At 33.0% G+C, this 57,671-nt stretch carries 64 protein-coding genes, 2 tRNA genes and 1 riboswitch (1 of these 67 running past the window's edge); of the genes, 6 read left to right on the top strand and 60 right to left on the bottom strand.

What is annotated here, in order from left to right:
• Positions 1–10: 10 nt before the first annotated feature.
• The 18 genes from CM54_RS11095 to CM54_RS11180 form a co-directional block, all read right to left on the bottom strand.
• Positions 11–84: transfer RNA gene (locus CM54_RS11095), tRNA-Gly, on the bottom strand.
• A 22-nt stretch (positions 85–106) separates the two neighbouring features.
• Positions 107–193 (bottom strand) — tRNA-Leu (locus CM54_RS11100).
• A 275-nt stretch (positions 194–468) separates the two neighbouring features.
• Positions 469–927 (bottom strand): SprT family protein, encoded by a 459-nt coding sequence (locus tag CM54_RS11105; RefSeq protein ID WP_037551231.1) that lies wholly within the window; start codon positions 925–927, stop codon positions 469–471.
• Positions 920–3,070 (bottom strand): Tex family protein, encoded by a 2,151-nt coding sequence (locus CM54_RS11110; RefSeq protein ID WP_037551232.1) that lies wholly within the window; start codon positions 3,068–3,070, stop codon positions 920–922. Before CM54_RS11110 ends, CM54_RS11105 begins: the two co-directional genes overlap by 8 nt.
• Before the next feature lie 165 nt (positions 3,071–3,235).
• Complete coding sequence (gene sigB / locus CM54_RS11115; RefSeq protein WP_002435824.1) at positions 3,236–4,006, bottom strand: RNA polymerase sigma factor SigB; 771 nt, start codon at positions 4,004–4,006, stop codon at positions 3,236–3,238.
• Positions 3,981–4,460, bottom strand: coding sequence for an anti-sigma B factor RsbW (rsbW, locus tag CM54_RS11120; RefSeq protein ID WP_002435518.1), 480 nt, complete (start codon positions 4,458–4,460; stop codon positions 3,981–3,983). Before rsbW ends, sigB begins: the two co-directional genes overlap by 26 nt.
• A gap of 1 nt (position 4,461) precedes the next feature.
• A complete protein-coding gene (locus CM54_RS11125; RefSeq protein WP_002435753.1) occupies positions 4,462–4,788 on the bottom strand; it encodes an anti-sigma factor antagonist in 327 nt (108 codons plus the stop codon).
• A 101-nt stretch (positions 4,789–4,889) separates the two neighbouring features.
• Complete coding sequence (locus CM54_RS11130; protein WP_443027721.1) at positions 4,890–5,867, bottom strand: SpoIIE family protein phosphatase; 978 nt, start codon at positions 5,865–5,867, stop codon at positions 4,890–4,892.
• Between the two features lie 402 nt (positions 5,868–6,269).
• On the bottom strand, positions 6,270–6,626 hold the full coding sequence (locus tag CM54_RS11135) for a type II toxin-antitoxin system PemK/MazF family toxin (protein ID WP_002435799.1): 357 nt from the start codon (positions 6,624–6,626) through the stop codon (positions 6,270–6,272).
• Positions 6,623–6,793, bottom strand: a complete 171-nt coding sequence (mazE, locus tag CM54_RS11140; protein ID WP_002435513.1) for a type II toxin-antitoxin system antitoxin MazE — start codon at positions 6,791–6,793, stop codon at positions 6,623–6,625. Before mazE ends, CM54_RS11135 begins: the two co-directional genes overlap by 4 nt.
• Before the next feature lie 88 nt (positions 6,794–6,881).
• Complete coding sequence (gene alr, locus CM54_RS11145; protein ID WP_037551238.1) at positions 6,882–8,030, bottom strand: alanine racemase; 1,149 nt, start codon at positions 8,028–8,030, stop codon at positions 6,882–6,884.
• Positions 8,031–8,096: 66 nt separating this feature from the next.
• Entirely contained in the window at positions 8,097–8,453 is a 357-nt protein-coding gene (gene acpS, locus CM54_RS11150) for a holo-ACP synthase (RefSeq protein WP_002435510.1), read from the bottom strand.
• A 48-nt stretch (positions 8,454–8,501) separates the two neighbouring features.
• Complete coding sequence (locus CM54_RS11155) at positions 8,502–9,002, bottom strand: PH domain-containing protein (protein WP_037551240.1); 501 nt, start codon at positions 9,000–9,002, stop codon at positions 8,502–8,504.
• A complete protein-coding gene (locus tag CM54_RS11160) occupies positions 8,995–10,494 on the bottom strand; it encodes a PH domain-containing protein (RefSeq protein ID WP_037551242.1) in 1,500 nt (499 codons plus the stop codon). Before CM54_RS11160 ends, CM54_RS11155 begins: the two co-directional genes overlap by 8 nt.
• A complete protein-coding gene (locus CM54_RS11165) occupies positions 10,487–10,966 on the bottom strand; it encodes a PH domain-containing protein (protein ID WP_037551244.1) in 480 nt (159 codons plus the stop codon). The genes CM54_RS11160 and CM54_RS11165 overlap by 8 nt, the downstream gene beginning before the upstream one ends.
• A gap of 122 nt (positions 10,967–11,088) precedes the next feature.
• Complete coding sequence (cshA, locus tag CM54_RS11170; protein ID WP_002435499.1) at positions 11,089–12,624, bottom strand: degradosome RNA helicase CshA; 1,536 nt, start codon at positions 12,622–12,624, stop codon at positions 11,089–11,091.
• Between the two features lie 303 nt (positions 12,625–12,927).
• A complete protein-coding gene (locus CM54_RS11175; protein WP_037551246.1) occupies positions 12,928–14,283 on the bottom strand; it encodes a UDP-N-acetylmuramoyl-tripeptide--D-alanyl-D-alanine ligase in 1,356 nt (451 codons plus the stop codon).
• A 15-nt stretch (positions 14,284–14,298) separates the two neighbouring features.
• Positions 14,299–15,369 (bottom strand): D-alanine--D-alanine ligase, encoded by a 1,071-nt coding sequence (locus CM54_RS11180; RefSeq protein WP_002435813.1) that lies wholly within the window; start codon positions 15,367–15,369, stop codon positions 14,299–14,301.
• A gap of 404 nt (positions 15,370–15,773) precedes the next feature.
• Here CM54_RS11180 and CM54_RS11185 point away from each other — a divergent pair, with 404 nt between their 5' ends.
• Complete coding sequence (locus tag CM54_RS11185) at positions 15,774–16,985, top strand: FtsW/RodA/SpoVE family cell cycle protein (protein WP_037551248.1); 1,212 nt, start codon at positions 15,774–15,776, stop codon at positions 16,983–16,985.
• Positions 16,986–17,041: 56 nt separating this feature from the next.
• On the opposite strand, the gene CM54_RS12675 is transcribed toward CM54_RS11185, so the two are convergent.
• The 3 genes from CM54_RS12675 to csoR form a co-directional block, all read right to left on the bottom strand.
• On the bottom strand, positions 17,042–17,179 hold the full coding sequence (locus CM54_RS12675) for an Lmo0850 family protein (protein WP_002435861.1): 138 nt from the start codon (positions 17,177–17,179) through the stop codon (positions 17,042–17,044).
• 136 nt (positions 17,180–17,315) lie between these two features.
• The gene (gene csoZ, locus CM54_RS11190; RefSeq protein WP_037551250.1) at positions 17,316–17,522 is read right to left on the bottom strand and encodes a putative copper chaperone CsoZ; all 207 of its coding nucleotides are present in this window, start codon (positions 17,520–17,522) and stop codon (positions 17,316–17,318) included.
• Between the two features lie 14 nt (positions 17,523–17,536).
• Entirely contained in the window at positions 17,537–17,830 is a 294-nt protein-coding gene (gene csoR, locus CM54_RS11195) for a copper-sensing transcriptional repressor CsoR (RefSeq protein ID WP_002435858.1), read from the bottom strand.
• A 185-nt stretch (positions 17,831–18,015) separates the two neighbouring features.
• Here csoR and cls point away from each other — a divergent pair, with 185 nt between their 5' ends.
• Positions 18,016–19,500, top strand: a complete 1,485-nt coding sequence (cls, locus tag CM54_RS11200; protein WP_002435854.1) for a cardiolipin synthase — start codon at positions 18,016–18,018, stop codon at positions 19,498–19,500.
• Positions 19,501–19,556: 56 nt separating this feature from the next.
• A complete protein-coding gene (locus tag CM54_RS11205; protein ID WP_037551260.1) occupies positions 19,557–20,219 on the top strand; it encodes an HD domain-containing protein in 663 nt (220 codons plus the stop codon).
• Positions 20,220–20,277: 58 nt separating this feature from the next.
• Here the strand turns inward: CM54_RS11205 and yidC are convergent, their stop codons facing one another.
• From yidC to CM54_RS11240, 7 genes are all read right to left on the bottom strand, one after another.
• Complete coding sequence (yidC, locus tag CM54_RS11210; RefSeq protein WP_002435877.1) at positions 20,278–21,150, bottom strand: membrane protein insertase YidC; 873 nt, start codon at positions 21,148–21,150, stop codon at positions 20,278–20,280.
• A gap of 88 nt (positions 21,151–21,238) precedes the next feature.
• On the bottom strand, positions 21,239–21,877 hold the full coding sequence (gene thiE, locus CM54_RS11215) for a thiamine phosphate synthase (RefSeq protein ID WP_037551262.1): 639 nt from the start codon (positions 21,875–21,877) through the stop codon (positions 21,239–21,241).
• A 6-nt stretch (positions 21,878–21,883) separates the two neighbouring features.
• Positions 21,884–22,672, bottom strand: coding sequence for a hydroxyethylthiazole kinase (thiM, locus tag CM54_RS11220; protein WP_037551264.1), 789 nt, complete (start codon positions 22,670–22,672; stop codon positions 21,884–21,886).
• The gene (gene thiD, locus CM54_RS11225) at positions 22,665–23,486 is read right to left on the bottom strand and encodes a bifunctional hydroxymethylpyrimidine kinase/phosphomethylpyrimidine kinase (RefSeq protein WP_037551265.1); all 822 of its coding nucleotides are present in this window, start codon (positions 23,484–23,486) and stop codon (positions 22,665–22,667) included. The genes thiM and thiD overlap by 8 nt, the downstream gene beginning before the upstream one ends.
• Positions 23,479–24,168: a thiaminase II gene (gene tenA / locus CM54_RS11230; RefSeq protein ID WP_037551267.1), complete on the bottom strand. Its 690-nt coding sequence runs from the start codon at positions 24,166–24,168 to the stop codon at positions 23,479–23,481. The genes thiD and tenA overlap by 8 nt, the downstream gene beginning before the upstream one ends.
• A gap of 77 nt (positions 24,169–24,245) precedes the next feature.
• Positions 24,246–24,344: riboswitch (TPP riboswitch) on the bottom strand.
• Positions 24,345–24,463: 119 nt separating this feature from the next.
• Positions 24,464–25,180: a transglycosylase family protein gene (locus CM54_RS11235; RefSeq protein ID WP_037551269.1), complete on the bottom strand. Its 717-nt coding sequence runs from the start codon at positions 25,178–25,180 to the stop codon at positions 24,464–24,466.
• 394 nt (positions 25,181–25,574) lie between these two features.
• A complete protein-coding gene (locus tag CM54_RS11240; RefSeq protein ID WP_037551271.1) occupies positions 25,575–25,970 on the bottom strand; it encodes a single-stranded DNA-binding protein in 396 nt (131 codons plus the stop codon).
• Positions 25,971–26,160: 190 nt separating this feature from the next.
• Here CM54_RS11240 and CM54_RS11245 point away from each other — a divergent pair, with 190 nt between their 5' ends.
• Positions 26,161–26,604, top strand: coding sequence for a YwpF-like family protein (locus tag CM54_RS11245; protein ID WP_002435823.1), 444 nt, complete (start codon positions 26,161–26,163; stop codon positions 26,602–26,604).
• Positions 26,605–26,683: 79 nt separating this feature from the next.
• On the opposite strand, the gene fabZ is transcribed toward CM54_RS11245, so the two are convergent.
• The 27 genes from fabZ to fdaB all read right to left on the bottom strand — a co-directional run bounded on the left by fabZ (position 26,684) and on the right by fdaB (position 50,699).
• Positions 26,684–27,121 carry a 3-hydroxyacyl-ACP dehydratase FabZ gene (gene fabZ / locus CM54_RS11250; RefSeq protein ID WP_002435844.1) on the bottom strand — a complete coding sequence of 146 codons (438 nt, stop codon included), beginning with the start codon at positions 27,119–27,121 and terminating at the stop codon, positions 26,684–26,686.
• Between the two features lie 44 nt (positions 27,122–27,165).
• A complete protein-coding gene (murA, locus tag CM54_RS11255; protein ID WP_037551273.1) occupies positions 27,166–28,431 on the bottom strand; it encodes a UDP-N-acetylglucosamine 1-carboxyvinyltransferase in 1,266 nt (421 codons plus the stop codon).
• A gap of 109 nt (positions 28,432–28,540) precedes the next feature.
• Positions 28,541–28,774 (bottom strand): DUF1146 family protein, encoded by a 234-nt coding sequence (locus CM54_RS11260; RefSeq protein WP_002453705.1) that lies wholly within the window; start codon positions 28,772–28,774, stop codon positions 28,541–28,543.
• Positions 28,775–28,914: 140 nt separating this feature from the next.
• The gene (locus tag CM54_RS11265; RefSeq protein ID WP_002435826.1) at positions 28,915–29,319 is read right to left on the bottom strand and encodes a F0F1 ATP synthase subunit epsilon; all 405 of its coding nucleotides are present in this window, start codon (positions 29,317–29,319) and stop codon (positions 28,915–28,917) included.
• A 19-nt stretch (positions 29,320–29,338) separates the two neighbouring features.
• On the bottom strand, positions 29,339–30,751 hold the full coding sequence (atpD, locus tag CM54_RS11270) for a F0F1 ATP synthase subunit beta (protein WP_002435865.1): 1,413 nt from the start codon (positions 30,749–30,751) through the stop codon (positions 29,339–29,341).
• A 21-nt stretch (positions 30,752–30,772) separates the two neighbouring features.
• Positions 30,773–31,639: an ATP synthase F1 subunit gamma gene (atpG, locus tag CM54_RS11275; protein ID WP_002435866.1), complete on the bottom strand. Its 867-nt coding sequence runs from the start codon at positions 31,637–31,639 to the stop codon at positions 30,773–30,775.
• An 81-nt stretch (positions 31,640–31,720) separates the two neighbouring features.
• Complete coding sequence (gene atpA / locus CM54_RS11280) at positions 31,721–33,232, bottom strand: F0F1 ATP synthase subunit alpha (protein WP_002435859.1); 1,512 nt, start codon at positions 33,230–33,232, stop codon at positions 31,721–31,723.
• 22 nt (positions 33,233–33,254) lie between these two features.
• Positions 33,255–33,794, bottom strand: coding sequence for a F0F1 ATP synthase subunit delta (locus CM54_RS11285; protein ID WP_023351357.1), 540 nt, complete (start codon positions 33,792–33,794; stop codon positions 33,255–33,257).
• Positions 33,794–34,309, bottom strand: coding sequence for a F0F1 ATP synthase subunit B (locus tag CM54_RS11290; protein ID WP_037551275.1), 516 nt, complete (start codon positions 34,307–34,309; stop codon positions 33,794–33,796). The genes CM54_RS11285 and CM54_RS11290 overlap by 1 nt, the downstream gene beginning before the upstream one ends.
• Positions 34,310–34,403: 94 nt before the next feature.
• Positions 34,404–34,616, bottom strand: coding sequence for a F0F1 ATP synthase subunit C (gene atpE, locus CM54_RS11295; protein ID WP_001048816.1), 213 nt, complete (start codon positions 34,614–34,616; stop codon positions 34,404–34,406).
• A 44-nt stretch (positions 34,617–34,660) separates the two neighbouring features.
• Positions 34,661–35,389 carry a F0F1 ATP synthase subunit A gene (gene atpB, locus CM54_RS11300; RefSeq protein ID WP_037551277.1) on the bottom strand — a complete coding sequence of 243 codons (729 nt, stop codon included), beginning with the start codon at positions 35,387–35,389 and terminating at the stop codon, positions 34,661–34,663.
• 26 nt (positions 35,390–35,415) lie between these two features.
• Positions 35,416–35,766 carry an ATP synthase subunit I gene (locus CM54_RS11305; RefSeq protein ID WP_002453711.1) on the bottom strand — a complete coding sequence of 117 codons (351 nt, stop codon included), beginning with the start codon at positions 35,764–35,766 and terminating at the stop codon, positions 35,416–35,418.
• Positions 35,767–35,930: 164 nt separating this feature from the next.
• Positions 35,931–37,064 (bottom strand): non-hydrolyzing UDP-N-acetylglucosamine 2-epimerase, encoded by a 1,134-nt coding sequence (gene wecB, locus CM54_RS11310; RefSeq protein WP_037551279.1) that lies wholly within the window; start codon positions 37,062–37,064, stop codon positions 35,931–35,933.
• Positions 37,065–37,087: 23 nt separating this feature from the next.
• Positions 37,088–37,717 (bottom strand): uracil phosphoribosyltransferase, encoded by a 630-nt coding sequence (upp, locus tag CM54_RS11315; protein ID WP_002435776.1) that lies wholly within the window; start codon positions 37,715–37,717, stop codon positions 37,088–37,090.
• 28 nt (positions 37,718–37,745) lie between these two features.
• A complete protein-coding gene (glyA, locus tag CM54_RS11320; RefSeq protein ID WP_037551333.1) occupies positions 37,746–38,984 on the bottom strand; it encodes a serine hydroxymethyltransferase in 1,239 nt (412 codons plus the stop codon).
• Between the two features lie 25 nt (positions 38,985–39,009).
• Positions 39,010–39,534, bottom strand: coding sequence for a TIGR01440 family protein (locus CM54_RS11325; protein ID WP_037551281.1), 525 nt, complete (start codon positions 39,532–39,534; stop codon positions 39,010–39,012).
• A 111-nt stretch (positions 39,535–39,645) separates the two neighbouring features.
• On the bottom strand, positions 39,646–40,062 hold the full coding sequence (locus tag CM54_RS11330; protein ID WP_002435769.1) for a low molecular weight protein arginine phosphatase: 417 nt from the start codon (positions 40,060–40,062) through the stop codon (positions 39,646–39,648).
• The gene (locus CM54_RS11335; RefSeq protein WP_037551335.1) at positions 40,059–41,102 is read right to left on the bottom strand and encodes an L-threonylcarbamoyladenylate synthase; all 1,044 of its coding nucleotides are present in this window, start codon (positions 41,100–41,102) and stop codon (positions 40,059–40,061) included. The genes CM54_RS11330 and CM54_RS11335 overlap by 4 nt, the downstream gene beginning before the upstream one ends.
• A 175-nt stretch (positions 41,103–41,277) precedes the next feature.
• Entirely contained in the window at positions 41,278–42,114 is an 837-nt protein-coding gene (prmC, locus tag CM54_RS11340) for a peptide chain release factor N(5)-glutamine methyltransferase (RefSeq protein WP_037551290.1), read from the bottom strand.
• The gene (gene prfA, locus CM54_RS11345; RefSeq protein WP_002435511.1) at positions 42,101–43,177 is read right to left on the bottom strand and encodes a peptide chain release factor 1; all 1,077 of its coding nucleotides are present in this window, start codon (positions 43,175–43,177) and stop codon (positions 42,101–42,103) included. Before prfA ends, prmC begins: the two co-directional genes overlap by 14 nt.
• Positions 43,177–43,776: a thymidine kinase gene (locus tag CM54_RS11350; RefSeq protein WP_037551293.1), complete on the bottom strand. Its 600-nt coding sequence runs from the start codon at positions 43,774–43,776 to the stop codon at positions 43,177–43,179. Before CM54_RS11350 ends, prfA begins: the two co-directional genes overlap by 1 nt.
• Positions 43,777–43,995: 219 nt before the next feature.
• Entirely contained in the window at positions 43,996–44,253 is a 258-nt protein-coding gene (locus CM54_RS11355) for a type B 50S ribosomal protein L31 (RefSeq protein WP_002435494.1), read from the bottom strand.
• A 118-nt stretch (positions 44,254–44,371) separates the two neighbouring features.
• On the bottom strand, positions 44,372–45,688 hold the full coding sequence (rho, locus tag CM54_RS11360) for a transcription termination factor Rho (RefSeq protein WP_002435787.1): 1,317 nt from the start codon (positions 45,686–45,688) through the stop codon (positions 44,372–44,374).
• Positions 45,689–45,990: 302 nt separating this feature from the next.
• Positions 45,991–47,418: an aldehyde dehydrogenase family protein gene (locus CM54_RS11365; protein ID WP_037551295.1), complete on the bottom strand. Its 1,428-nt coding sequence runs from the start codon at positions 47,416–47,418 to the stop codon at positions 45,991–45,993.
• 191 nt (positions 47,419–47,609) lie between these two features.
• Positions 47,610–47,942 (bottom strand): winged helix-turn-helix transcriptional regulator, encoded by a 333-nt coding sequence (locus CM54_RS11370; RefSeq protein ID WP_002435794.1) that lies wholly within the window; start codon positions 47,940–47,942, stop codon positions 47,610–47,612.
• Positions 47,943–48,031: 89 nt separating this feature from the next.
• Positions 48,032–49,291 (bottom strand): UDP-N-acetylglucosamine 1-carboxyvinyltransferase, encoded by a 1,260-nt coding sequence (locus CM54_RS11375; RefSeq protein ID WP_037551296.1) that lies wholly within the window; start codon positions 49,289–49,291, stop codon positions 48,032–48,034.
• 547 nt (positions 49,292–49,838) lie between these two features.
• On the bottom strand, positions 49,839–50,699 hold the full coding sequence (gene fdaB, locus CM54_RS11380; RefSeq protein ID WP_002435762.1) for a class IIb fructose-bisphosphate aldolase FdaB: 861 nt from the start codon (positions 50,697–50,699) through the stop codon (positions 49,839–49,841).
• A gap of 220 nt (positions 50,700–50,919) precedes the next feature.
• On the opposite strand from fdaB, the gene CM54_RS11385 reads away from it, so the two are divergent.
• Complete coding sequence (locus CM54_RS11385) at positions 50,920–51,441, top strand: DUF2529 domain-containing protein (RefSeq protein WP_037551297.1); 522 nt, start codon at positions 50,920–50,922, stop codon at positions 51,439–51,441.
• 344 nt (positions 51,442–51,785) lie between these two features.
• Here CM54_RS11385 and CM54_RS11390 read toward each other — a convergent pair whose 3' ends face one another.
• The 3 genes from CM54_RS11390 to CM54_RS11400 form a co-directional block, all read right to left on the bottom strand.
• Positions 51,786–53,393, bottom strand: coding sequence for a CTP synthase (locus tag CM54_RS11390; protein WP_002435764.1), 1,608 nt, complete (start codon positions 53,391–53,393; stop codon positions 51,786–51,788).
• A 295-nt stretch (positions 53,394–53,688) separates the two neighbouring features.
• Positions 53,689–54,225 carry a DNA-directed RNA polymerase subunit delta gene (rpoE, locus tag CM54_RS11395; RefSeq protein WP_002435872.1) on the bottom strand — a complete coding sequence of 179 codons (537 nt, stop codon included), beginning with the start codon at positions 54,223–54,225 and terminating at the stop codon, positions 53,689–53,691.
• A gap of 147 nt (positions 54,226–54,372) precedes the next feature.
• Positions 54,373–55,233: a GNAT family N-acetyltransferase gene (locus CM54_RS11400; RefSeq protein ID WP_023351346.1), complete on the bottom strand. Its 861-nt coding sequence runs from the start codon at positions 55,231–55,233 to the stop codon at positions 54,373–54,375.
• Between the two features lie 223 nt (positions 55,234–55,456).
• Between CM54_RS11400 and coaW the strand changes: the two genes are divergently transcribed.
• The gene (gene coaW / locus CM54_RS11405) at positions 55,457–56,254 is read left to right on the top strand and encodes a type II pantothenate kinase (protein ID WP_037551298.1); all 798 of its coding nucleotides are present in this window, start codon (positions 55,457–55,459) and stop codon (positions 56,252–56,254) included.
• Positions 56,255–56,340: 86 nt separating this feature from the next.
• On the opposite strand, the gene CM54_RS11410 is transcribed toward coaW, so the two are convergent.
• On the bottom strand, positions 56,341–57,006 hold the full coding sequence (locus tag CM54_RS11410) for a DUF2750 domain-containing protein (protein ID WP_037551299.1): 666 nt from the start codon (positions 57,004–57,006) through the stop codon (positions 56,341–56,343).
• Between the two features lie 190 nt (positions 57,007–57,196).
• A protein-coding gene (gene ldmS, locus CM54_RS11415) for an L-aspartate--L-methionine ligase LdmS (RefSeq protein ID WP_037551300.1) crosses the window boundary here: on the bottom strand, positions 57,197–57,671 show its 3' end. 716 nt of this gene lie beyond the right edge of the window; 475 of the gene's 1,191 nt are visible here — the last part of the coding sequence; the start codon falls outside the window, past its right edge; the stop codon is at positions 57,197–57,199.

Here is a 57,671-nt window from a genome sequence, read left to right on the forward strand (position 1 = left end):
AAATATTAAATGGAGCGGGTGATGGGAATCGAACCCACAACATCAGCTTGGAAGGCTGAGGTTTTGCCATTAAACTACACCCGCATGTAGTATTAAATATATGATTTGGTGCGGCCGAGAGGACTTGAACCTCCACGGGATTAACTCCCACTAGGCCCTCAACCTAGCGCGTCTGCCATTCCGCCACGACCGCTGGCAAAACGCATAATTAAACTTTTAATTATCGAGAACAATAACCATTGTAAATTGTCGGTTACATTTTGTCAACACAAAATTAACTTAAAATTAATATTGTTAATTAAGGTTTGTTTTACTTTCCTTGTTAAGACAACGATATCTATAATATATCATGTAATAATTATTGTCAATGTTTTTCACAACAAAATTTATATCAATTATAAAAAAGGTTGTTAGAAAACAGCATCTGCTTTTAACAACCCTTTTACTAAATATATATTTATATTTTTTCTATTTCTCAAAAACTTTAACTAATTTAAGTTTGCCACCGCAATGCCCGCATCTCATTATTTGAGTGTTCACTCTTTTAATACGTAAATAATTAGCTTTACAACTAACACATTGATATTTGTAATTAGCTCGACTTTCATATGTTTCAGTCGGATTGCAAAACCTTGGTGCACCTACTTTAGCGCTTAAAGCTTTGAAATCTGTATCTCTGTGTTGATACCCTTTACCAGCAAGATGAAGAAAATAATGACAAAGTTCATGTTTAACTATTTGAACTATTGCATCTTCTCCAAAATGCTTTAATTGTTTAGGGTTTATTTCTATATTGTGGCTTTTTAACAAATATCTTCCACCTGTAGTACGTAATCGTTGATTAAAATAAGCCTTATGTTTGAAAGGTACTCCAAAGTATTTGATGGCCAAGTTTTCAGTTAATCTTTGAAGTTCAATATTATTCATTTGGATCAATCATCGTTAAAGATACTTTGCCTTTATTTTCATCGATATCCAGAATCCAAACATCCACAATATCTCCCACACTTACAATATCCATAGGATTCTTTACAAATTTCTTAGAAAGTTTAGAAACATGGACTAATCCATCTTGTTTAACACCTATATCAATAAATGCACCAAAATCTACTACATTTCTAACAGTACCATTTAATTTCATGCCTTCATTTAAATCTTCAATGGATAATACATCAGATTTAAGGATTGGTGTCTCAAATTCATCTCTTGGATCTCTATTAGGCGCAATAAGTGATTTGATAATATCTTCTAGAGTGGGTTCACCAATATTCAATTGTTTCGCAAGCCCTTCAATATTCACATCACTTAATGTTGATTTTAATTGATCCGTACCTATATCATTAGCGCCTAAACCTAGTTGCTCTAATATTTCATAAGTCACTTCATAACTCTCAGGGTGAATCGCAGTATTATCTAATGGTTCTGAGCCATCAACGATACGTAAAAAGCCTATACTTTGTTCAAAAGTTTTAGAACCCAACCGTTTAATTTTACTAATTTCTTTATTATGTTTAATAGGTCCATTTTCTTCTCTATAATCAATAATATTTTGCGCAATAGTTGAAGATAGTCCTGAAACACATTGAAGTAAAGATTTTGAAGCTGTATTTACATCTACGCCTACTTGGTTAACTGCAGTTTCAACTACGAAAGTAAGCGCATTGCTTAATTCTTTCTGATTTACATCATGTTGATATTGCCCTACCCCAATAGATTTTGGATCTATTTTAACTAATTCGCTTAATGGATCTTGAACTCTTCTACCTATAGATACAGCGCTTCGTTCTTCAACTTGAAAATCTGGAAACTCTTGTCTGGCAATTTCTGAAGCAGAATACACAGAGGCTCCCGCTTCATTGACAATGATGAATTGAGCATCTAATTTATATTTTTTAATTACATTTGCTACAAATTGTTCAGTTTCACGGCTAGCTGTTCCATTTCCAATCGCTAGTAATTCAATTTGATAATCTTTAATCATGTTGACCAGTTCTTTTTCAGAAGCTTCGATTTTAGATTTTGGAGGATGAGGATAAATGACGCTTTTAGCAATAAACGTTCCAAAAGGATTAATAACTGCTAACTTACATCCCGTTCTAAATGCCGGGTCCACACCGAGAATTTGTTTTCCTTTCATAGGTGGTTGTAAAAGTAAGTTTCTTAAGTTCTCACTAAAAACATCGATGGCATGTGTTTCTGCTTTCTGAGTTAAATCTCCTCGAACTTCTCTTTCAATCGAAGGCATAATTAATCGTTTAAGACTATCTTCAATAGCCTCTGCAATATAAGGACTTGCTTCATTATTTACTTGAATTAATTGTCGTTCAATGTCTTTTTTAATTCTTGATGTGTCAAATTCTATTTTAACGTTTAATACTTTTTCTTTCTCCCCACGATTCATAGCTAAAATTCTATGATTTGCAACACGCTTTACTGGTTCAGAATAATCATAATACATTGAGAAGATTTCTTTTTCATCTTCTGCTTTTTTCTTCTTAGCAGACACAATTTGACCTTGATGATATACATCTTTTAAAAGTCTTGAACGATATTTAGGGTCATCTGAAACTTGTTCAGCAATAATATCCTGTGCCCCTTTAATAGCATCTTCTACTGTAGAAACTTCTTCATTTATGAATTCTTGTGCTTTTTCATCAACATTCTTATCTAAATTCTTCTGAAGTAACCATTTTGCTAAAGGCTCCAACCCTTTTCTTTTAGCTTCAGTAGCACGTGTTTTCTTTTTCTGTTTATAAGGACGGTATAAATCTTCAACTCTTTGTAGTTTTGTCTGTTTAATAATATCTTTTTTTAAGTCTTCAGTTAGCATGCCTTGTTGTTCAATACTATGTATCACTTCATCTTTTCTTTTTTGAAGATTTTCCATATATCTATATTCATCATCAATTTGCTTAATTTCAACTTCATCTAGACCACCAGTTGCCTCTTTACGATATCTTGCAATAAATGGCACAGTGTTGTTATCTTCTAAGAGTTCAAGAACTGATTTAATTTGTTTCTCTGAAAAAGAATACTTTTCAACGATTGTTTGAATTAAATTTTTGTCCATTGTTCTACCACGCTTTTCTTTAAAAATTTCTTCACTAGTTTAACATAATTTTATAACTATATTCTTCCTAGATATAATTTAGAATGCTTTAATCTTTTTTAAAGTTAAAAATTCTAACATATAAAAAGAAGTTCATTAACTCAGTCAATGAACTTCTTTTTATATTTATTGTTTAGCTGCTTCTTGCAACTTTTTGATTGCAGTACGTTGCAAGCGAGAGACATGCATTTGACTTAAGCCAATACGTTCGCCTGTTTCCTTTTGGCTTAAACCTTCTATAAATGTACATTGAATAATTTGTCTTTCTCTATCAGATAATATAGGTAAAATACGTTCTAGAATCATTCTCTTTTCAGTTAAATCATAATTATCATCTTGTTGACCCATAATATCTAATAGAGTGACAGTTGATCCGTCTTTATCTGCTTCAATAGAATGATCGACACTAAGCGCATTATAACTTTGACCCATCTCCATCGCTTCCAAGACTTCTTCATCCGAAACTTCAAGTCGTTGAGCAATTTCACTGATGGATGGTGAACGCTCAAGCTCATTTGTAAGTTCGTCACTTATCTTTTTAATTCTTGGACCAATTTCTTTAATACGTCTTGGTACATGAACACTCCATGTTTTATCTCTTAAATACCTTTTTATTTCACCAATTACGGTTGGAACTAGGAATGCTTCAAATTTTCGATCAAATGACAAATCAAATCTATTGATGGCCCCTATTAAACCAACCATACCAACTTGAACTAAATCTTCATGATGTGATTGCCCTTTTGAATATTTATATGCTAAAGATTCTATTAGTTTGCGGTAATGCGTAACTAATTTATCTTGAGCTTGGCTATTTTCATTTTCTTGGTGCTCTTTAATCCATTGGTTAATTTGTTCAGGTGATACATCATTAGCTGATTTCGACTCTTTCGCCATTATTTCGCACCTGCTCTTTTTTAATATACTTAATCATACTGATTGTAACACCAGATTCTTTATAGACCTTCACTTCGTCCATTAATGATTCAATAAGGAATAATCCTAAGCCGCCTTCGCGAAGAAAATCAATGTTTTCGTTATCGTCGTAAGGACCTAATTTTGATTTTGTTGTTTCATAATCAAAGCTTTCACCTTGATCTGAAATAACTATTTTTATTTTATCATCAAATATCTCAAAACATAAATTAATCATACCGGTTTCAGTATTTTGTTTATAAGCATGTTTTACAGCGTTAGTCACTGCCTCACTTACAGCAATTTTAGAATCTTCAATATCGTCATAAGATGCTCCAGCTCTTGAGAATACACCAGATAATGTTAAACGTATTAAACTTACGTATTCCGCAGAGGCTGGTAACCGCATTTCAATGTAATCTTGTCTTGATTGCATGTTATTCAACCTCCGTTCCTTCATTAACATGCATTAAATCTTTCAAACCGGTAATATCAAATAATCTACTGATTCGATCAGAAACACCTAATATATATAAATCTTTATCATTTTGGTTTAATGCTTTTAACGTTCCTACAAATAAACCTAATCCTGTAGAGTCCATGTAACTTACGTTAGCTAAATTAACATGAATGTCATGAGTCCCTTCTTGTCGCATTGGTACAAGTACCTCTTCTAATTCAGGTACTGTATATACATCTAATTCTCCGCCAACTTTAACTTCATAATAATCGTCATGAGTTACAGTTTCTATATTAAGATTCATTCGATACACTCCTAGTCTTTATCAAATCTGCTTCATTTCTACATTTGTGTTCAAAAATATGTATACCCTATGACTTGAAACTTTAATCTAAATTAGTTAAATTAATTTACTCTTTTTATAATTAAAATTGTCATATCGTCTTTTCTACTAGGATTTTGAACTTTTAAAATTCCTTCATAAATAATTTGAACTATATCTTGTGGATGCATATGTTTATATTTTTGTATTAAATTTAACAATTTATCTTTATCGATAAATTCACCTTCTCTATTTCGTGCCTCAGTTACACCATCAGTAAAGATAATTATTAAATCTTCGAGATAAATAGGTATCTCTTGTTGATTATATCGAGTTTTCTGACTTACTCCAAGCACACGCCCACGAACGTCAATCTCTTCAAATTGTTCTGTTTCAGCTCGATAAATATAACCAGGCTCATGCCCTGCAGAACTACAATATAAAAGATGATTCATTTCTTCATACAAGCCATAAAACATCGTTACAAACATATTTTGGTTGACGTTTTTTTCGACAACTCGGTTAAGACGCTTTAATCCATCACTAGGCAATTGAGAGTGACCATATGAATCCATTCCAAATTTAATCATACTCATAGCTAAAGCAGCAGGTATACCTTTACCGATAACGTCCGCAACAGCGAAACTCATAGTCCCGTCTTTATGATCAATTAAATTAAAATAATCGCCACTTACCTTTTGAGCCGCTACGGAAATTACACCGATTTGTATACTATCGAATTGAGGTATATCTGTTTTAAGCATAGTTTGCTGAAGTCTAGAAGCCAAATCAATTTCTTTGTCGTGAACTTGTAATTTATTAACTAATCTTTGATAATCTCTATAACTATAACCGAATCCTTTTACTACGTCTTGAAGGACATCTAATGTACCGAGTATTTCTTTTTCTTCTAAATCTAATTGGTTAATATATGATTTATGAATTTCTACAATATCTTCTGGCAGTAAATCCTTTTTAATTACTTCATTTGTAAATTCTTCGCACTTTTTTATAAGTTGCGTTCGGTTTTCAGTAGTTAAACTTTCTTTTACAAGTTCCATATAATCTTTCTTAAATTCTTCCACAAGATGTGCCTCCTTACTTCCAATTCACAATTCCATATGCTTTTAATCTGGTACTTTTTGGAATTCTTTTTTATCTATAAAATGAATAGCAAATAACTAAAAAGCCACAGTTTCTTAATATCTAAAAAAGACTTTAGGATTGGAATACCTAAAGCCGAAAAACTCAAGACATTCTTTTATAATAAATGTATTTACATAATAACTATAATTATATGCTATTTAACTAATGAGAGGTAGCACTAGTCTTGATTTGCAAAAATTCTTGATGTAAGCAATCGGTCTAAAGTTACCTAGTTAATTAAGAGTTATAATTATTATAAAGTTATTGTCTTTAAATTCATTATTTTATTTATGTTAACTACATATAAAACGCTATAATCATTGATGGTCAAAATTATGTAATCCTAGACTGATATCTAGGGCGTTGTCAACTTCCTTCATCTTACTTTCAGACAAATAGGTCAACTTCTCTTTTAAACGTTTTTTATCTAGTGTTCTAATTTGTTCAAGTAAGATAACAGAGTCTTTATCTAACTTATATTTTTTCTTTTCAATTTCTACATGGGTTGGTATCTTCGCTTTATTAATCCTACCTGTAATAGCAGCAACTATGACAGTTGGACTATATTTATTACCAGTATCATTTTGTATAATTACAACAGGTCTTACTCCCCCTTGTTCAGACCCTTGAACTGGTGATAAATCAGCTAAGTAAACATCGCCTCTTCTAATCATTCATTCTTAGAGTTAGAAGTAAGATATGTTTCATTACAATCGCAAGCTTCACATTCGATGGGAAAAGCTTCCGTTGCTAGGGAGAGGTTTAAATCGGCCATTTGTGCATAGCCTTCTTTTAATGATTGTTCAAGACTGTGACTCCTAGATTGATTAAAAGATAACATATGAAGAACCTCCATCTGATTCCAAAAAAGTTGTTATTTAACCTTTAATTTATGTTTATAATAACAAATTTTTAACGCAGTGACTATACTATTTTAACAAATCGTTCGTAACCACTTGTTCTTCATTATGGTGATAGATTCTTGGTAAACGTTTTGATAAGTTACACAATACTTCATAATTGATTGTATGTTGCTTTTCAGCTAGAGACTCAACGGACTGTGGTGAATCTATATGATTATCCATCAATATCACTTTGTCTCCCATCTTCACATCATCAGGCACGCTCACTATGGTCTGATCCATACAAACCCGACCTACCACTTCACATTGATGGCCATTAACATTCACATAAGCACCTTGCATAGCTCTTAAATAACCATCGGCATATCCAACTGGTAGTATAGCAATTTTCATTTCTTTTTCAGCTGTAAAAGTTCGTCCATAGCTCACAGTTTCGCCAACTTTAAGAGATTTCACTTGTACTATTTCAGTAACGAGTTGAGCACTTGGTCGAAGATGTACTTTGACATTATCCCTAACATATTGTGAAGGATAATACCCATATAATGAGATACCTAATCTTATCGCATTACAAAATTGTCCATCCATTAATAAAGAAGCTGCAGAGTTTTGTGAATGAATGTAATTTGGTTTTTCAACTTGATTAACAATATCTTTAAAAAATTCATACTGTTCATTCATAGAATCCCCTGGTTCATCTGCGCTAGCGAAATGTGTAAACACGCCTTCAAATACAAGATCATCTTTTTTATTAATTATATCAACAACATCTTTATACTCTTCAACATCTTTCATACCTAATCGACCCATACCAGAATCTATTTTGGCATGTAACCAAAGTTTTTTCTCATTTTTTTCAGGTATATTTCTAATAGCTTCTTTAAGCCAAGCTTTTGAAGGTACAGTAAGAGCTACACGATGTTGAATAGCTTTACTTATGTCTTTAGTTGGAATGACACCTAAGACTAGTAGTTTTGCATCAATTCCATGCATTCTTAATTCGATTGCTTCATCAAGTGTTGCAACTGCGAAAAACGAAGCCCCATGTTCCATTAGGTGATGTGCTACTTTTACACTACCTAATCCATAACTATTAGCTTTAATGACTGATATAACAGTCTTGTTATGATGTAACTGATTGAATGTTTGATAATTGTTTAATATTGCATCTAAATTAACATTTAAATAGGTTGATCTATAGAATTTTTCCGACATGAAAAGGTCCTCCTTGAAACTACTCGCTTAATACTAAAATATTAATACATTTATTATATAACGCCTTTATTCTAATTTTTCTAAGGTAACTTGACTCATTGCATAATTATCTGTATGGGTAATGCTTACATGAGCTCTAAATCCATCATAGTCGATACATGGCTTACCTAATTCATCGTTATAGCAATTGATATCTTTAAAAGATATCGTCTGACCTAACCCTGTACCCAATGCTTTACTAAAAGCTTCTTTAACAGCAAAACGACCTGCTAAAAATTCAATCTTACGCTTTTCATGAGTGAATTTTTCAAACTTTAGCTTTTCATTTTCAGTTAATACTCGGTCAACTAATTTAGGTTGTTTATATAACACCTTTCTAATACGCTCAATTTCTATCAAATCTATACCTATTCCATGTATCATAACTTCGCCTCTTTAATCACTTTCAATATAGTTTCTATTCATAGTATCTTATTCATCATCGCCGTTTAACATATCATGCGCATCTCTAGTTTTATTTTGTTTAATTAATAACTTTAATTTTTGAGCTTCATTTTTATCTATCAATTCAATTTCACTATTACCACCAGCTGTTGATAGCGTGAGAGTAGCTAGTTGATATCTTCTCATTATAAAACCCTCATTAATATCGATGTTCTGAATTCTAAAGTAGGGAATGATATTTGTCTTTATGAAAATAATGCCTCTTCTAACATGTACTTCATCTTCTTCAATTGCGTATCTAAAATTTTTATATCGAAATATGGGCATTACAAATATAAAAAAGACTCCTAAAATAACGACTCCAACTATTTCAGCAATGATGAGTGAACGATTATCTATCCAATGAAATTTCAACACATTAAAGATGGTAAATACGATTAATGCAATAGTAAAGATTGTTATCCATAGCAAAGCATTCATTCGCATTGCTTTTAAACCCTTTTTATTCATATAGTTATAATTACTCATGAGTATCACCTCTCATGTACCACTCTTTAAATTCATTAACTTTAGAAACATCTGTGTATTTAAGACCTATTTTTTTATTTTCAAAACCTTTGGCGATTATAAATTTAAAATTGGCCAAATGCTTTCTTTCTAATAAAGGATGCTGTCTAATTTCCATACCTATGACTTTATTGAGTTTGAAGTAGAATCTTTTCATATTAAGTAATGATGCTTTTTGGACAACAATTTCTTCATTTTCAAGGTAATAACCACTATATCGCACATATAATATGGCCCTTATTATTAATAAAATGATTAATAACCCCGCAATAACAAACGACCACGTAGACCAGAAATACCCTCCAATAAAACTAGCAATAATAAGGATAAGTGATGGTATAAGAAAATGTCGATGAAAACCTCTTAGTGGCATGCCAGTATGGGCTGTATTAAAACGCATTTCTGGTACCAATGATTGAATCACTTCATAAGCTTGTTGCCGTTTAATAAAAGGTAAAATCATTATACGTCCATTAACATCACTCGTCTCTGCAGAAGTAACAACGTCACTAGTAATATAAAAATGAATAGAAGTATAACCAAATAATCTTCTTAGATATGATTGATGTTCAAGTACACCTTGAAGTCGATTTGTTGGTACAGTGACATTCTTTTTTGTAAATAAGCCATATTGAATTTTAAGTTGATGACCTTGTTGCGTTACTTTATATCCATAGTATCTTATGAATGCGAGACACGTACCGATGATATAGCTCATTATTAAAACGACAACCACTATAGCAATTATTATGAAGAAAGTAGATTTTAAGACATATGAGAGTTCCCCACCTAATTTTTCCCAAGGTATAATGTCCGAGAAACTTCCCACAATTGGAGACAATGTTATTAATGTAATACCAATCGCACCACTAGTCATTGCCATAAATAATAATTGTTTAAATGGCATTTTAAAAATTGATTTAGTAGGTACATTTTTTAAGGATTCATTATCCTCGTCTTCATCCTTTTCAAAATCAACATTCACTTCAGCTTGATGCGTTGCGTTCAATTGTTGTTGTATGTTCTTAATCTCACTTTCAATCGATACACTTTGCTTCTTTGATATTGTACTTAGTTCAATACCGTCACTTGGAGTTTTAATAATAAGTTCTACGCCACCTACTATTTGATTCACAAAACCTTCAGTGGTATCAACTGATTGAATTCTACTAATATTGAGTTCTTTTCGCTCTTTATTTAATACACCTGTTGTAAGAATGAAATGATTATTTTCAATCCAATATCTAGTATTATAAACTTTGAAAATATTATAAAAGAAAGTTATTAAAAATATTAATGTCATGATACCTGGCCATAAGTATGAATAGAAATCATCATATTTAAAATCTTTAATATTAAACAGGAAAATAATAATTACAATAAAATTATTTTTAATAACATTAATTAGACTCGTTACATATGAGACCGGATGTAGCTTTTGTGGATTATACATCGTCATCTACACCTCTCAATCTATTTAATGCTTGATGCTCTATTACGTCTGCCTCTTTTTCTGAAACCATCGGCAGTGAAATTTCATGACCTGCTGTAACCAATTCAATTGTATTTATTTTAAATATTTTTGCTAGCGGATTTGTACTGACTGTAATATATTGCAACCTCTCTATCTTACTTAGTTCTTCCTTTTTAAAGAAAAAAGCTTGCTTCAAAATAATTGAATCGCCTTCAAATTTATAAAAATGGTATTTATATCTCAGAAATGGCCCAACAATAAAGTTTATAACTGAAATCACCGCAACTGTAATAAGTATGTATAGAATAAAGTTCCACCAATTATAAGTAGACCAACAATAATATAATATGCTCAAAATCACTAGTACTACAATTAAACCAATAAAACTAGTGATGTAATAGTACTTTAATGCATTTTTAGGACTGCGATGAAACGTACTATCAAGATTCATATTAAAGCTCCTTTAATTAATTTACTCACATTATAGCATAGAGTGTGATAGGTCTAAATAAAGCTTTAAATCTAAAAAAACCAGCTAAGTCAATAGACTTAACTGGTTAATAACATCATCGATTATTTTTGATGATCGGCAAATGTACGGCCTCTCATTGATTGGTTTGAACCTTTATTTTGTTTATCACGACGTTCGAATTTTTTATTATTTTTCTTTTTATTTGAATGACCTTTAGACCCTTTTGAACGTCTATTTTTATTATCAAATTTGCCATTGCCACGTTTGTTATTGTTACCTCTTCTTGAACCGCCACCTCTACTATTGCGATTCTTACGTGCTAATGGTTTCTCAAACGTTAACTGTACTTCAACTTCATCGTTTGCTTCTACTAATTCTTGTAGCAATGATGCAACTAACTCAGTGCTGTCATATTCTTCAAGTAATTCACTTGAAATGCGTTGTAAACGAGGTTCACTGTCTTTAGACATCCAGTTTTGAACTTTTTCTTTAATATCGTCTTCACGAGCTTTAAGTACTTCTTTACGATGTGGTGGTCTTAAAGCGTTCATTCGACGTCCATTGACATCTTCAATTTGACGTATATAATCCATTTCAATTGGATTTACAAATGTTACCGCGATACCTTCTTTACCTGCACGTCCTGTTCGACCTATACGATGAGTATAGCTTTCTGTATCTTGAGGGATATCAAAGTTATAAACGTGACTTACACCTGAAATATCCAAACCTCTAGCTGCTACGTCAGTGGCAACTAAAATGTCAATTTGGTCATTTTTGAATTTCTTCAAGACTTCTAAACGTTTAGCTTGAGTAATATCACCATGCAAGCCTTCTGCTTTATAACCTTTAGATAATAGCGCACTAGTTAATTCATCAACACGACGTTTCGTACGTCCAAATACAATCGCTAAATCTGGTTGATGCACATCAAGGAAATTTGTAAATGTATCAAATTTCTCTAATTCTTTAACAATAGTATAGTATTCATCTATTTGTGGATCTGACATTTCATTATTCATTGTTTTAATGATTTTAGGCGTCTTCATAAATTGTTGAACTAAGTCTTGAATTGCTTTAGGCATAGTCGCTGAGAATAACATTGTTTGACGCTGGTCAGATGGAATTTTGTCCATAATAAATCTCATATCGTCGATGAATCCCATATTCATCATTTCGTCAGCTTCATCTAAAATTAATGTATGAATACCATTAGTTTTTAAAGTACGACGATTTAGGTGATCAATTACACGTCCTGGAGTTCCTACTACGATTTGTGGTCCTCTTTTAAGTGCTTTTATTTGTCGTTCAATCGGCATTCCACCGAAGACCGTAACGACTTGAACATTTTGGCCTTTACTAAACTCTCTTAATTGTTCCGCAACTTGCATAGCAAGTTCTCTTGTTGGCGCTAAAATGAGTGATTGTACGCCTTGTTGGCCTACAACTTTTTCAATTAAAGGAATACCAAAAGCCCCTGTTTTCCCCGTACCTGTTTGGGCTTGACCAAGGATGTCGTCTCCTTCTAACGCATAAGGGATACTGTCTTTTTGGATAGGTGTAGGTTCTTTAAATCCCATAGATTCCAGTGTTTGAACCGTTCTATCCGAGATCCCTAATTCTTTAAAATTTTGCAAAATAATTCTCCTTTTTAAGTGTTTATTTCTTAATATACGTTTTTGCATATATGTTCACTTTTGTTTCATCAACTTCTATATAGTACCACCTTAAAAATATTATAGCAATAAAGCAGTTACTTACTTTCTTTGTTTTACTCTTAAATTTTAAATTTATTACTCTTAAAAAAGATAGCGCATCACATGATGTAAGCGGTTAAAATTTTTAAATCATTTTCAACGCAAAAAAACATGCATTTCAACTTACTCATCAACGTTTAGATCGAGAATATTGAAATATGCATGTTCATTTACTTTAAAATATTAAATTAATGCTTCGACTACTTCTTCAAGTTTCATACCTCGTGAACCTTTAACCAATATTTTATCGTTTTCTTTCACAATAGTCTTCAATTCTTTAATCAGTTCACTTTTATCATCAAAGTGTTGTGCAGTAGGCACTTCATTTTGACCTGTGTTAAAAATAAATCGTGCTTCATCACCATAAGTGTATAATACATCAATTGCTTTATTATTGAGATAAGCCCCGACTTCTTCGTGCATAGATTGACTATTTTCACCTAGCTCTAATACATCTGCTAGAATAAGGATTTTTCGCCCTTCCATACTACTTAGCGTATCGATGGCAGCTTTCATACTTGTCGGACTTGCATTATAAGCATCATTAATGACAGTTACGTTATTAGTAGTCTGGTGACGCTCCATACGCATACCTGTTAACTTAACATGATTAATATTGTCTTTTATTGTTTCATATGACAAACCAAGTTCATGTCCTATCGCAATGGCTATCGTCGCATTTTTCATATTGTGCGTACCTAGGATAGGTAGTGTAAAGCTTTCTTTATCATTTATTGTAAAAGCGATACCTTCTGTTTCTATATCATCAACATGACATACGAGCGTATTACTATTACCTAAACCTACACTTATTAATTTTGCTTTATTTAATTGTTCGAGATGCGGTTTTAGTAATGGTTCATCACCGTCGTATATGAATGTCCCATTCTCTTTAAGACCAATAGTAATTTCAGACTTGGCTTTAGCAATACCCTCTCTTGAACCTAAATCTTGCATATGTGATTCACCAATATTTGTGATGACTGCAATATCCGGTTGAGCAATTGAAGATAATAACTCTATCTCATGGAAGCCAGACATGCCCATTTCAAGAATAGAAATTTCTGTATCTTCATCTAAGTCTAATATTGTTAAAGGCATTCCAATCTCATTATTATAGTTACCTTGTGTTTTCTTTACTTTAAATTCTGTCGTTAAAACACTCTCAATCATATCTTTTGTAGTCGTTTTACCGTTTGATCCAGTTACTGCAATCACTTTAGGGTTCACATATTTAAGATATGCTTTGGCTAAGTCTTGTAATGCTTTAAGTGTATCTTCAACCCAAATAATTGGACCTTCGATATGCTCGCTTAACTCAGTTCCCTTTTCTGAAAATGAAGCACCAGCACCATCCTTTAAAGCTTGTGCAACAAATCGATGGCCATCTACGTTCTCACCTTTGAACGGGATAAAAAGCATATCCTTTTCAATGTTACGAGAATCAATAGTTACACCATTGATAGAATGGTTTAAATATTGTTCATCAATTTCGCAAGGTATCCAATGTTTGATTTGTTCTAATGTAACGTTAATCATATTTAAAATCCTCTATTAATCAATTTTATATTTATTTTTCTTTTTATCTTCATGACGTTCTTTAGCGAGATTTATTAATTTTGCAATTAAATCTGGATATGATAATCCCATATTCTCCCACAAGCTTGGATACATACTGAATGAAGTAAATCCTGGCATAGCATTTGTTTCATTAATATAGATTTGGTTGTCTTCTGTAACAAAGAAATCTGCACGTACTAAACCTGAACAATCAGTGGCTTTAAAAGCCTCTAACGCCATATTACGTAATGTCATTTGAACGTCTTGATCTAAATCAGCTGGTATTTGAAGCTGAACTTTACCATCTTTATATTTAGATTTGTAATCATAAAATGCCACATCTTTAACAACTTCTCCAGGCCATGTAGTTTCAGGATAGTCATTACCCAATACAGCCACTTCAATTTCACGTGCTTCAATTCCTTGTTCAATTACAAGTTTACGGTCAAATTGGAAAGCTTCCTCAATACCTGATTTAAGTTCTTCTTCATTATTACATTTACTAATACCAACACTTGAACCTAAGTTAGCAGGTTTCACGAAAACTGGGTAAGTTAATTTATCATTAACTAATTTAATAATGTTGTTCTCATACTTTTCATATTCACTTCTTAAGAAACTAATGTATGGTAATTGAGGTAATCCTCTATGTTCAAACAATTGTTTCATAACTAATTTGTCCATAGAACTTGAAGCTGCTAACACACCATTACCTACATATGGAATATCTAATACTTCGAATAATCCTTGAATCGTACCGTCTTCACCATTAGGTCCATGTAAAAGTGGGAATACTGCATCATAAGAACGTCCAGTACTACCTTTACTTAATAATTGTGATATTTCTCCCGCTTCAACATTATTTAAAACTAATTCGTCAGTAGATTTAATTTCATCAGTGATGTTTTCTTTCTTCTTCCATTCACCATCATTTGTAATATAAATAATATCTATTTGATATTGATCTTTGTTAATTGCGTTTAATACGTTTTGTGCTGTTAATATTGAAACATCATGTTCAGCACTTTTTCCTCCAAAAACGATACAAATATTCTCTTTTGTCATTTCGTTTTCCTCCATTACAATTACTCGGCTTATATGCCATTTATCTGTTTAATAATTGTGATATTTTATTTATTATGTATAGCTCAATGTACATAACGGTCTCTGAAACTTAATATTATCATATTTCTAAAATCAATTGCATTTGATAATCCATCAATAAATCTAATTTTTAGTGACTGTTTTAATTCCTCTACCTTTGAATGGAAAAGAAAGCTTATTTCTATATAATTTGTCGACTTGCCACTTTGATATTCTAGCAAATTTAAAAAAAGTCATGTAAAATCAATGTAGACTATTTATTAACCATTAAATTATGATTTTATATAGATTCATGAATGGTTTATGCTACAAATGAATCATTCATATATCATATTAATACGCGCATGATTATAAAGGAGTAGGAAATGAATTATTCATCTCGTCAACAACCAAGCAAACATTGGTTTCGTAAAGTCGACTGGATATTAGTGCTGGTAATTACTGTGTTAGCAATCATAAGCGTAACACTAATTAGTTCTGCAATGGGTGGCGGACAATATAGTGCGAACTTCAGTATTAGACAAATTATTTATTACATCCTCGGAGCTATTATGGCATTTCTGATTATGATAGTTTCCCCTAAGAAAATTAAACATAATACATATCTCTTATATTTCATTTTTTGTGTTTTACTCATAGGATTGCTTATTTTACCTGAAACAGCCATCACACCTGTGATCAACGGTGCGAAAAGTTGGTATAGCTTTGGACCTATAAGTATTCAACCTTCAGAATTTATGAAGATTATTTTAATTTTAGCCCTAGCTAAAACAGTTTCTAGACATAATCAATTTACTTTTAACAAATCGTTCCAGTCAGATTTAATGCTATTTTTAAAAATTATAGGTGTTTCAATATTTCCTATGCTATTAATTTTATTACAAAATGACCTCGGTACTACGCTTGTTATTTGTGCAGTTATCGCCGGTGTTATGATGGTTAGTGGTATTACTTGGAGAATCCTTGCACCTATATTTATTGCAGCAATTGTAGGTGGTGCTAGTATTATTTTAGCTATCATTTTCAAACCTACATTAATTGAAAATCTATTAGGAATTAAGATGTATCAAATGGGACGAATTAATTCTTGGTTGGATCCTTATACTTATAGTAGTGGCGATGGATATCATTTAACTGAATCACTTAAAGCAATTGGATCTGGTCAATTAATAGGTAAAGGTTACAATCACGGTGAAGTTTATATCCCTGAAAATCATACAGACTTTATCTTCTCAGTTGTAGGCGAAGAGATGGGCTTCATTGGGTCTGTTGTGCTAATTCTCATATTCTTATTTTTAGTGTTTCATTTAATTAGATTAGCAAGCAAAATCAATAGTCAATATAATAAAGTCTTTATTATCGGGTATGTTTCTCTTATCGTCTTCCATGTACTTCAAAATGTTGGAATGACGGTTCAATTATTACCAATTACTGGTATACCTTTACCATTTATTAGTTATGGTGGGAGCTCTCTTTGGAGTTTAATGACAGGCATAGGCGTCATTCTATCTATTTATTATCATGAACCTAAGCGTTATCAAGAACCTGATACTTTAGATACTGCTAAAACTGCATAATTTACAAACAAAAAAAGCACTCACACATAGTGAGTGCTTTTGATCATTTAAGCAAATTATTTTAACTCATGACTTACTTGATTAGATGTAGGTAAAGTATTAATAATATCTAAACGAGATTTAGTTTTTTTAATATTCACACCTAATGATGACAATAATTTGACTACGTTTTGAATCTTATCTGGATTCTTCACTATAATCACCTCGTTTGGATTGACTTCAAAATTATCATACCCCAATTTATACTACTTTACTACATCAATTGTTAAATTTTAAAAAATTATTTACAAATCTATAAATATGCTATATGTAAGTAAATTGAACATTACTCTAATAACGCACGCGAAAGCCAAAATCATATACTTCTTTTTCAATACTATTTAAATTCGCAGGCGTTTCAAATAATACCTTTATTTCTCCTACTTTACTATCAATATCTACTTTTTCGACACCAATCATATTTTCTAAACGTGTCTTTAATTGGTTTTCTTCCTCTATAGTCTCAATATTAGCAACATAAACAATTCCATTTTCCATTGTATTCTACCTCATCAATCTTTAATTAATTTTTGAAAAGTAACCAATAGTTCTTCCATCGCTTCTTCTTGCGCACCATTATTCACTTTATTCATAATACAACTTTTCATATGATGATCTAACAATTTAGTAGCCACACTGTTTAAAGCAGAGCGTGTCGCTCTTATTTGAGTTAAAACATCATCGCAATACACATCGTCTTCAATCATTCGATTAATTGCACGTACTTGACCTTCGATACGATTTAATCGTGACTTTAAATTTGCTTTCGTTTGCTCTGAGTGATGTGCAGTTTCATTTTCAGTCACAAGCGTCACCTCGTTTCTTTATTCTTCATCATCGTATTATTCAATAATTATTAAGTCAATTGATTCATTCACTTTTTAAAATAAAACCGACTATGATATTCAACATTCTTCATGCTATAATTGTATAGTTAAAACTTTTTTGAATATCTTCAACGAAATTATGAGAAATACAAAGGAGGTACCATATGTTAGAAGTCTTTACTATGGCGCTTCACCATTCAAATATAATCATTAATGTTATCTTAATTGGCGCTTTCATTTTAAACTTGATCTTTGCATTTACAATTATCTTTATGGAGAGACGTACAGCTAATTCTATATGGGCATGGTTACTTGTGCTCGTATTTCTACCTTTAATTGGGTTCATTTTATATCTATTGCTAGGTCGTCAAATCCAAAGAGATCAAATCTTTAAATTAAATAAAGAAGATAAAGTCGGTTTAGAAATGATTGTCGATGAGCAATTGGAAGCGCTCAAGAAACAAGATTTCTCTAAAGGTAACCATCAAATAGTTAAATTTAAAGAAATGGTGCAAATGTTACTTTATAATAATGCTGCCTTTCTAACGACTGATAATGATTTAACTATTTATACTGATGGTCAACAAAAATTCGATGATTTAATTAATGATATTCGTAATGCTCAAGACTACATACATATTCAGTACTATATCTTTCATAGTGATGGACTTGGGAAACAAATTCTTAGTGAGCTTGAAAAGAAAGCCGAAGAAGGCATTGAAGTGAAAATGCTATATGACGATATGGGTTCGAGGGACTTACGTAAAAAGGATTTAAAACATTTTAGAAATAAAGGTGGGCATGCTGAATCATTCTTCCCATCAAAATTGCCATTAATTAATTTACGTATGAATAACCGAAACCACAGAAAAATCGTTATTATCGACGGTAAAATTGGTTATGTTGGTGGTTTCAATGTAGGTGATGAATATTTAGGTAAATCTAAGAAGTTTGGTTACTGGCGTGACACGCATCTACGTATTGTAGGTGATGCTGTAAATGCATTACAACTTCGATTTATTTTAGATTGGAATTCACAATCTACCCGAGACAATTTAACTTATCAAGAACGATATTTCCCTGATGTTAATTCTGGAGGAACAATCGGCATTCAAATCGCTTCTAGTGGACCTGATGAAGATTGGGAACAAATCAAATACGGTTACTTAAAAATGATATCATCAGCTAAAGAATCAATTTATATTCAATCCCCCTACTTTATACCAGATCAAGCATTTTTAGACTCGATTAAAATTGCTGCACTTGGTGGTGTGGAAGTCAATATTATGATTCCAAGTATGCCAGACCATCCATTCGTATACTGGGCTACACTTAAAAATGTCGCATCTTTACTTGAGGCCGGCGTAAAGGTGTATCATTACGAGAATGGCTTCCTACATTCTAAAGTATTGGTCATCGATGATGAACTCGCAAGTGTAGGTACTGCTAATATGGATAATCGTAGTTTCACATTGAATTTTGAAGTAAATGCCTTTATTTATGATGAGAGTGTCGCACGCTCCCTTAAGCAAGCATTTATTAACGATATGAAAGTGTCATCTAGACTTACAGAAGAAAGATACGAGCAACGCAGTACTTGGATTAAATTTAAAGAAGGTATTTCTCAATTATTGTCACCAATTCTATAATAAATTGAAAGGTCTGGGTTGTTCCTAGACCTTTTTAATATGTGAAGGAGACTTTTATGGAAAATGAATTAAAAATTAAACACGCATGTAACTATATGAAAATGGTTCATAAAGATGATCACACTGGGCACGATATCGCGCATGTAGAACGGGTTCATACATTAGCAAAGTATATCGCTTTAAATGAGGGTTTAGTACATACAACGATTATAGAACTTGCCGCTTTATTACATGACACAGTAGATAGCAAAATAACGAATGAAGAACAAGCATATGATAAACTTTCTACTTTTCTAGAAACGATTGACTTAACCCAAGTTGATATTCAACATGTTTTACATATTATACAAAATATGAGTTACCGTGGTGGTAAAAACAATCAAGCCACATTATCAATTGAAGGACAAATCGTGAGAGATGCTGATCGTTTGGATGCGCTAGGCGCAATCGGAATTGCTCGAACTTTTCAATTCGCTGGATATTTCGGCGAACCAATGTGGACTGAATCTAACGTGCCATTCGAATCACTACATACTGATAATATTGAAGCATTTGATCCTTCAGCAATTAAGCACTTTTACGAAAAATTATTAAAACTTAAAAGTTTAATGCATACCTCAACTGGAAGAAAGCTTGCTGAAGAACGTCATCATTTTATGCTTCAATTCTTAAAACAATTTTTACACGAATGGAATTTCAATAACAACACAAATTTGTAAATTTGACATATGAAAAAGCCAGCAAATCATAATTTAATTTGCTGGCTTTTCTTATAACCTATTTCTTATTCTTTTTAGAAACAACTTGCGTATTTTTGCCTTTTTTATTAGAAGACGGATTATGTTCTTTTTCATATTGTTCGATGAAAGGTTGAACTTCTTTTTTAGCAAGTTTAGAGTAATACATATTTGCAAAATGCGTTTGTATTACTAAGAATAAGGCACTGACTGACCAATATAAACCAAGTGCAGATGACGCTTGTAATGAAATCCAAATAATCATGATTGGTGAAACAATCATCATCATGTATCCCATTTGGCGTTGCTCTTGAGGCATCGTTTTACTTGAAACATATGCTTGAACAAAGTAAAGAACACCGGCAATAATCGTAATCCAAATATCTGGTTTAGTTAAATTAAACCATAAGAAATGTGGATGATCAGAAAGTCCATTAACAAGTTTATCTTTTAATACGAAATATAATCCCATGATAATTGGCATTTGAATAAGCATTGGTAAACAACCGAGCATGCTCTTCATCGGATTCATATCATATTTTTTATAAACTTCCATCAATTCTTGGTTTGCCGCCATTTTCTCTTCTTGAGTACGAGCACGTTTAACTTTTTCTTGAATACCATCAACTTCTGGCTTAGCTACTTTCATTTTTTCACGCATCATATGACTATTTTTATAGTTTGATAACATGAATGGTAACAAGATTAAACGTATAACAAGAACTAAGATAATAATCGCTAGTCCATAGTCGTTATTAAATACATCATTTCCTAACCATTGTAAGAGATGTTTCATTGGCTGAACGAATGTATTAAAGAAGAATCCGTCCTGCTTTTCAGGTTTAGAGTAGTCACACCCTGCTAGAAAAACCATTATCCCTAAAAACAAAGGTAGTAACGCTTTTTTCTTCATTTTTCCACCTCTATTGTAATATTCACATAGGATTCATTTTATCATACTCATACTATAGTAGAAAACAAAAAGTGGAAAAATATATTGATTAATTAAAGTATTTACGAAAATGCTTAACAGTCTTGTCAATATTCTTACTTCTAGTTATTGCAGAAATTACTGAAACGCCATCAGCACCGGCTTCAGCAATTGGTTCAATATTTGTTTCATTAATACCACCTATTGCTACAATAGGTAATTCTCCAACATAATCTCGCAATTTTGTAATCATATGAGGACCAACAGGAGCGTTAGCATCATCTTTTGACGAAGTGGTATACATAGGCCCTACACCTATGTAATCCACTTGAGATAAATCCGATTGTTGATACTCATCTAAATTACCCACACTCAAACCTATAATTTTATTTCTAAACTGCATAGCAAAATCTTTAACTTCTTTATCATCCTGACCAACATGAACGCCATCAGCATCAATATCTTTTGCTAACTCTATATCGTCATTGACAATGAATGGTACGTGATATCTCTCGCATTTTCGTTTTAAATTTATTGCTAACTGTTTCTTCTCTTCACCTATTAAAGATGATGGGCCTTTTTCACGAAATTGATACATAGTGATTCCGGCTTTCAAAGCCTCATCAAGTACTTGTTCAATGGTTCTATTTTCTGGTATATCTTGAGTTCCACAAATAAAATATACTTGTAATTGCTCTGAGCTAAACATATAAGATTAAACCTCTACTTTATGTACATATTTTTCAAATGTTGTCTCATCAATTTGATACATTTGATCGAGCAATTCTGGTAAAAATGATCCAGGGCCATGGACATGGTTTTTATTTTCAGCTAATTCTGCAGCAATATTGTACACACTAACCGCTTCAATTAACTGTTCAATTTCTGGTCGAGTATTTCTAAATAAGAAGCTTGCCACTACTCCTCCTAAAAGGCAACCTGCACCGGTAATTTTAGCTAGAAGAGTTGAGCCATTAGCAAGTTTAACAATTTGATTATTTTGTGCGACAACGTCTTCCTTACCTGTAATGACAATTGCTGTTTCGAGATTTTTATGGGCCTTTCTAGCAATTTCAACTGCATCAAGTGAACTATCACTATCTGTTCCTTTCATCGTAGTTTGAGAGTCAACAAGCGTAAGTAGTTCTGATGCGTTTCCCTTTATTACAGAAACTTCAATTTGTTCTAAAAATCTCTTACAAAATTGTTTTCTGTAAGAAGACGCGCCTACTGCCACTGGGTCGAAGACAATTGGCGTACCTTGTTCGTTAGCGATTCTCCCTATTTTCATAATATCTTCTTCATTATCATGAGTTAGTGTACCTATATTAATCACTAATGCACTTGCCACTTTGTAAAATTCTTCTGCTTCTTCAGGTGCTTCACTCATTGCTGGACTTGCTCCTAAACTAAGTAACCCGTTAGCTGTAAAATTTTTAACAACGTCATTGGTATAGCAAACAATAAGTGGATTTTCTGAACGTAATCTTTCTAAATTATTCATCATCTAAACCTACTTTCTTTAAATATGCAAAGTGATTCACTGGACCTCTTCCTTTACCAATTTCAGGCGTATGTTCAATACTCATTGAAATAAACGACTTAGCTTTTTCTACTGCTTGATATATAGAACGACCTTTAGCTAGTTCTGCAGTGATTACTGCTGAAAATGTACAACCAGTTCCGTGTGTATGTTTAGTATCGAAGCGTTTATTTTCAAAAGTATAAACATCGTCCTTCGTAAATAAGAAATCTTTAGCGTTATTTAAATCAGCAGAATGACCACCTTTAATAACAACGCCTTTACTACCAATCTCATTGATAAAAATATCTCCTGCTTTGCGGATATTGTCTTCACTATCTATTTTCAAACCAGTAATTTCCTCTGCTTCAGGAATATTTGGTGTTACAACATCAGCTAAAGGTAATAAGGTAGTTTGTAAGTGAGATTTAGTATCATCGTCCATGAGTGAATCTCCACTCTTCGCCAACATAACAGGATCAATAACATAAGGAATATCTGAATACTTTTTCAAATAACTTTGTATCAGTTCCATTGTTTCTTTAGTCGCAATCATTCCTGTTTTTATAGCATGTGGTAATTCATCATCAAAAACACTATCAAGTTGCTCTTGTACCCAACTTGTTTCCAAATTATGAATGCTCTGAACACCTAGAGTATTTTGCGCGACAATGCTAGTGATTGCTGCCATACCGTATACGCCACATGAATGGAAAGATTTTAAATCAGCCATTACCCCTGCGCCACCAGTGGGATCTGTTCCAGCTATCGTTAATGCTATTTTAGGTTTATTCATGGTTTTCTCCTCCAAAATCCCATTTTTCATCGATATAAGCCATATTAAAGAAATGACGCTCATGTACTGTACTTTGCAAGAAGTTTTCTTTGATTTCTTGCTTTTCTTTGTCAGTACATTCTTCTGTTAAACGGTCCATCAATTGATCGAAAACATCAACAAGTGGATCCATTTCAGTACTATAAAAATCAAACCACTTTGCGGTAATTGAATCTTTATTTAATTTAGGATCTTTAATCGCACGCTTAGCTATAACTGCATAGACGTAAGGACAAGGTGCCATTGCAGCTATAGTGTATGCTGCATTTTCGTGAGCATAAGCATTATAATACATATGCTTAATATAGTGATCTCCACTTGGTGGCCAAACTTTTTCTTTAACAATTTCTTCATAAGATTCATTGATATAATCAGCCAGTACTTCATGTGCCTCTACTTCACCATCTAACATGAATTCAATCTGTTCAACTAAGAATTTTACATCTTGCATAGTGTGAACCTTTGGAATAAGTAAGGCATATAAGTTTGTAAATTCTTTTAAATATGATGCATCCGCTCTTAAATATTGACGTACTGCTTGTTTAGGTAAAGTCCCAGCTAATAATTCTTGAATAAAGTTATCATTGTAAATTCTTTCAATAATTGGTTGAGCTTCTTCCCTTAATTCTTGTGAAAATTTCATTAAATAAGCCTCCTTGGATAATAAAAAAACTACTTTCCAACAATGAAAAGTAGCTAAATCTGGGCATAGCGATGCTTATTTGATAAAGACTACTTTCCTACGTTGGTACTAACCAAATCAGGTTATAAGGGTCTGAATCATATCATCTCAGCCTTGTGGCTCCCCTAGTAGTTAATATTTATTTAATTCAATAATTACATTATCAAACGACTCTCACTAAATCAATTAAATGTGCTTCTAAATAAAAAAACCATCTTCTCATATTGAGAAGATGGTTAATAATCATATATTTAAATTATGCAGTTACCCATTGGCTAGCGCCTGCAGTGTTGTATAATTTAACTGCTGCAGCGTCTTGTACGCTTTCAGGAGCGTTAGCTGGAGATTGACCTTTATATTGTTCTGGAGCTACTGAATCCCAAGTTGATTGTAAGAATTGGAATTTACCAGCTGCGCCAGTTGAAGGGTTGATAGCGTGGATGTCGCCACCTGATTCACGTTGAGCAATTTGTTTTAAGTGTGAATTTAAGTTTACTGATGAACCACTTGAAGCTTGGTTTGATGAAGCTTGACTACTTGCAGTGTTGTTAGTTGGTGCACTGTAAGAAGTAGTTGCTTTAGCTTGTGGTTGTTGAGTTTGCTCAGTTTGTGGAGCAGAAGTTTGTTCTGGTTGAGCTTGGCTAGTTTGTTGTTGTGAACTTACTTGGTCAGCTGAAGTTTGGTTGCTTACATCTTGTTGTGGAGTAGCTTGACCATTTTGTGCATAGTTCCAGCTCCAGTGAGTACCATTTGATTCAAAGTGATAATTGAAACCATTGTAATCAAAGTTTACGTTATAAGCACCTTTTTGGATAGGGCTTTCGTTTAATGATTGGTCATTTGATTGAGCTTTTTGGGCTAATTCTGCTTTATCAACGTTTGTTGCTTCACTTGCGTGTGCGTCGTGTCCAGCATTACCTGCTACAACGCCTAATCCTACTGCTAATGATGATGCAATAATTGTCTTTTTCATTATTAAAAATCCTCCTAAAAGTGATTTGTTTTCTTAACTAATTTACAAGTACTACTCTAACATCTGTATAAACAGTGTAGGTTACAGTGAAATAAAAAAAACAAGCTCTTTTTTACACTCGAATTACATTGAATATTAATTATAATTGGAATTAAATTTCTACTCAAAACTGTCATGACAGTTTTGAGATTGTATCGATTCTTAAACAAGTTTGTAATATAATTGAAATCTGTCAGATAATTATAAGTTGATTGAATGATTGATGACTTAAATATTAAAAGCGACCTTACTTTAATATTGGCCGATCAAAGTAGGTCGCTTGAGTATAATTGAAAGAAAAGGATAATTTAATTTTTATTAAAAATAGGATGGAGTTTAGGGAGAGAATTAATTTTTAGATATTAATAATTTCAATGTCGTCTGAATGATAAGTGTCTTCATCGTATTGATTTTGAGAGAGGATTTCATTATGTTTAGTTTTTGGAGACATAAATTTAATTGTTTCTACATATAGTTCGGTTACAAAATGCGTTTGTCCTTCTTTTTCATATTTTCTTGAACGCATTTGTCCTGTTATACCTACTAATGTACCTTGACTAGTATATTTTTCGATATTGGTTGCTGTTTTGCCGAAAGCTTTACACAATAAATAATCACTTGATATTTCATTATTTTCATCTTTGTAATTTCTTTCAGTTGCTACACAAAATGTTGCGACCTTACTATCCTCCTTCTCATAAATTTGAGCATCTTTAGTCAATTTTCCTACTATTACTATTTTGTTTAACATGTGTCACCTCCTTCTTGTAATACATAATAATTGACGGGTTATAATTTGGTCAAAATTACAAATACCCTTAAAATGATAGCTATTTGTAGTATGTTTTTGATATATTTAAAGAAAATAATCATTAATTAAGTTCATAACTGCTTATAATTTAATTTATTGTATATTTAAAAAACAATTGGGATGTGAAATAATGAAAACATTTAAGGCTGTTCGGTTTCAAATTGTAAATGAGAATGGTGGCGTTTCAGAATATGAAATCGAAGATGGCGTTATCATAAATAAAGAAGGTAGTGGAACAGGCTGGTTACTTGAGATTGTTATTTCAAATGAGCACTATGAAACATTTAAAACATATATGGACGATAAACAATTATTAGATATTAGAGTAGTCATCACTAGACCTGCAAATGATCCAGCTTTATTTGATGCTACGGTTAAAAATGTCGCTAATTTTAAAAAATCAATGTCTGTTGTTTTTGAATGTCATATTTATACTTTAAGACAAGTCTATGCCGAAAGCTTACTAGAGGAATTGGTAGATGATGGTTTAACTGGTGAAGAGCTTAAGAAGACCTTTAATCGAATGATGCAATCTAAACCTAAACTAAAAGAAGAAAAATTTGAAAGAAATTAAATAAATAAAAAAGGAGTGTAAAAGGAACTAATTCATTTTAATTAGTTCTTGATACACTCCTTTTATAATATGGAATAGTTTAAGCATCTTGAATAGCAAATGTTAGTTCACAGCTACAAGCAAGTTGACCATCGACTGTAGCTTTCGCACTACCTTTACCGATTGGTCCTTTAATTTTAGTAATTTCTACTTCTAACATTAACGTATCACCAGGTGTCACTTGTTTTTTGAAACGACATTTATCAATACCAGCGAATAAAGCTATTTTACCTTTATTCTCTTCATTGTTTAACATCGCTACGGCTCCAGTTTGAGCTAGTGCTTCAGTTATTAATACACCTGGCATTACTGCGTATTCAGGAAAATGCCCTTGGAAAAATGGTTCATTACCAGAAACTTGCTTTAAACCCACGCAACGTTTTCCTTCTTCATATTCAACAACTCTATCAATTAATAAGAACGGTTGTCTATGAGGGATAATTTGTTTAATTTGATTATAGTCAAAAATTGTTTCCATTATATTAAACCTCCGAAATGTAAACTTTGATGTTTAAAAATGATTTAATCATTAATACGCTTAATATCTGCACCAAGGTCTTTTAATTTTCCGTGTAAATTTACATAACCTCGATCTAAATGCTTAAGTTCAGTAACTTGTGTAGTACCATCTGCAACTAAACCTGCTAAGATCAATGCTGCTGCAGCTCTTAAATCTGTAGCTTTAACTTGCGCGCCTTGTAATTGACTTTTTCCTTCAATTTTAGCGCTTCTACCTTCAACATTAATATTTGCATTCATTCTTCTGAACTCGGCTACATGCATGAATCTATTTTCAAAGACCGTTTCAGTAATAACTTTATGCCCATTTGCTGTAAGTAATAAAGCCATCATTTGTGATTGCATATCAGTTGGGAAACCTGGATGTGGTAATGTTTTTACATCAACAGGCTTTAAGTCACCTTCAGCAGAAACTTGAATACCGTCTTCTTTGAAGACTAAATTAACCCCCATTTCTTCAAGTTTATATACTAAGCTTGCCATATGCTCTTTGATAGCGCCTCGAACAAAGATATCTCCACGTGTGATTGCACCGGCGATTAATAATGTTCCCGCTTCAATTCTATCTGGAATGATTGAATGTTCTACACCATGTAATTTATCAACACCGTGTATAGTGATTGTATCTGTTCCAGCACCAGTAATTTTACCGCCCATTTCATTAATATAGTTGGCTAAATCTACAATTTCTGGTTCTTTAGCAGCATTTTCAATAATTGATTTACCTGATGCAAGTGAAGCTGCCATGATAATATTTTGTGTTGCTCCTACACTTGGAAAATCTAAATGAATTTGAGTACCTTTTAATCCATTTTTAGCATTAGCATAAATATTACCATTTTCTAAATGAATTTCGGCACCTAGTGCCTCAAATCCTTTGATATGTTGTTCAATCGGTCTACTACCAATTGCACAACCACCAGGTAACGCTACAATTGCATGTCCGAGTCTAGCAAGTAATGGCCCCATTACTAAAATACTCGCTCTCATTTTACTCACATATTCATATGGAGCCTCTTCATTCAATTTTTGAGTAGCATCAACTTTAACTGCATTTTCTTCTTTATTATATGAAACATCTGCATTAAGTGTTGATAAAACATTATTTATCGTCTCTACATCACTTAAAGCTGGAACGTTAACAAGTTTACTTTGCCCCTCTGAAGCTAATAAAGAAGCTGTTAATACTGGTAATACAGCATTTTTTGCACCTTCAACATTAACTTCACCTGTTAATCGGTTTCCACCATTTATTACTATTTTATCCATCTTAAATCCTCCACTTATAACTCCTATTACTTATTCATTTCCCTGATTAATAAGTTAATATTCATTTTATAATTATATCCAGTTTTTGATATAAATAACAGTTTTTGAATTACTTTAATAAATACTTAACTTGAGTTGAATATTGTAATAAATCGACAATAAAATTACTTACCGATGTACCTATTAAAATAGCTACAAATATCATACAAATTTGCACTTGTAATGCATAACCTTTTTTAAAAAATTGATCTAATCTAACAGAGTTTAGAGCCCAATAGGCTATACAGATACATATTACATGCAAGATAAGGTGTACAATTGCAAATTGACCAAGATAATCCATGTTCTACTCCTTCGTAAGATTACTGTATAACATTGTACACGAAATAACTTGATAAAGATACTTTAATAATTCCGATTGTGAAATTAAAATATTTAATAAAAAAAGGTTCGAAGCGTATATAACGCCTCGAACCTTTTTAGTTATTTTAATTCAGCCACACGTAAACGGTTATTAGCTCGTTCTAACGCTCTTTTGGCTCTATTAATGTCACTGTTATCATCATCATCTTCTAAATGTGATTCTGCTCTCGACTTAGCCAATTTAGCTCTCTCAACATCGATTTCGCTAGCAGTTTCTGCTGTTTGGACGATAATTGATAATTTATGTTGTCTAACTTCAACAAAACCATCACTAACTGCTACATATTCGTTACCATTATGAAAGTTAACTTTAACATAGCCAGTTTTTAATGCGGCAACTGTTGGAATGTGTCCACTCATGATACCCATTTCACCAGCTGTTGTTTGTAATACAGCTAGTTCTACATCTTCTCGTTCGTAGACAGAACCATTAGGAGTGACAATATTTAGGCTTAATGTATTCATTATCCATACCTCCTAATTATTAGACTTCAACACCCATATCTTTGGCTTTTTCAATTACGTCTTGCATACTACCTACTAAACGGAAAGCATCTTCAGGAATATGATCGTATTTACCATCTAAGATATCTCTGAAATCTGATACTGTTGTTTTAACTGGTACATAAGAACCTTTTTGACCAGTGAATTGCTCAGCTACGTGGAAGTTTTGTGATAAGAAGAATTGAATTCTACGAGCACGTTCTACAGTTTGTTTATCTTCATCTGATAACTCATCCATACCAAGAATTGCAATAATATCTTGTAATTCTCTGTATTTTTGTAAAGTAGACTGAACTTCACGAGCTACATCGTAATGGTCTTGACCAACGATTGATGGTTCTAACGCTCTAGAAGTAGAAGCTAATGGATCAACCGCAGGATAAATACCCATTTCAGTTAATTTACGCTCTAAGTTAGTTGTCGCATCTAAGTGAGCGAATGTAGTTGCTGGCGCAGGGTCTGTATAGTCATCGGCTGGAACGAATACCGCCTGAATTGAAGTAACAGAACCTTTATTAGTTGAACTAATACGTTCTTGTAATTGACCCATTTCAGTAGCAAGTGTTGGTTGATAACCAACGGCTGAAGGCATACGTCCAAGTAATGCTGAAACTTCAGAACCAGCTTGTGTGAATCTGAAGATATTATCAATGAATAATAATACGTCTTGGCCTTCTTCATCACGGAAATATTCTGCCATTGTTAAACCTGATAATGCAACACGCATACGAGCACCAGGTGGCTCGTTCATCTGACCGAATACCATCGCTGTTTTCTTAATTACACCACTATCGCTCATTTCATAGTAAAGGTCGTTACCTTCACGTGTACGTTCACCAACACCGGCGAATACTGAAATACCACCATGCTCTTGAGCGATATTATTGATAAGTTCTTGGATTAAAACTGTTTTACCAACACCGGCACCACCGAATAATCCAATTTTACCACCTTTAATGTAAGGTGCTAATAAGTCTACTACTTTGATACCTGTTTCTAAGATTTCTACTTTAGTAGATAATTCATCGAAGCCAGGTGCTTGTCTATGAATAGGATCACGACGTACTGAATCATCAATCTTTTCATCTAAATCGATTGTTTCTCCTAATACGTTAAATACTCTTCCTAAAGTTGCATCACCAACAGGTACGCTAATATCTTTACCTGTATCTTTAACTTCCATACCTCTTTGAACGCCGTCAGTTGAGTCCATTGCGATTGTACGTACTACATCATCACCTAATTGAAGTGCAACTTCTAAAGTTAAATGAAGTGTGCTATCTTCTTTAGGAACTTCGATGTGTAAGGCATTGTTAATATCAGGAACTTCATTATGTTCAAAACGAACATCGATTACTGGACCCATAACTTGAGTTACACGGCCAATTCCCATGTTGATTTCCTCCTTTTAATATTATTCAAGAGCTGCTGAACCACCAACAATTTCAGTGATTTGTTGAGTGATCGCTGCTTGTCTCGCTCTATTATATTCTAATGATAAATCATCAATAAGTTCAGTCGCATTATCAGAAGCATTTTTCATTGCAGTCATACGTGAAGCATGTTCACTTGCTTTAGCATCTAAAATAGTTCCATAGATTAAGCTTTCGACATACTGCGGTAGAATAACACTTAAAATAGATTCTTTGTCAGGTTCAAATTCGTAAGATGACATTTGACCATGACCTTGGCTAGAATCTTCTTGAGATAATGGTAATACTTGCTTAGTTGTTGGTTTATTTTCAAGAACACTAACATAGTGACTATAATAAATTGTTAATTCATCAATATTTTCTTCGCTATATAAATCAATTGCGTGCTTAGCAATCGCTTGAACTGATTTAAATGAAGGTTGATCCGGAAGGTCAACTAAAGAACTTTCGATTTCATAACCTCTATTATTAAAGAAATCAACACCTTGTTGACCTAAAACAATAATACTGTATTCACTACTGTCATTATGTTTCGCTTTAATATCATTCACTAAACGTTTTAATACATTTGTACTATAAGCACCTGCAAGTCCTTTATCACTAGTAATGATTAAATAACCACTACGTTTTACATCTCTAGCTTTAAGCATAGGATGGTTAGAAGAACTATTAGCACCTGCTACTGCAGTAATAGCATCTTGCATTTTTTCCATATAAGGTCTGAACTGCTTCGTATTCTTTTCTGCTCTACGCAATTTAGAACTAGAAACCATGTTCATCGCCTTAGTGATTTGCTTCATCTTTTTAGTCGATTTTATTCGATTATCAATCTCTTTTAGAGAGCCCATTATCTCACCACCTTTTTTAATTAGAGTATTAACGTTGAAAATGTACTCTCATATTTGCAGTTACAATTTTTCAATTAAGAATTATTGTTCTGATTTACTAAAACCTTTTTTGAATTCTGTAATAGCAGAATCAAATTTATCAGCATCTGGTAATGCACCAGTTTCTCTGATTTCATTTAATAAGTCAGTTGCATTTGCATCTGCCCAGTGGTTTAATTCGTCTTCAAATCGAGTAATATCTTCTACTGGAATATCATCTAAATAACCTTTAGTTAATGCATAAATTGTTAAAACTTGATATTCAACTGGTAGAGGGTGGTTTTGGTCTTGTTTTAATACTTCAACAGTACGTTTACCACGTTCTAATTTTTGAGCAGTAAATTCATCTAAATCAGAACCGAATTGTGCGAATGATTCTAACTCACGATAAGAAGCTAAGTCTAAACGTAGCGTACCTGCTACTTTCTTCATAGCTTTAATTTGAGCAGAACCACCAACACGAGATACTGATTGTCCAGCATTAATAGCTGGTCTTACACCAGAGAAGAATAAATCTGATTGTAAGAAAATTTGTCCATCAGTAATTGAAATAACGTTTGTTGGGACATAAGCTGAAATGTCACCAGCTTGCGTTTCAATAATAGGTAAAGCAGTGATTGAACCGCCACCCAATTCATCATTAAGCTTCGCTGCTCTTTCTAATAATCTACTATGTAAGTAGAAAACGTCACCTGGGTAAGCTTCACGACCTGGTGGTCTACGTAATAATAATGATAATTCACGATAAGCTGCTGCTTGTTTAGTTAAATCATCATATACGATAAGAACATGTTTACCATTAAACATGAATTCTTCACCCATAGTTACACCTGAATATGGTGCGATATAAAGTAATGGTGCTGGATCAGCTGCAGAAGCAGAAACAACGATTGTGTAATCTAAAGCGCCTGCTTGTCTTAATTTCTCAACATTTGCACGTACTGTTGAATCTTTTTGACCAATAGCTACGTAAATACAAATTGTATCTTGATCTTTTTGGTTCAAGATTGAATCGATAGCAACAGTTGTTTTACCAGTTTGACGGTCACCAATGATTAACTCACGTTGACCACGACCAATTGGTACTAAAGCGTCAATTGCTTTGATACCTGTTTGTAATGGTTCATCAACTGATTTACGATCCATAACACCAGTTGCTTTTTTCTCAACTGGACGTGTTTTAGTTGCATTGATAGGACCTTGTCCATCAATAGGTTGACCAAGTGGATTAACGACTCTTCCAATTAATTCGTCTCCAACTGGTACTTCCATAATACGGCCTGTACGTTTAACTTCGTCACCTTCACTAATATCGTTGTATGGTCCTAAAATAACCACACCAACATTTGATTCTTCAAGGTTTTGTGCTAAACCTAATACGCCGTTGTGGAATTCTACTAGCTCACCAGCCATAACGTCGTTTAATCCGTGAATTAATGCGATACCGTCACCAATTTGAAGTACAGTACCAACATCAGTTACGGACATTTCAGACTCATAATTTTCAATCTGTGAGCGAAGTAATGCACTGATTTCTTCAGCTTTGATGGCCATCTATGTCACTCCTCTTTAAATTTTAATTAGCTCTTTCAAATTTTCTTTGTAATTGAACAAGGTCATTCTTAACGCTACCATCCATAACAGTTGTGCCGACCTTAACTCTAAATCCACCAATTAAATCTGGATTGATTTTAGTGCTAACAATTACTCTAGATAAATGTGTTTGATCTTTAATCAATTGTTCTATTCTTGCTAATTCATCTTCATTTAATTCATAAGTAGATTCTACAATTGCAAAGTCTTGGTTATGATGCGCATTATATAAACTTTGAAAAGCTCTAAATACATCTTCAATTAATGATAAATGACGATTATCAGCTAAAACTTTTAGCGTATTAACGACGTATTGATTTGCACCACTATATACTTCATTAACGAATGATTTACGCTCATCTGCTGTTAATGAAGGATTACTATCAATTGCTTTTAAACTTTTAATATAGTCGAAAGATGAATGGCTGATTGTTTCTAAATCTTCATAAACTACATCTAATTGATTTGTATCATTAGAGACATCAAATAATGCTTTGGCATATTTATTTGCTACCTTTACCATTATTTATCCCCTGCCTCTTTTAAATACTTTTCAACTAAATCTTTTTGATCTTGCTCTGAAATTTCTTTTCTAAGAACTTTAGATGCGATTAATACTGATAGTTCAGATACTTGATTATTAATATCAGCAAGTGCACGTTCTTTTTCACTGTTAATTTCACTTTGAGCAGTCTCAATCATGCCGTTAGCTCTTACATTAGCTTCATGAATAATTTCTTCATGTTGCTTACGTGCTTGAACCTTAGCATCGTCTAAGATTCTTTGAACTTCATCTTGAGTTTCTTTAAGTGTCTTTCTGTTTTCTTCTTCAAGTTTTTGAGCGTTAATTTTAGCTTGTTCAGCATCATCAATATCTTTATTGATGTCTCGCTCACGTTTGTCCATTACTTCTTTTAATGGACCCCAAGCAAATTTCTTCAATAGCGCAAGAAGAATTACGAATGTGGCAAGTGTAACTATTGTTGTTCCCCATTCGACTCCTGCACCTAAAACGAACATATTAGCTGTTGCAGTCACGGGCTCATGACACTCCTTTCGTAGATATAATCACTAAGCTATAAAAAACAAAACGAACGGCGATAGCCTTGTACAGGCCTCGCCTTAATATGTCTTATCCAGCAAATGTCATGAACGCAATTACAACACCAATGATAGGTAAAGCCTCAACTAAACCAACACCAATGAACATGATACCCATTAATTGACCACGTGCTTCTGGTTGACGTGCTACACCTTCAACTGTTCTAGATACGATAAGACCGTTACCGATACCTGCACCTAATGCTGATAAACCAATTGCGATTGCCGCTGCGATTAAATTCATAATAAATTTTCCTCCTAAGAATTGTATATAATTATTAAATTAATTTAGTGTCCATCTGCCACTTTATGTGACATATAAACCATTGAAAGCATGATGAAGATATACGCTTGGATTGAACCAACGAATATTGAGAACGCTTGCCAAACGATTAATCCTGGAATACTTATAATCCAACCCCATGCTGGTTGTTGGAAAAGTAAACTTGCTAGTAAACCAAGTAATAATTCACCAGCAAAGATATTACCGTATAGTCGTAAACCTAAAGTTAATGTAGATGTAAACTCCTCAAATACATTAATGATTGCAAGTGGCCAGAAAGGTTTAAAGTATCCGGCTGCATATGCTTTAGGCCCACGCATTTTAATACCGTAATAATGCGTTAGTAGAATCATAGTTGTAGATAACGTAAGAGTTACCGTTGCGTCAGCTGTCGGTGATTTCCACCATAGATAGTGATCTTTAGTAACAATAGCAAACGGTAAACCAAGCATATTGGCTACAAAGATGAACAAAATTAATGTCACTGCTAAGAAGTGAAAGTTTCCACCTTTTTTCCAAGCCATGTTACTCTCTATGATGCCTCTTACAAAATCAAATACCCATTCAATGAAGTTTTGCTTTCCAGTTGGTCGTTTTTTAAGATTACGCGTGCATATTAAAGCTATGATAAAAACTAAAATCGCCGTAATGAGCACCATCATAACACTTGTCATGTTAAAGACAATATCGAATCCAAACACGTTCCAACTGACGAGTGGGGATTTGTGATCCATAAACTCACCTCTTTCTTATTTAATTTTTACTCCCTTTTAAGTAGAGGGCGCAATATGATTACAATATAAGAAATCATTAAACCAATTAATACACCTATGATATTGATGTGGTCTTTGAAGAAAAACCATAACAAACACGCAATGATTGCTACAAGATATCTCCATATATTGCCCGTTGAAATATGTATAGCATCTTGTTGTTGTGCCTTTGCTAAATAACTTTCAAAGATGTATGTATTAACCAAAGAACCACATGTTCCTATCATTAATCCTAAAATAAAAGGTCGGGGTATAATTAGATACAATATTCCTAATACTATTAAGAGATAAAGATAATATTGGATATATTGTTTAAAAATGATGTAGAAACGACTCATCTATATGCCTCCGAGTGTCTTATACCAATCATGTAAACCGTTCCACTCATACAATCTAAATGATAATATAGCCTATTGTATGGTGTCAATTCTATTCAAAGTCTTGTTAAAATTTACGGCATTTTTGTCACAAAATATTCACAAAAAGTAACGTAACAAACTTTTTATTTTTCAAAATGATTGGGTTTATCACTAATTAATCCAAAATAATATTTAATATGATTTACTATCCTATTACTTGCATTCCCATCTCCATAGGGATTGTTTGCTTCACTCATATGTTTATAAAGCTGTTTATCGTCTAAAAGACGCTTAGTTTCCTCATAAACAGAGTCCTTATTAGTACCAATAACCCTTAAAGTACCTGCTTCTACCCCTTCAGGTCTCTCTGTACTATCTCTCAATACGAGTACAGGTTTATGTAGAGATGGAGCTTCTTCTTGTATTCCTCCAGAATCAGTCATAATTAGGTAAGCGTGCTTAGCAAAATTATGAAAGTCTATCACATCTAAAGGTTCAATTAACTCTATACGATCATGGTGACCTAAATACGCTTCAGCGAGTTCTCTAACTCTCGGATTCATGTGAACTGGATATACTAATGCTAAATCTTCATACTGTTCAATTAATTTTCTAACTGCCTTAAACACGTTAATCATAGGTTGACCTATATTTTCCCTTCTATGAGCAGTTAATAAAATAAATTTCTTGTTACGATGTTTATCGATGATTTGAGAAGTATAATTATCATTAATTGTATAGTTCATAGCATCAATCGCTGTATTACCAGTTATTACCACATTGTTAGATGATTTGCCTTCATCAAGCAAATTCTTAGCTGCATTAAAAGTTGGGGCAAAATGCAAGTCTGCCATTACCCCAACCATTTGTCTATTCATCTCCTCAGGAAAAGGAGAATACTTATCATAACTTCTTAACCCAGCTTCAACATGACCAATAGGTAATTGATTATAAAAAGCTGCTAGTGACCCAGAAAACGTAGTAACTGTATCACCATGTACTAGTACCATATCTGGTGATTCTTTTTTAATTACTTCTTCTAAAAGAACCATCGATTTTGATGTAATATCAGACAAAGTCTGCCCAGATTTCATAATATTCAAATCATGACAAGGTGTTATATCAAATGTATTTAATACTGAATCAAGCATTTCCCTATGTTGAGCTGTAACAACAACGACGGGTTCTAATTCAGCATCTTTTTCTAATGCTTTTACTAGTGGTGCCATTTTAATAGCTTCAGGTCTTGTCCCGAAGATGGTCATAATTTTTTTCATCAAACTATCTATCTCCGAATCTATTATTTAGTACCAAATAATCTGTCACCAGCATCCCCTAATCCAGGTGTGATGTAAGCTTTGTCATTTAATTTTTCATCAAGTGTCGCGATATAAATATCTACGTCTGGGTGAGCTTCTTGCATCTTTTCCACACCTTCTGGTGCAGCAATTAAGCACATAAAACGAATATTTTTCGCACCACGATTTTTCAGTGATGAAATGGCTTCTATTGCTGAAGCACCAGTCGCTAACATAGGGTCTACAACGATAATTTGTCTTTCATCGATATCTTGAGGTAGTTTAGCAAAGTACTCTACTGCTTTAAGTGTTTCTGGATCTCTATATAAGCCAATGTGACCTACTCTTGCTGAAGGAACTAAACTTAAAACACCATCAGTCATTCCTAATCCTGCTCTTAAAATTGGTACTATAGCTAATTTTTTACCCGCTAGTCGTTTAGCTGTCATTTTAGTTACAGGTGTTTGAATTTCAACATCTTGTAATTCTAAATCTCTAGTCACTTCATAAGCCATTAACATACCTACTTCATCAACTAGTTCTCTAAACTCTTTTGTACCGGTATGAGCATCTCTAATATAACTTAGTTTATGCTGTATTAAAGGATGATCGAAAACATGTACTTTACTCATTTATAATTTCCTCCAATGTGTTTCTCTATTATTCATATAATGGATATTTTGAAGTAAGGGCGTGCACTCTTTCTTTAGCTTCATTAAGTTTAGCTTCATCGTCAGTATGTTTTAAAGCTAAGCTAATAATTTTTGCCACTTCCTCGAATGCTGATTCATCGAATCCACGTGTAGTTGCAGCTGGTGTGCCTAATCTAATTCCACTTGTAACGAATGGTTTTTCTTGATCGAAAGGAATTGTGTTTTTATTACAAGTAATACCTACTTTATCAAGAGTCTCTTCAGCGACTTTACCTGTAATCTCAATAGAACCTTTAACATCAACTGCAACTAAATGATTATCAGTACCACCTGAAACCACTCTGAATCCTTCATCAATTAATGTTTGAGCTAAAACTTGAGCATTTTTAATCACTTGTTGTTGATATGATTTGAAGTCACTGTGTAATGCTTCTCCAAATGCTACTGCTTTCGCTGCAATTACGTGTTCTAGTGGGCCGCCTTGAATTCCAGGGAAAATTGTCTTATCAATTTCTTTTTTATATTCTTCTTTACATAAAATCATACCTCCACGAGGGCCACGTAAAGTTTTATGTGTAGTAGTAGTGACAAAATCAGCATATTCAACAGGATTTGGATGTAAACCAGCTGCAACTAATCCAGCAATGTGAGCCATATCCACCATTAATTTAGCATCTACTTCATCTGCAATTTCTTTGAACTTTTTAAAATCAATAGTTCTAGAATAAGCAGAGGCACCCGCTACAATTAATTTAGGTTTATGTTCTAGTGCAAGTTTGCGTACTTCATCATAGTTAATTAATTCCGTTTCTTTATCAACTCCGTATTCAACGAAACTATAAAACTTACCACTAAAGTTAACTGGAGATCCATGAGTTAAATGTCCCCCATGACTTAAGTTCATACCTAGAACAGTATCTCCCATCTCAAGAGCAACTAAATAAACAGCCATGTTGGCTTGTGAACCAGAGTGAGGTTGTACATTTACATGTTCAGCGCCAAAAAGTGCTTTAGCACGATCAATTGCTACTGTTTCAGAAACATCAACATATTCACAACCACCATAATAACGACGGCCTGGATAACCTTCGGCATACTTATTAGTCAATACTGAACCTTGAGCTTCCATAACAGCTTCAGACACAAAATTCTCAGATGCAATTAATTCGATATTACTATTTTGACGGTCATACTCCTTTTGAATTGCTTCAAAAATAACTTTATCCTGTTTTTCAATGTAAGACATAAATAATTCCCCTTCTTTCATTAAATTATTGATATTTAGCACGTTCGCCACCAATTTTCTTAGGTCGTGATGTCGCTATGGTAACGATAGCTTCTCCAACTTGTTTAACGCTTGTTCTGACTGGAACACATACATGCTTGATATGCATACCAATTAATGTTTGGCCAATGTCAATACCTTTAGGTACACTGATATGTTCTACAACCATTGGATCATCCATATGTTGGTAGGCATACGTTGATAAACTACCACCTGCATGTACATCTGGAACTACATTTACCTCTTCCATAGACAGTGGGTTAAAATCTGCTCTTTCAATCGTGATTGCTCTATTAATATGTTCACATCCTTGAAAGACAAATGACACACCTGTATCCTCTTCAATTTGTTTCAAAGCATCAAAAATCTCTTTAGCTATCTCTAATGATCCAACTGAACCAATTCGTTCTCCAATGACCTCAGATGTTGAACAACCGACAATACACAATTCGCCTTTCTTAAAGAATGACATATCTTTTAATTCAATAAGTAGCTTTTGTAAATCACGCAATGAAACCCACCCCTTTGAATATAATAAAAAGGAACATAGCAAACTTGCTATACCCCTTTATTATAACTTATTTAAAGCTTAACATATACTAATTATATATAATTTACTCTGTTATCGATTCATTTCAATTTTTTTCAATAAATCGTAGATATTTTGAAAAGTTTTTTCATATACTTCAAAAGAACATCCAAATGGGTCTTCTATATGCCCCTCAATACCTGCATACTCATTTATCGTGTACACATTTGAATATTGACCGTATTGAGACTTAATTAAATCTTTATGTGAAGGAGACATTGTGAGAATCAAATCTGCTTCTAAATCTTCCAAAGTAAATTGTTGAGCATTTGAAGGCTTAGGTAGATGATGGCTATGAATCAATTGTAATGATTCTTTAGAGATTTTTTGTCCTTCCATAGCAAATAAACCACGTGATTGAATGTCATCGTTTGGCAACAATTTCTTAGCAATACTTTCAGCTAACGGACTTCTACACGTATTACCTGTACAAACAAATATTAATTTCATAATTCGTCACCTTCTATCACTTCATTACCTGCTGCTTTCAACATTCTATTCATAATCGCTTCAGACTGATCCTTTTTTTCAAAACTATAAATATAAGCGTGTTTAATATCATTAGAGCTATCTATAGAGTGCAATACACTATATAAATTATGGTTTGCCCCTTTAATGTCTTGCTCATCATCACATAATGGAATAAATTGAGCATTCTCAGGCAATAAATATTTCATACTAATAGGAAAAATAAATACTACATCATTCCATTTTTCATTATTATCAATTTTGTGAGTTAAATTTTCAACAATAGTTAGTGGCGTATCAGGCGAATAATGTTTATATTTCATTCCAGGAGCAATAGGTTTGTCCTTTTCAAAATAATTAGCCTTTTGAATACTCCCCGGTAAAACTTGTTCTATCATTGAAGTGGTAATAGAACCTGGGCGTGCTATTCTAAAAGGATATTGAGTACAATCTAACACTGTACTCTCAAGACCTTCTTCACTTTGATCTCCATTAACAATTCCGTCTACTTTTCCATTTAAATCCTGAAAAACATGATCAAACTTTGTAGGTGAAGGTCTACCACTTAAATTGGCACTTGGTGCAGCTATAGGTTCGTCAATATATTGAAGTAACGCCCGCCCTATTTTATGACTTGGCATACGAACTGCAATAGAGTTTAATCCACCTGTCACTTTTTCACATAAATAACCTGTTTTAAGAGGTAAAATAAATGAAATTGGTCCAGGCCAAAAGGCATCCATTAATTTTGAAACACGTTCATCAATTCCATCTACAAAATCTTCAAGTTGCTCCCTTTGATGTATATGAACGATTAAAGGATTATCAGAAGGACGTCCTTTAGCTTCATATATTTTTCTTACCGCATGTTCATTTCTTGCGTTCGCACCAAGCCCATAAACTGTCTCTGTAGGAATCGCTACTAATCCATCATTTAATAATGTCTCTTTAATCTCGTTTAACTTAGGATATTTAACTACATTCTCTTCATATTTTCTAAGATCCCATATTTGAGTATTCACCATTTTCACCTCTTTCTTATCTATATTATGAATTTAAAAAGAGTGGAACTCAATTCAGTTCATTATTGTTGAAGTTGAAGTTCCACCCATTCATTTTTAATTATGTTTAAAACTTAATCCGCATATAAAGATACATTTAATTTCACAAAAAACGCATTATAATCTCATGAATTCTTTACCATTTGAATGACACGATGCGTTCATTACCATTAATATCTCTAATAACTTTGACTAACTTGTCAGGATACATAGAATTAATTAATGCTTTTAGTTGGTTGCCTTGATTATATCCAATTTCAAACACGACATGTCCTTGTTCTTTCATTACTTGTGGTAAATCTTTTAAAATACCCTCATAGATGGCGTAGCCTTCATTTTCAGCAAACAGAGCATGGTGAGGCTCATATTTAAGTACAGTATCATCCATATCTCTTGCTTCACCTTCATCAATATAAGGTGGATTAGAAATTAATCCGTCAACTTTAATATCATTATCAATTAGAGGTTTCAATGCGTCTCCTTGTAAAAATTGAATTTCTTGCTGATGTAATGTTGCATTATTGCGTGCAACATTCAGTGTATCTTCATATAAATCTGTAGCGAGAACGTTTAAATCTGGCTTAAGCAACTTAAGTGTAATAGCAATCGCACCGCTTCCTGTACCAATATCGGCAATTGTATCTTGATGATGACATTGATTTAGAAAATGAAGCATCACTTCTTCAGTTTCAGGACGAGGGATTAGACAATTATTATCTACCTCGAAGGTATAGCCGTAAAAAGATTGAAAGCCTACGATATATTGAATAGGTTCACCGCTCAACATTCTATGTAGAGCTAGGTCAAATTTTGCTATATCAGCTTGAGACATCTGTTCTTCACGATGGATAAGATAGTCTGTTCGTGACCATTTAAAAATGTCCAACAGTAGCCATTCTGCCCTAGTCTGCTCATACCCTTTATCTAATGTTAATTGAATAGCCTCTTGAAGTTTATCTTTATAGTTCACCATTATTAAGTTCTTTCAATTTCTCAGTTTGTTCAGATAGAGTAAGTGCGTCTATGATTTCATCTAAATTACCTTCCATAATCTGACCAAGTTTCTGTAGCGTTAAGCCAATTCTATGATCAGTCACACGACTTTGTGGATAGTTATATGTTCTGATACGTTCTGAACGGTCACCTGTACCTACAGCAGATTTTCTTTGTGACGCATATTTTTGTTGTTCTTCTTGTAACTTCATATCGTATAAACGTGCTTTTAAGACTTTCATCGCTTTCTCACGGTTTTGAATTTGTGATTTTTCTGATGACGTTGCAATAACACCAGTAGGTAAGTGGGTAATACGTACTGCTGAGTCAGTTGTGTTAACGTGCTGACCACCCGCACCACTTGAACGATACGTGTCAATTTTTAGATCTTCGTTACGAATTTCAATCTCAACATCTTCTACTTCTGGCAATACAGCTACTGTTGCCGTAGAAGTATGTATACGGCCACCTGATTCAGTTTCTGGTACACGTTGAACTCGGTGAGCACCGTTTTCAAATTTTAATTTACTATAGGCTCCACTACCTGATACTGAAAAACTAATTTCCTTATAACCACCATGGTCACTTTCAGAAGCTTCAACAATTTCAGTTTTAAAACCATATGCTTCGGCATATTTAGAATACATTCTCATCAAGTCCCCAGCAAATATGGCCGCTTCGTCACCACCTGCAGCTGCTCGGATTTCAACGATAACGTCTTTTTCATCATTTGGGTCTTTAGGAATTAATAAGATTTTAAGTTCTTCTTCCATTTCAGGTAATTCAGCTTTTAAAGACGCACTCTCTTCTTTAAGCATATCCACTTCTTCTTTATCTGAAGTTTCTTTTAACATTTCTTCAATATCTTCAAGTTCTTCTTTTTTAGATTTATAACTACGATAAACTTCAACAGTTTTTTGTAAATCAGCTTGTTCTTTTGAATATTTTCTAAGTTTATCTGAATCATTCACGACATCAGGGTCGCTTAACATCTCATTTAATTGTTCATATCGTTCCTCTACTATATCTAATTGATCAAACACTACATTTCCTCCTTCTCATTTTCACTTGGAGCCACAATATGATGTGCTCTACAACGTGGTTCGTAACTTTCATTCGCACCAACTAATATAATTGGGTCATCTATTTTAGCTGGCTCTCCATTGATTAATCTTTGTGTACGGCTAGAAGGTGACCCACAAACAGCACAAACTGCCTGTAATTTAGTCACTTGTTCACTAACAGCTAATAATTTCGGCATAGGTTCAAAAGGTTCTCCCCTAAAATCCATATCTAAACCTGCAACAACAACTCTGTGACCATTTTTAGCCAGTTGTTCTACAATATTTACTATTTCACCATCAAAAAACTGCACTTCATCTATTCCGATAACGTCTACATTGTCTAAATCTTGGTTTAAAATTTCTCTTGACGTAGAAATATTTATCGCTTCAATTTCATTACCATCGTGTGAGACGACCTTTTCTTTATGGTAACGATCATCAATAGCTGGCTTAAAAACAATGACTTTCTGTTTCGCGTAAATCCCTCGTCTTAAACGACGAATCAACTCTTCTGATTTACCACTAAACATACTTCCAGTAATTGTTTCAATCCATCCGGAATGGTACGTTTCATACATTGAGAGTTCCACCTTTTTTCAAAACATAATCGCTTAATTATATCATATTTTATGAGTAGTTAAATGCATTTTCAAAGTATTATTCTAAATTAAACGACGATACTCTCATTTTACAAACAAATTAAGTAAAAACAAAATCTACTCACATAATAAAGGGTTAAAAAATAAAAAAACTGTCTACATTCCCTATATGGATACGTAGACAGTTGAAATTCAAATTTAGTTGTTGTTTGATTTGAAACCAAACTTTTTGTTGAAGCGTTCCACACGACCATCCGCAGCGGCGAATTTTTGACGGCCAGTATAGAATGGATGTGAATCAGATGATACGTCTAAACGAATAACTGGGTATTCATTTCCATCTTCCCATTCCATAGTTTCTGAAGATGTTTTAGTAGAACCACTTAAGAATTTAAAGTTTGTAGTAGTATCTAAAAAGATAACTTTGTGGTATTCAGGATGAATTCCTTGTTTCATTTCTTTCAGCTCCTTTGCCCTGAACCATCTGGAACAGAGTTATTTGTGAGTTTTTTACCCAATACTGTGTAATTATAATAGTTATCAAATCAAAACGCAACCCTTTATCAAAGATAACTTAGATAATTGGTTTACCTGTCTTTGTACTTTCTTCTGCTGACTTTTGTAATTGTGAAAAGAAGTCTTTATTATTTTTAGAGCGTTTTAACTTGCGAATAAAACGTTCAGTAAAGTCTGTAGAGTCTGTGAACAAGTTACGTAATTGCCATAATGAGTCAAGTTCAGCTTTCGAGATAAGTAATTCTTCTTTACGTGTTGAACTACGACCAATGTCAATTGCTGGGAAGATACGGCGTTCTGATAATTTACGATCAAGATGTAATTCCATGTTACCTGTACCTTTAAATTCCTCGTAGATCATATCATCCATTCTTGAACCAGTTTCAACAAGTGCAGTAGCTAATATGGTTAAACTACCACCTGCTTCAATGTTCCTTGCTGCACCGAAAAATGCTTTAGGTTTATGCAGTGAAGCAGGGTCTAAACCACCAGATAGCGTACGTCCACTCGGTGGGATTACAAGGTTATAAGCACGTGCTAAACGTGTAATAGAATCCATTAAGATGATAACATCTTCACCTATTTCAACTAATCTTTTAGCACGTTCTAATAATAATTCTGCTACTTTGACATGATGTTCTGGCGGTTCATCAAAAGTGGAGTGCACTACTTCCGCAGATTCAACTGAACGTTCAATATCAGTTACCTCTTCAGGTCGTTCACCTACTAGTAAAATAAAAAGTTGAGCTTCAGGTTTATTTGTAGCAATCGCATTAGCAATCTCTTTTAATAAACTTGTTTTACCTGCTTTAGGTGGCGCTACAATTAAACCACGTTGCCCTAAACCAATCGGCGTCACTAAATCCATAATTCGAGTTGAATAATTAGTCGGAAGTGTTTCTAATAAAATTCTTTCTTCCGGATAGAGTGGCGTTAACGCTTGGAAATGAGGGCGTTTTTTAACTTCTTCTGCATTTTGATCATTCACAAAATCGACTTGAAGTAACCCATAATATTTTTCATTATCTTTCGGTTTACGTACTTTACCAGTTACTTTGTCTCCACGTTTGATCTCAAAACGTCGGATTTGACTTGCAGAAATATATATATCCTTTTCACCTTTAGAATAGTTAACGGTTCTAAGGAAACCATACCCATCCTGTTGGATATCATCAAGGATACCTTCCATGTAGTAATTGCCATCTTTCTCCATTTGAGCTTCCATGATAGCTAAAACTAACTCTTTCTTATTTAATTTACTATAATTTGTTAATTTTAAAGATTTGGCTTTTTGAGTGAGCTCTTTAGTAGTGTTGTTTTTGTATAATTCGTGGAAAGATTCATACTGAGGAGATGTTCGTTCTCTTTCAGGCATAGACTTGCACCCATTTCATTATTTTTTATATTGCGAGACTTTGACATATAAATATTAAATATAGACGTTAAATGAAATTTTTAAATTTTAAGATGTGCGAGTTAAATTTAAGAATTTCAGTAAGCCTTATCGTCTTTATTTTATATTCAAATGTGTCATGACCTTCTAATTACTAGAATAACTATAGCAAATTTTCAATTTAATTACAAAATGAATTTAGAAAATATAACAATAAAAACAAAACACGGAACTAATATAGTTCCGTGCATCGTTTAATTGCAAGTTTTAATTAATTTGTTCAATTATTTAAAATAACCAGCAATTGATTTAACTTCTAAGAATTCTTCAATACCATAGTCGCCCCATTCACGACCTAAACCTGATTGTTTATAACCACCGAATGGTAAGTCAGGTTTTCTACCAGCTTCATTGATTTCAATAGTTCCTGCTTCAACTGAACGTGCTACTTTACGTAAAGTCTCTTGATCTTTACCAATAACGTAGCCAGCAAGACCATATTTAGTATCATTAGCAATTTCAATTGCTTCATCTAAATCATTATAAGTGATCACTGACATAACTGGACCGAAGATTTCTTCTTGAGCAATTGTCATATGGTTATCTACATTGATGAAAATAGTTGGACGTGCAAAATAACCTTTATCAAGGCCTTCTGGTTTACCAGGGCCACCGTAGAATAATTCAGCACCTTCATTTACGCCTTTATCAATATAGTCTTGAACTTGATCGAATTGTTTTTTACTGATAATTGGTCCGACCTGTGTACCATCTTCACGAGGATCTCCTACTTTAACTTGGCTAAATTCTTCTTTAATTGCTGTTAAGAAATCTTCTTTAATACTTTCAGGTATAAGTACACGTGTACCTGCAGTACATACTTGGCCAGTGTTATTAACAACTTTGCCAGTTGTAGCTTTAGCTGCTTCCTTGATATCAGCATCGTCAAGAACGATATAAGGAGATTTTCCTCCTAGTTCTAGAGACACTTTTTTGAAGTCTTTTGCAGCTTTTTCCATGATTTTAGATCCTGTTGGGCCAGAACCAGTAAATGACATCATTCTCACTTTAGGGTGTTCACTTAATGGATTTCCTACACCTTCACCATCGCCATTAACTAAATTGAATACACCTTTAGGTACGCCAACTTTATCAAAGATTTCTGCTAAGATAATAGCTGCAAATGGTGTTTCTTCAGAAGGTTTAAGAACTACTGGACTACCTGCAGCAAATGCAGCAGCTAATTTTAATGATGTTTGATTAGTAGGGAAATTCCAAGGTGTAACTAATCCTGAGACACCAATAGCTTCTTTAACTACTAAATCATCTCCACGTTGCTCTTCAAATTCAAAATTATCTAAAGCATCTCTTGCTGCCGTAAAGTGATTTAATCCCATTTGATAGTGAACATTTTCAGAAACAGATAATGGAGAACCTAATTCATCTGTAATCGCTTGGATAATATCGTCTTTTCTATTTTCATATTCTTTTACAATTTTATCTAACAAGTCTCTACGTTCTTCAACTGAACTATGACGAAATTCTAAATAAACTTTGTCAGCCGCTTCAACAGCTTTGTTAACATCTTCTTCATTCCCGTTAGCTACAGATCCCATCACTTCTTCAGTTGCAGGATTGATTACGTCAATTGTTTCGCCACTCGCACTATCAACCCATTCGCCATTAATATATTGTTTAGTGAAATTTCTCATATTAAATCTTCACTCCTTAGAAAAGTTATGTGTATATTCTATCCTTTAAAGCGTTACTTTAAACATATGCAACACTAAAATGAATTACGCTCAATTCATTTTATATTGGAAATTATAAAGCATCATTTTGCATCTACATAAAAAACTGCTTATAAAGTTTTTTACTTTATAAACAGTTCATCATGTCTTATTTATTTTGAAGAATTTGCTTCTAACTCAACGTATTTTTGTGCCCAAGCTTCCATAGGCTTTAATGCTTCGGCTAAAGCTTGTCCTTTATCAGTCAATTGATAAACAATTTCTAATGGGCTAGATGAAATAATTTGCTTCTCTACTAGTTTCCATTCTCCTAGGTCGGTTAATTTTAAGCTCAAAGCTCTAGGAGTGATCGTCTTTAGATCTCTTTTCATATCGGAAAAGTGAGCTGATTGACTTTCACATCTTGATAAATAATTAATAATTAGCCCATTCCAACTACGACCAACAATTTTGAAGGTTTCTTCAAGATATGGACAGATTTCCATTTGCCTCACCTCACATTTAATATGCTTATAATTGTAGGCATTTCTCTATTGTCTTCCAATTATTAATATAAATATTATACCACAAAACCTTAAATTTCTTCAGTCCAAATATCTGCTCCGAGTGATTTTAAATGTTCAACAATATTTGTATAACCTCTGTATATATGTTTTACATTGAAAATTGTTGTTACACCTTCAGCGATTAATCCCGCAGTAATTAAACATGCACCGGCACGTAAATCACTTGCATTTACTTCCGTTCCTTCAAGACGCGAAGGTTTAATAGTTGCTGTACCTTCATCAGCATAAATATTTGCGCCCATACGTTGTAGTTCATCAACGTGTTTAAATCTAGCTGGATAAATTGTATCTGTAACAAATGATGGCCCATTAGTCATAAATAATAATGGTGTAATAGGTTGTTGAAGATCCGTAGCAAAGCCAGGATAAACTAAAGTTTTGATATCAACATTTTTATATGGTGATTGTTTACGAATAATTGCTTTCTCATCATCTATTTGGATATCAACACCAAGCTCTCTCAATTTAACAGTTAACGCTTCTACATGCTTAGGTACAATATTATTTAATACAACTTCTTCACCCATAGCAGCAGCTATACACATATAAGAACCAGCTTCAATTCTATCAGGAATAATTTGATATTCTGAACCGTGCAACTCTTCCACGCCATTAATTTTGATGGTAGTTGTTCCTGCGCCTTTAATATTAGCTCCCATACTCATTAAAAAGTTAGCGACATCTACAACTTCAGGTTCTTTAGCTGCATTTTCAATGACAGTCTGACCTTTAGCATGTACAGCAGCAAGCATAATATTTATTGTAGCACCAACACTAACCATATCTAAAAAGATATTTGCACCTTTTAATTCTTTAGCTTCAATTTTCATAGAAGTATCGCTTGATTCATCAATTTCTGCCCCTAATGCTTTGAAACCTTTTATATGTTGATCAATAGGACGTGGTCCTAATGGACATCCACCTGGTAGCCCAATGACACATTTTTTAAAACGTCCTAGCATCGCTCCCATCATATAATAAGATGCACGCAATGATTCAACCTTATTATTAGGTAACGGCGCATTTTCAATTTCAGTTGTATCTACATCCAATTCTTTGCCTTTTAAAGTCGTTTTAATATTTAAATCTTCTAACAAACTTACTAAAGTTTTTACATCAGAGATTTGGGGAAGACCTTCCAACTTTACATGTCCTTGAGCTAATAAAGTTGCGGGGATAATAGCTACTGCACTATTTTTCGCTCCACTAATTTCTACTTCTCCTTTTAGTGTTTGTCCACCTCTTATTTTTATTACCTCTTGAACCATATGATTTATCTCCTTTGTTTCCTTCGTTTTAAAATTTCACATTATTAGCATTATAAAATAATTTTACTTTGTTTGTAAAATAGTTCAAATCTAATCAATGTTAAGTTATTTTAGCAACTTTACACATAAATAGTGTCAAAGTTTCTCGCTAAATAATAATACTCTAATAATTAATATTAGACTATTACCTCATATACAACTTCTTAATCGTTAAATTTTTGTTTATTTATGATTTATATATCTTTTATTTTTATGTAACATCTGATTAATTTGAGGAAATTCATTTAAATGAATTTCATTCTGATTCAAGTATAGCATAAATAAGACTATTGAAACCTTTGTTCAATGGGCTCAGACTGTAGACAAACCCTTTCACTCATTGTCATTTCATGCATGCCTAGCTCATTTACTAGTGGTAAACTCCCGTCGTTATGCATTTTAAAACCTTGATTAAAAGGGAATTCTATCAGTCTTCATCTTCTAAAATATTCCATAAAAAAGACCATTGAAACCTTTGTTCAATGGTCTATGATAATGATTTATCAAATTATTTAGCTCGGTTAGAAGTTCCAAATTCTCTAATTTTACCTTTTACTGTTTCTTTAATTGCTTCACGAGCTGGTCCTAAATATTTACGAGGATCGTAAACATCTTTATCGTTATTTAATACATCACGAACAGCTTTAGCTGAAGCAATTTGGTTTTCAGTATTTACATTGATTTTAGCAGTACCATAAGGAATTGCTTTTTGAATGTCTTTAGTTGGGATACCAGTTCCACCATGTAATACTAATGGTAATCCAGTAGAAGCGCCAATTTCTTCCATTTCTTTAAATCCTAATTTTGGTTCACCTTTGTAAGGACCATGAACTGAACCTAATGCAGGTGCTAAAGTATCGATGCCAGTCTTTTCAACTAATTCTTGGCATTCTTTAGGATCAGCGTAGATAACGCCGTCAGCTACTACGTCGTCTTCTTGTCCGCCTACCGTACCTAATTCAGCTTCTACAGAAACGCCTCTTTCATGTGCATATTCAACTACTTTAGAAGTAATTTCAATATTTTCTTCGAATGGACTATGTGAAGCGTCAATCATTACTGAAGTGAATCCAGCATCAATCGCTTCTTTACATTTTTCGAAACTTGAACCATGGTCTAAGTGAATTGCAACTGGAATTGTAATGTTTAAATCGTGAATTAAACCTTCAACCATTTTTACTACAGTGTAGAAACCACTCATATAACGAGCAGCACCTTCAGATACACCTAAAATAACTGGTGCATTCTCTTCTTGTGAAGCTTCTAAAATAGCTTGTGTAAACTCAAGGTTATTTAAGTTGTATTGACCAACTGCATAACCGTTTTCTTTCGCATCAATTAACATTTCTTTCATTGAAACTAAAGGCATGAAAGTTCCTCCTTGAGTGCATAAGTGCACGTATTTTTCAAAAATCATTATATCAAAAATACATAGTTAATGCATTCGAATACTTTATATAATATTAATAATTTTCACAATCCTTAGATTTTAAACTGTTGCAACCGCATTCATTTTAACAATCAGTCAAATATTGCATTACTATAATGTATTATTTAAAATGTTTTATTGAAAAGAATGGAGGAAAATCATGTCAAAAATTCTAAATACACAATTGACTGGTATCTTTAATAGGCTTGAAAAGCAAGCATTAGATATACAAATGGCAGCACAATGTTTAATACAAGCTATTGGCGGTGAGGGTTATGTTTATGTTAAAGGATATGAAGATTTAAAATTTTATGAAGCTTTTGTATTGAATAGTAATGAAAAGCTCGAATCAAGCCGTTCACTAGATGACTTAAAATCTATAAGTGAAATTGATTCTACAGATAGAGTGTTTTTATTCTCACCTTTTTACAATGAGGATGTAGAGCAAGACGTTCAACGTTTAATTGAATTAGATGTCGATTTTGTATTAGTTTGTAACAATCCAAAACGTGATGATTTTCCAGAACATTTAATGCATTACGTTAACCTTTCAACACCTAGACCTATTGTTTATACTGAAGATTACGATAAGATTGTTCAACCTCATGCAATGGCATTTAATTATGTATATTATGAAATTTACACTCAAATGATAGAGATGACACGAGATTTAAATCTATAACTTAAGCTTCTATATTTGCGCAAACTATATAATCAGGTATCAAACTTATCTCTATTCATATTAAATTTTCATAAATTTATACACTTCATTATTTTAAACATTAACTCAAGAACACTTAAAAAATAATTGAGATTGCTATACAAAAAATTAGCAATCTCTTTTTTTATATTTTAAAAGTACTTTATTTATATAGTCTGTTTATTTGTAAAAGAAGCCTCTTAAGAATGTGAAAGCACACGACTCAATATACAGATAAAAAAACAGTAAAAAGATTGTTATCAATCTTCTTACTGCTTTGGTTTTAATACTTATTTATCTAAATTTTAAATATAATCAATTAACGATTATTGTTGTTGATATTTAAGTGAAGCCTCAATAAATGATCTAAAGATTGGTTGAGGACGGTTTGGTCTTGATAAGAATTCAGGGTGGAATTGACATGCAATGAAGAAGTCATTTTCCGGAATTTCAACAATCTCTACTAAACGTCCATCAGGGCTTGTACCTGAGAATACCATTCCATTATCTTCTAATTGCTCTCTAAATTCATTGTTAAATTCATAACGATGACGATGACGTTCTTCGATGTCATTTTCAGAATAAATAGATTCTGCAAGGGTACCTTCTTTAATATGACAAGGGTATAAACCAAGTCGAAGTGTACCACCTAAATCTTCAATATCTTTCTGTTCAGGTAATAAATCAATAATTGGGTATGGTGTACTTGGATCTAACTCAGCTGAATGTGCGCCCTCCAAACCTAAAACATTACGTGCATATTCAACTGTAGCTAGTTGCATACCTAAACATATTCCAAAGAAAGGAATGTTGTTTTCACGGGCGTATTTAATAGCTGAAATTTTACCTTCACTTGCACGGAAACCGAAACCACCAGGAACTAAGATACCATCAACGTCAGATAAATAACTTTCAACGTTATTATCAGTTACTTCGCTTGAATCTATCCATTTAACAACAACATCTTTCTTGAATGGATAGCCAGCATGTTTTAATGATTCAACAACTGATAAATATGCGTCTTGTAAGCTAACATATTTACCAACTAATCCTATTGTAATCTTGCCATCAAGATGATTTACAGTATCTAATAAGTGTTCCCACTCATCAAGTTGAGTTTCATACTTAGCGTTTAATTGTAGACGTTTAATGACGATATCGTCCATATCTTGGTCACTCAATTGAAGTGGAATTTCATAAAGTGATTCAGCATCGCGACATTCAATCACGCTTTCTTTGTTTATATCACAGAATAATGCAATTTTATCTTTTAAATCTTGAGTCATTTCGTATTCTGTTCTAACAACAATTAAATCAGGTTGAATTCCTAAACCACGTAATTCTTTTACACTGTGTTGAGTTGGTTTCGTCTTCATTTCACCTGCTGCTTTAATGTAAGGTAATAAAGTACAATGTACATACATTACATTATCGCGGCCTAAATCACTTCTTATTTGACGAATTGCCTCTAAGAATGGAAGTGATTCAATATCACCAGTCGTACCACCTATTTCTGTAATAACAACGTCAGCGTTTGTACTTTCTCCAGCTAATAATAATCTTTCTTTAATTTCATTTGTAATATGTGGGATAACTTGTACTGTGCCACCTAAGTAATCACCACGACGTTCTTTCTTTAATACATGAGAGTATACTTTACCTGCAGTCACATTAGAATATTTATTCAAATTAATATCGATGAAACGCTCATAGTGACCTAAGTCTAAGTCTGTTTCTGCGCCATCATCAGTTACAAATACCTCACCATGTTGATATGGACTCATAGTACCTGGATCCACATTTAAATATGGATCAAATTTTTGAATTGTAACTTTAAGACCTCTATCCTTAAGCAATCTTCCTAGAGAAGCGGCCGTAATCCCTTTTCCTAATGATGACACTACTCCGCCTGTTACAAAAATAAATTTTGTCATTGTCTGACCTCCTGTATAATTTAGGGTTGCTACCTCGTTGTTATTATATTAATTAAAATTGTGAGTAACATGACGACCATGATATGACATGTTTATAGATTTTAAATTACTCTACAATTCTGTTCACTTTAAATTATTTAGTCATTTAAAAATAAAAAAACGCTCCCTCTCACAACAATTGTAAGGGGGAGCGTATCTAGTTAATACACGTGTCCTAATTAAAGGAGCCCGAATAAAATTCTATCATCTTTTAATTAAAAATAAAAGTCCCACTTTAAAGTTCAGAAAATAAGAATTAGTCGTTGAAGTCTTCCTCATCTTCAAATTCTTCTTCTTCCTCTTCAGCAATATCATCATCGTCATCTTCTTCAATCACGATATCTGAATCATTGATTTCTTCTTCTACTTCTTCGTCTTCTGGATCATTTAAAGTTTCTTGATCATCAGTTTCAGCAGGAATATCATCGTCCTCATCAATATCATCTTCACCTAATAATTTAAGGTTTTGATCTTCTTCATCATCGTCATCAAGAATATCAAATTTTTGAATTGTAGGTGCAATCTTTTCTTCAATATCGTCTACAGAGTACCAATCGCGAAGTCCCCATTGATTTTCGCCGACATTTAAGAAACGACCATCTGTATTAAGATCAGTATAGAATTGAACAACACGATTCTCAATATCATCGTACTCATAACCACCCAGAGATTTGAACTCGTCGATAATATCGTATAAATTCATTGTTGTTTGTTTATCATTTAATAAAGTGTAAGCCATATCGATAAATGACTTCTCATCAACCATTTCTTTTGTGTAATCTTGAATTTTCATTAAAATACTTCCTTTCAAAGGATTTTTCTCTTATTTAAACGTCAAATTTTCATTAATTAATAGTAACAAAAATAAATTATAAATGACAACTACTGATTTAGCAATCACTACTCGTAGTTCAATTGATGTAAACTTTCAGTTGATAGACTAGTAGTTGATATACTTTTCAAATAGAACATAGTCTTCAGCTTCTTCAATAACCACAAAATTACTATTATCACATAAAGGTTTTAATTCATTATTCTCTCCATATAACGTTATAGCCAAAACCTTGATATCATCAAAATGTTTACGAATATAAGTTGGCAATTGTCTTAGAGCACTTTCCGCTATACCTTCGTTACGATGCTCTTTATTAACTTCTATTGCTGAAATTCTCATTCTATCTTCAATCTGTTCAATAGCAATAAATCCAACTTTTTCATTATCTTTAAGTAAATTAATTACATGAATATTAGCCTCATTTGAAGTTTCGCTTTCAACTAAGCGAAGTGAAGAAACATGTTTAGAATCTAAGTCTAAATAATAGAGTCGTTCTTTACCAATAGGGCCTTCCTCTTTAGTAGCAGTGTGCATAAAGCCAGCGCGTTCATAAACGTTCCACGCTCCTTTATTTTCAGCATCAACTACTAGATACAAATGATTAAAATCTGGGAATAATTCTTGCACATATTGAGGTAAGAACATCATCATCTTCGTTCCATAACCATGACCTTGATATTTCTCATTTACTGATAGAGATCGAACATAAACGACATTTTCAGGTGTATCATAGCCTTCATGTTGATAATATTGATGTAAGACAAAGAATCCCACCACTTGTCCCTCTTGATTCATTGCAATATTGGCTACTCTGTTTTCATCATTTAAAGCATCATCCAAAACTGTTTTAGGTAATGAGGAATAAATCTGCTGTCTCTCACTTAATTTAAATTCATTCACTGCTTCACGATACTTTTCTTCAAACACTTGGACTGTAATACCTTCAAATTCTTTTTTGATAAACATTTATTTAATCCCCTATTCGTTAATTACAACTTCTATTATATATGAAATAAATATTGATTACTATTTAGCTCAATTTTCTTTTTGAAAATTTATCTTACAATAGCATTACCCTATTAAGAAATTAAACAACCTTAAATATAAATTTATTTAAATAATGCTTGTTTTTCAGAGATTTTAATATACTATAGTGAGTGACATATTTTTAATGTGGAGTGAGAGTCAAATGAAGGTAGGTATTGATGCCGGAGGTACATTAATAAAGATAGTTCAAGAACAAGGTAATGAACGCTTTTATCGAACAGAACTTACAACAAATATTGATAAAGTCATTGACTGGCTAAATAATGAAGACATTGAGTCGCTTAACTTAACTGGTGGTAATGCTGGCGTCATTGCTGAGCATATCAAAATTTCAGCACAAAGCTATGTTGAATTTGATGCATCGTCCAGAGGGTTGCGTATATTGTTAGAAGAACAAGGTCATCATATTGATACTTACATATTTGCTAATGTTGGTACAGGGACTTCATTGCACTATTTTAATGGTCAGGATCAACAACGTGTGGGTGGTGTAGGTACCGGTGGCGGTATGATTCAAGGGTTAGGTTACTTGTTATCAAATATTACTGACTATACAGAGCTTACTAATTTAGCACAAAAAGGCCACCGGGATTCTATTGATTTAAAAGTCAAACATATATACAAAGACAGCGAACCACCTATTTCAGGAGATTTAACTGCTGCAAACTTTGGGAATGTGTTACATCACCTAGATAACAATTTCTCTTCCGCAGATAAGCTTTCATCTGTGATTGGTGTAGTTGGTGAAGTCATTACAACAATGGCTATTACCTTAGCCCGTGAGTATCAAACCGAAAATGTAGTATATATAGGTTCATCATTTAATAATAATAATTTACTACGTGAAGTAATTGAAAATTATACAGTATTGAGAGGTTTTAAACCTTATTATATTGAAAATGGTGCATTTTCAGGTGCACTAGGTGCTTTACATTTGTAAATTATAAAACAACGGTAGTGAGTTAGAGGAAAATAATTTTTTAAAATTAATTTTCCCATTCACTACCGTTGTCATTATTTAATAAGTTAAAAAGTTATTTCGTTAGATAATTTTTGTGCAGATACAACTGTGCCCACGACTCCAGGTTTTAAGTCAATAGCTACTGCTTTATCATCATCACGTAACTTATCTAACCACTCTCCAAAAACTTTACCTTCAATTTCGATAATTTCACATTCCTCAAAATCTTCATCTCGTACCTTAGACGCACGATTTTTAATACTCCAAACCGGCATAATATGAGGTTTTTGATGTTCATCATCACTAATCATGACAAAGTTTTTCTCATTTTTATTAGTTAAACCATAAACTTCATCATATTTAGCTACATCTTTAACAAATTCTTTAATTCTGATGTCATCAAGTTCTGACATCAATTCATCAGTCATTTTAATAACATCCACTAGTTGTCCATCTTCTTCATTATTTACATTAACTAAGATTTCATCACCTTCATCAAATAAATCATCTAATTCATAAGTGACGAATCTGTCAATATCAGCTCGAACAACCTTATCATAATCTATAGAATGTTGAGATAAATATGATTCAGCCATAGCTTCATCTGTCCACATAGCAATATAAGATTGTTCTTTTTGATTTAACCTTACTAACTTCTTATTTTTTGAAGCAAAATAAATATATTCGTTTATTAAAATCTCCTTGAAAAATGCTTCATATTTGTACGACATGTCAAACCCTCAATTCATTAGTTATTCGTATAGTGTGTCAATTTAAATGTTAAACGACTAATAATTGATAGTCAATCGTGTACAATTAATAATATTATTTCGTTATATCCTGTAATTAAATCTGGTTATTTCTGAAAATTTCGAAAATATAAATTTTACTAAATATCTATTTGCATTTGTCGAGTATGACTTATAAACCTAATTCTTTAATAAACTCATTTTCATGCTGAATAATTTCTTCTTTACTTGATCCGTGCCATATACATCCAAATCGAGAATTCACTTTATCTTTGCCATACCAATCGCCATCATAATATGAAAGTGGATAAAGAACACCCTTCTTGATATATTTAATAATTGTATTATAAAAATGTGTATTATCACCGTTAGAAAAATAACTATAAAATTTATGATATCCTTTTTCTAAATCCTTTGCGAGCAACAACATACTTGTTGAACCATTTTGTCTAAAATTCAAATCAATTGCAAAGACGTCATTATTTTTATCTACTAACAAATCAAATCCAGCAACCCCAAAGAATCCTTTACTTACGCCTATCTCCATAATTTCTTTGCCGGCATCAATGACATGCTGAGGTACATCATTAACATTTTCATTCCCGTTATAAAAACCATACTCATTCGTTAGTTGTTGGGCTGTACCT

This window comes from Staphylococcus sp. TE8, assembly GCF_000692055.1.
GTDB lineage: Bacteria > Bacillota > Bacilli > Staphylococcales > Staphylococcaceae > Staphylococcus > Staphylococcus capitis.

What these genes read in the sequence shown, in the direction of transcription:
- CM54_RS11375 (WP_037551296.1), bottom strand. Translation starts at nt 49,291, where the DNA reads ATGGTTCAAGAGGTAATAAAAATAAGAGGTGGACAAACACTAAAAGGA.
- thiM (WP_037551264.1), bottom strand. Translation starts at nt 22,672, where the DNA reads ATGAATAATTTAGAAAGATTACGTTCAGAAAATCCACTTATTGTTTGC.
- rho (WP_002435787.1), bottom strand. Translation starts at nt 45,688, where the DNA reads ATGCCTGAAAGAGAACGAACATCTCCTCAGTATGAATCTTTCCACGAA.
- tenA (WP_037551267.1), bottom strand. Translation starts at nt 24,168, where the DNA reads ATGAAATTTTCACAAGAATTAAGGGAAGAAGCTCAACCAATTATTGAA.
- CM54_RS11305 (WP_002453711.1), bottom strand. Translation starts at nt 35,766, where the DNA reads ATGAGTCGTTTCTACATCATTTTTAAACAATATATCCAATATTATCTT.
- CM54_RS11235 (WP_037551269.1), bottom strand. Translation starts at nt 25,180, where the DNA reads ATGAAAAAGACAATTATTGCATCATCATTAGCAGTAGGATTAGGCGTT.
- CM54_RS11260 (WP_002453705.1), bottom strand. Translation starts at nt 28,774, where the DNA reads ATGGATTATCTTGGTCAATTTGCAATTGTACACCTTATCTTGCATGTA.
- CM54_RS11370 (WP_002435794.1), bottom strand. Translation starts at nt 47,942, where the DNA reads ATGGAAATCTGTCCATATCTTGAAGAAACCTTCAAAATTGTTGGTCGT.
- CM54_RS11330 (WP_002435769.1), bottom strand. Translation starts at nt 40,062, where the DNA reads ATGAAATTAATATTTGTTTGTACAGGTAATACGTGTAGAAGTCCGTTA.
- CM54_RS11355 (WP_002435494.1), bottom strand. Translation starts at nt 44,253, where the DNA reads ATGAAACAAGGAATTCATCCTGAATACCACAAAGTTATCTTTTTAGAT.
- CM54_RS11365 (WP_037551295.1), bottom strand. Translation starts at nt 47,418, where the DNA reads ATGAGAAATTTCACTAAACAATATATTAATGGCGAATGGGTTGATAGT.
- rpoE (WP_002435872.1), bottom strand. Translation starts at nt 54,225, where the DNA reads ATGAAAATTCAAGATTACACAAAAGAAATGGTTGATGAGAAGTCATTT.
- CM54_RS11400 (WP_023351346.1), bottom strand. Translation starts at nt 55,233, where the DNA reads ATGTTTATCAAAAAAGAATTTGAAGGTATTACAGTCCAAGTGTTTGAA.
- sigB (WP_002435824.1), bottom strand. Translation starts at nt 4,006, where the DNA reads ATGGCGAAAGAGTCGAAATCAGCTAATGATGTATCACCTGAACAAATT.
- fabZ (WP_002435844.1), bottom strand. Translation starts at nt 27,121, where the DNA reads ATGGAAACAATTTTTGACTATAATCAAATTAAACAAATTATCCCTCAT.
- CM54_RS11385 (WP_037551297.1), top strand. Translation starts at nt 50,920, where the DNA reads ATGTCAAAAATTCTAAATACACAATTGACTGGTATCTTTAATAGGCTT.
- thiD (WP_037551265.1), bottom strand. Translation starts at nt 23,486, where the DNA reads ATGAATAAACCTAAAATAGCATTAACGATAGCTGGAACAGATCCCACT.
- csoZ (WP_037551250.1), bottom strand. Translation starts at nt 17,522, where the DNA reads ATGGAAAATGGAATTGTTTATGTTGCTAATATTGAGACTATAGAGGAA.
- atpA (WP_002435859.1), bottom strand. Translation starts at nt 33,232, where the DNA reads ATGGCCATCAAAGCTGAAGAAATCAGTGCATTACTTCGCTCACAGATT.
- upp (WP_002435776.1), bottom strand. Translation starts at nt 37,717, where the DNA reads ATGAGTAAAGTACATGTTTTCGATCATCCTTTAATACAGCATAAACTA.
- CM54_RS11180 (WP_002435813.1), bottom strand. Translation starts at nt 15,369, where the DNA reads ATGACAAAAGAGAATATTTGTATCGTTTTTGGAGGAAAAAGTGCTGAA.
- cls (WP_002435854.1), top strand. Translation starts at nt 18,016, where the DNA reads ATGTTAGAAGTCTTTACTATGGCGCTTCACCATTCAAATATAATCATT.
- CM54_RS11130 (WP_443027721.1), bottom strand. Translation starts at nt 5,867, where the DNA reads ATGGAACTTGTAAAAGAAAGTTTAACTACTGAAAACCGAACGCAACTT.
- CM54_RS11160 (WP_037551242.1), bottom strand. Translation starts at nt 10,494, where the DNA reads ATGTATAATCCACAAAAGCTACATCCGGTCTCATATGTAACGAGTCTA.
- CM54_RS11125 (WP_002435753.1), bottom strand. Translation starts at nt 4,788, where the DNA reads ATGAATCTTAATATAGAAACTGTAACTCATGACGATTATTATGAAGTT.
- CM54_RS11410 (WP_037551299.1), bottom strand. Translation starts at nt 57,006, where the DNA reads ATGTCGTACAAATATGAAGCATTTTTCAAGGAGATTTTAATAAACGAA.
- atpB (WP_037551277.1), bottom strand. Translation starts at nt 35,389, where the DNA reads ATGGATCACAAATCCCCACTCGTCAGTTGGAACGTGTTTGGATTCGAT.
- fdaB (WP_002435762.1), bottom strand. Translation starts at nt 50,699, where the DNA reads ATGCCTTTAGTTTCAATGAAAGAAATGTTAATTGATGCGAAAGAAAAC.
- CM54_RS11240 (WP_037551271.1), bottom strand. Translation starts at nt 25,970, where the DNA reads ATGTTAAACAAAATAGTAATAGTAGGAAAATTGACTAAAGATGCTCAA.
- atpE (WP_001048816.1), bottom strand. Translation starts at nt 34,616, where the DNA reads ATGAATTTAATCGCAGCGGCAATCGCAATTGGTTTATCAGCATTAGGT.
- coaW (WP_037551298.1), top strand. Translation starts at nt 55,457, where the DNA reads ATGAAGGTAGGTATTGATGCCGGAGGTACATTAATAAAGATAGTTCAA.
- atpG (WP_002435866.1), bottom strand. Translation starts at nt 31,639, where the DNA reads ATGGGCTCTCTAAAAGAGATTGATAATCGAATAAAATCGACTAAAAAG.
- CM54_RS11205 (WP_037551260.1), top strand. Translation starts at nt 19,557, where the DNA reads ATGGAAAATGAATTAAAAATTAAACACGCATGTAACTATATGAAAATG.
- yidC (WP_002435877.1), bottom strand. Translation starts at nt 21,150, where the DNA reads ATGAAGAAAAAAGCGTTACTACCTTTGTTTTTAGGGATAATGGTTTTT.
- rsbW (WP_002435518.1), bottom strand. Translation starts at nt 4,460, where the DNA reads ATGCAATCAAGACAAGATTACATTGAAATGCGGTTACCAGCCTCTGCG.
- atpD (WP_002435865.1), bottom strand. Translation starts at nt 30,751, where the DNA reads ATGGGAATTGGCCGTGTAACTCAAGTTATGGGTCCAGTAATCGATGTT.
- thiE (WP_037551262.1), bottom strand. Translation starts at nt 21,877, where the DNA reads ATGTTTAGCTCAGAGCAATTACAAGTATATTTTATTTGTGGAACTCAA.
- mazE (WP_002435513.1), bottom strand. Translation starts at nt 6,793, where the DNA reads ATGTTATCTTTTAATCAATCTAGGAGTCACAGTCTTGAACAATCATTA.
- CM54_RS11135 (WP_002435799.1), bottom strand. Translation starts at nt 6,626, where the DNA reads ATGATTAGAAGAGGCGATGTTTACTTAGCTGATTTATCACCAGTTCAA.
- wecB (WP_037551279.1), bottom strand. Translation starts at nt 37,064, where the DNA reads ATGAAAAAAATTATGACCATCTTCGGGACAAGACCTGAAGCTATTAAA.
- CM54_RS11110 (WP_037551232.1), bottom strand. Translation starts at nt 3,070, where the DNA reads ATGGACAAAAATTTAATTCAAACAATCGTTGAAAAGTATTCTTTTTCA.
- CM54_RS11185 (WP_037551248.1), top strand. Translation starts at nt 15,774, where the DNA reads ATGAATTATTCATCTCGTCAACAACCAAGCAAACATTGGTTTCGTAAA.
- CM54_RS11105 (WP_037551231.1), bottom strand. Translation starts at nt 927, where the DNA reads ATGAATAATATTGAACTTCAAAGATTAACTGAAAACTTGGCCATCAAA.
- glyA (WP_037551333.1), bottom strand. Translation starts at nt 38,984, where the DNA reads ATGTCTTACATTGAAAAACAGGATAAAGTTATTTTTGAAGCAATTCAA.
- acpS (WP_002435510.1), bottom strand. Translation starts at nt 8,453, where the DNA reads ATGATACATGGAATAGGTATAGATTTGATAGAAATTGAGCGTATTAGA.
- CM54_RS11390 (WP_002435764.1), bottom strand. Translation starts at nt 53,393, where the DNA reads ATGACAAAATTTATTTTTGTAACAGGCGGAGTAGTGTCATCATTAGGA.
- prmC (WP_037551290.1), bottom strand. Translation starts at nt 42,114, where the DNA reads ATGGTGAACTATAAAGATAAACTTCAAGAGGCTATTCAATTAACATTA.
- CM54_RS11165 (WP_037551244.1), bottom strand. Translation starts at nt 10,966, where the DNA reads ATGAATCTTGATAGTACGTTTCATCGCAGTCCTAAAAATGCATTAAAG.
- CM54_RS11175 (WP_037551246.1), bottom strand. Translation starts at nt 14,283, where the DNA reads ATGATTAACGTTACATTAGAACAAATCAAACATTGGATACCTTGCGAA.
- CM54_RS11265 (WP_002435826.1), bottom strand. Translation starts at nt 29,319, where the DNA reads ATGAATACATTAAGCCTAAATATTGTCACTCCTAATGGTTCTGTCTAC.
- murA (WP_037551273.1), bottom strand. Translation starts at nt 28,431, where the DNA reads ATGGATAAAATAGTAATAAATGGTGGAAACCGATTAACAGGTGAAGTT.
- CM54_RS11285 (WP_023351357.1), bottom strand. Translation starts at nt 33,794, where the DNA reads ATGGTAAAGGTAGCAAATAAATATGCCAAAGCATTATTTGATGTCTCT.
- alr (WP_037551238.1), bottom strand. Translation starts at nt 8,030, where the DNA reads ATGTCGGAAAAATTCTATAGATCAACCTATTTAAATGTTAATTTAGAT.
- CM54_RS11350 (WP_037551293.1), bottom strand. Translation starts at nt 43,776, where the DNA reads ATGTATGAAACGTACCATTCCGGATGGATTGAAACAATTACTGGAAGT.
- CM54_RS11245 (WP_002435823.1), top strand. Translation starts at nt 26,161, where the DNA reads ATGAAAACATTTAAGGCTGTTCGGTTTCAAATTGTAAATGAGAATGGT.
- CM54_RS11155 (WP_037551240.1), bottom strand. Translation starts at nt 9,002, where the DNA reads ATGAGTAATTATAACTATATGAATAAAAAGGGTTTAAAAGCAATGCGA.